General features: G+C 63.8%; 61 protein-coding genes (2 of these 61 only partly in view). 31 read left to right on the forward strand and 30 right to left on the reverse strand.

Translation table 11 applies throughout. From position 1 onward, the window contains the following. The 8 genes from KI612_RS08805 to KI612_RS08840 form a co-directional block, all read left to right on the forward strand. Window positions 1–203, forward strand: partial view of an IscS subfamily cysteine desulfurase gene (locus tag KI612_RS08805; protein WP_226443557.1) — the final stretch only. Its footprint begins 1,009 nt before the window's first position; only the last 203 of its 1,212 coding nucleotides appear in the window; its start codon lies off the left edge, out of view; its stop codon occupies window positions 201–203. Between the two features lie 92 nt (window positions 204–295). Next, a complete protein-coding gene (gene iscU, locus KI612_RS08810; protein ID WP_153149973.1) occupies window positions 296–679 on the forward strand; it encodes a Fe-S cluster assembly scaffold IscU in 384 nt (127 codons plus the stop codon). Window positions 680–681: 2 nt separating this feature from the next. Next, on the forward strand, window positions 682–1,005 hold the full coding sequence (gene iscA, locus KI612_RS08815) for an iron-sulfur cluster assembly protein IscA (RefSeq protein ID WP_226443567.1): 324 nt from the start codon (window positions 682–684) through the stop codon (window positions 1,003–1,005). Between the two features lie 146 nt (window positions 1,006–1,151). Then, window positions 1,152–1,676: a Fe-S protein assembly co-chaperone HscB gene (hscB, locus tag KI612_RS08820; RefSeq protein WP_226443569.1), complete on the forward strand. Its 525-nt coding sequence runs from the start codon at window positions 1,152–1,154 to the stop codon at window positions 1,674–1,676. A 3-nt stretch (window positions 1,677–1,679) separates the two neighbouring features. Continuing rightward, on the forward strand, window positions 1,680–3,569 hold the full coding sequence (hscA, locus tag KI612_RS08825) for a Fe-S protein assembly chaperone HscA (protein WP_226443571.1): 1,890 nt from the start codon (window positions 1,680–1,682) through the stop codon (window positions 3,567–3,569). Continuing rightward, on the forward strand, window positions 3,566–3,910 hold the full coding sequence (fdx, locus tag KI612_RS08830) for an ISC system 2Fe-2S type ferredoxin (RefSeq protein WP_226443573.1): 345 nt from the start codon (window positions 3,566–3,568) through the stop codon (window positions 3,908–3,910). Before hscA ends, fdx begins: the two co-directional genes overlap by 4 nt. Continuing rightward, window positions 3,907–4,101 carry a Fe-S cluster assembly protein IscX gene (gene iscX / locus KI612_RS08835; RefSeq protein ID WP_226443575.1) on the forward strand — a complete coding sequence of 65 codons (195 nt, stop codon included), beginning with the start codon at window positions 3,907–3,909 and terminating at the stop codon, window positions 4,099–4,101. The genes fdx and iscX overlap by 4 nt, the downstream gene beginning before the upstream one ends. A gap of 72 nt (window positions 4,102–4,173) precedes the next feature. Next, window positions 4,174–4,503 (forward strand): DUF2237 domain-containing protein, encoded by a 330-nt coding sequence (locus KI612_RS08840; RefSeq protein ID WP_264180843.1) that lies wholly within the window; start codon window positions 4,174–4,176, stop codon window positions 4,501–4,503. On the opposite strand, the gene KI612_RS08845 is transcribed toward KI612_RS08840, so the two are convergent. Beyond that, entirely contained in the window at window positions 4,504–7,062 is a 2,559-nt protein-coding gene (locus KI612_RS08845; RefSeq protein ID WP_226443577.1) for a chemotaxis protein CheW, read from the reverse strand. A gap of 239 nt (window positions 7,063–7,301) precedes the next feature. Between KI612_RS08845 and KI612_RS08850 the strand changes: the two genes are divergently transcribed. From KI612_RS08850 to KI612_RS08870, 5 genes are read left to right on the forward strand one after another with little or no spacing between them, the layout of a single operon-like run. Then, window positions 7,302–7,619, forward strand: coding sequence for a YkgJ family cysteine cluster protein (locus tag KI612_RS08850; RefSeq protein ID WP_226443579.1), 318 nt, complete (start codon window positions 7,302–7,304; stop codon window positions 7,617–7,619). A 3-nt stretch (window positions 7,620–7,622) separates the two neighbouring features. Beyond that, a complete protein-coding gene (locus tag KI612_RS08855; RefSeq protein WP_226443581.1) occupies window positions 7,623–7,862 on the forward strand; it encodes a VF530 family protein in 240 nt (79 codons plus the stop codon). Beyond that, window positions 7,859–8,056 carry a hypothetical protein gene (locus KI612_RS08860; RefSeq protein ID WP_226443583.1) on the forward strand — a complete coding sequence of 66 codons (198 nt, stop codon included), beginning with the start codon at window positions 7,859–7,861 and terminating at the stop codon, window positions 8,054–8,056. Before KI612_RS08855 ends, KI612_RS08860 begins: the two co-directional genes overlap by 4 nt. Beyond that, window positions 8,053–8,316 carry a hypothetical protein gene (locus KI612_RS08865; RefSeq protein WP_226443585.1) on the forward strand — a complete coding sequence of 88 codons (264 nt, stop codon included), beginning with the start codon at window positions 8,053–8,055 and terminating at the stop codon, window positions 8,314–8,316. The genes KI612_RS08860 and KI612_RS08865 overlap by 4 nt, the downstream gene beginning before the upstream one ends. Before the next feature lie 7 nt (window positions 8,317–8,323). Beyond that, window positions 8,324–10,045, forward strand: coding sequence for a SulP family inorganic anion transporter (locus KI612_RS08870; RefSeq protein ID WP_226443587.1), 1,722 nt, complete (start codon window positions 8,324–8,326; stop codon window positions 10,043–10,045). Window positions 10,046–10,067: 22 nt separating this feature from the next. On the opposite strand, the gene KI612_RS08875 is transcribed toward KI612_RS08870, so the two are convergent. The 13 genes from KI612_RS08875 to KI612_RS08935 form a co-directional block, all read right to left on the reverse strand. After that, the gene (locus KI612_RS08875; protein ID WP_226443589.1) at window positions 10,068–10,430 is read right to left on the reverse strand and encodes a hypothetical protein; all 363 of its coding nucleotides are present in this window, start codon (window positions 10,428–10,430) and stop codon (window positions 10,068–10,070) included. A gap of 12 nt (window positions 10,431–10,442) precedes the next feature. Beyond that, entirely contained in the window at window positions 10,443–11,213 is a 771-nt protein-coding gene (locus tag KI612_RS08880) for a J domain-containing protein (protein WP_226443591.1), read from the reverse strand. Window positions 11,214–11,292: 79 nt separating this feature from the next. Continuing rightward, complete coding sequence (locus KI612_RS08885) at window positions 11,293–11,757, reverse strand: hypothetical protein (RefSeq protein ID WP_226443593.1); 465 nt, start codon at window positions 11,755–11,757, stop codon at window positions 11,293–11,295. 225 nt (window positions 11,758–11,982) lie between these two features. Beyond that, window positions 11,983–12,858, reverse strand: a complete 876-nt coding sequence (locus tag KI612_RS08890) for a PA4780 family RIO1-like protein kinase (RefSeq protein WP_226443595.1) — start codon at window positions 12,856–12,858, stop codon at window positions 11,983–11,985. Window positions 12,859–13,011: 153 nt separating this feature from the next. Then, entirely contained in the window at window positions 13,012–13,851 is an 840-nt protein-coding gene (serB, locus tag KI612_RS08895) for a phosphoserine phosphatase SerB (RefSeq protein ID WP_226443597.1), read from the reverse strand. 10 nt (window positions 13,852–13,861) lie between these two features. Beyond that, the gene (locus KI612_RS08900; RefSeq protein ID WP_226443599.1) at window positions 13,862–14,230 is read right to left on the reverse strand and encodes a DUF167 domain-containing protein; all 369 of its coding nucleotides are present in this window, start codon (window positions 14,228–14,230) and stop codon (window positions 13,862–13,864) included. A gap of 114 nt (window positions 14,231–14,344) precedes the next feature. After that, window positions 14,345–14,752 (reverse strand): hypothetical protein, encoded by a 408-nt coding sequence (locus tag KI612_RS08905; protein ID WP_226443600.1) that lies wholly within the window; start codon window positions 14,750–14,752, stop codon window positions 14,345–14,347. Between the two features lie 17 nt (window positions 14,753–14,769). Next, window positions 14,770–15,030, reverse strand: coding sequence for a DUF2442 domain-containing protein (locus KI612_RS08910; RefSeq protein ID WP_226443602.1), 261 nt, complete (start codon window positions 15,028–15,030; stop codon window positions 14,770–14,772). 5 nt (window positions 15,031–15,035) lie between these two features. After that, window positions 15,036–15,293 (reverse strand): DUF4160 domain-containing protein, encoded by a 258-nt coding sequence (locus KI612_RS08915; protein WP_226443604.1) that lies wholly within the window; start codon window positions 15,291–15,293, stop codon window positions 15,036–15,038. A gap of 23 nt (window positions 15,294–15,316) precedes the next feature. Then, window positions 15,317–16,390: a 3-deoxy-7-phosphoheptulonate synthase gene (locus KI612_RS08920; RefSeq protein ID WP_226443606.1), complete on the reverse strand. Its 1,074-nt coding sequence runs from the start codon at window positions 16,388–16,390 to the stop codon at window positions 15,317–15,319. Between the two features lie 2 nt (window positions 16,391–16,392). After that, window positions 16,393–19,830, reverse strand: coding sequence for a transcription-repair coupling factor (mfd, locus tag KI612_RS08925; RefSeq protein ID WP_226443615.1), 3,438 nt, complete (start codon window positions 19,828–19,830; stop codon window positions 16,393–16,395). Between the two features lie 114 nt (window positions 19,831–19,944). After that, the gene (locus KI612_RS08930) at window positions 19,945–20,784 is read right to left on the reverse strand and encodes an HDOD domain-containing protein (protein ID WP_226443617.1); all 840 of its coding nucleotides are present in this window, start codon (window positions 20,782–20,784) and stop codon (window positions 19,945–19,947) included. Then, on the reverse strand, window positions 20,784–21,110 hold the full coding sequence (locus KI612_RS08935; protein ID WP_226443619.1) for a hypothetical protein: 327 nt from the start codon (window positions 21,108–21,110) through the stop codon (window positions 20,784–20,786). The genes KI612_RS08930 and KI612_RS08935 overlap by 1 nt, the downstream gene beginning before the upstream one ends. Window positions 21,111–21,382: 272 nt before the next feature. Between KI612_RS08935 and trmA the strand changes: the two genes are divergently transcribed. After that, window positions 21,383–22,477: a tRNA (uridine(54)-C5)-methyltransferase TrmA gene (gene trmA / locus KI612_RS08940; RefSeq protein WP_226443621.1), complete on the forward strand. Its 1,095-nt coding sequence runs from the start codon at window positions 21,383–21,385 to the stop codon at window positions 22,475–22,477. Window positions 22,478–22,483: 6 nt separating this feature from the next. Here the strand turns inward: trmA and KI612_RS08945 are convergent, their stop codons facing one another. From KI612_RS08945 to KI612_RS08985, 9 genes are all read right to left on the reverse strand, one after another. Next, window positions 22,484–23,260, reverse strand: coding sequence for a hypothetical protein (locus KI612_RS08945; protein WP_226443623.1), 777 nt, complete (start codon window positions 23,258–23,260; stop codon window positions 22,484–22,486). A gap of 62 nt (window positions 23,261–23,322) precedes the next feature. Further along, a complete protein-coding gene (locus KI612_RS08950) occupies window positions 23,323–23,523 on the reverse strand; it encodes a hypothetical protein (RefSeq protein WP_226443625.1) in 201 nt (66 codons plus the stop codon). A gap of 248 nt (window positions 23,524–23,771) precedes the next feature. Then, a complete protein-coding gene (locus tag KI612_RS08955) occupies window positions 23,772–25,001 on the reverse strand; it encodes a uracil-xanthine permease family protein (protein WP_226443627.1) in 1,230 nt (409 codons plus the stop codon). Beyond that, entirely contained in the window at window positions 24,998–25,630 is a 633-nt protein-coding gene (gene upp, locus KI612_RS08960; RefSeq protein WP_226443629.1) for a uracil phosphoribosyltransferase, read from the reverse strand. The genes KI612_RS08955 and upp overlap by 4 nt, the downstream gene beginning before the upstream one ends. A gap of 105 nt (window positions 25,631–25,735) precedes the next feature. Beyond that, the gene (locus KI612_RS08965; RefSeq protein WP_226443631.1) at window positions 25,736–26,329 is read right to left on the reverse strand and encodes a dienelactone hydrolase family protein; all 594 of its coding nucleotides are present in this window, start codon (window positions 26,327–26,329) and stop codon (window positions 25,736–25,738) included. Continuing rightward, window positions 26,326–27,405, reverse strand: coding sequence for an AmmeMemoRadiSam system radical SAM enzyme (gene amrS, locus KI612_RS08970; protein ID WP_226443633.1), 1,080 nt, complete (start codon window positions 27,403–27,405; stop codon window positions 26,326–26,328). The genes KI612_RS08965 and amrS overlap by 4 nt, the downstream gene beginning before the upstream one ends. Beyond that, window positions 27,402–27,977, reverse strand: a complete 576-nt coding sequence (gene amrA / locus KI612_RS08975) for an AmmeMemoRadiSam system protein A (protein WP_226443635.1) — start codon at window positions 27,975–27,977, stop codon at window positions 27,402–27,404. The genes amrS and amrA overlap by 4 nt, the downstream gene beginning before the upstream one ends. Next, window positions 27,970–28,770 carry an AmmeMemoRadiSam system protein B gene (amrB, locus tag KI612_RS08980; protein ID WP_226443637.1) on the reverse strand — a complete coding sequence of 267 codons (801 nt, stop codon included), beginning with the start codon at window positions 28,768–28,770 and terminating at the stop codon, window positions 27,970–27,972. Before amrB ends, amrA begins: the two co-directional genes overlap by 8 nt. A gap of 10 nt (window positions 28,771–28,780) precedes the next feature. After that, complete coding sequence (locus KI612_RS08985; RefSeq protein ID WP_226443639.1) at window positions 28,781–30,037, reverse strand: MgtC/SapB family protein; 1,257 nt, start codon at window positions 30,035–30,037, stop codon at window positions 28,781–28,783. Between the two features lie 42 nt (window positions 30,038–30,079). On the opposite strand from KI612_RS08985, the gene ispD reads away from it, so the two are divergent. From ispD to KI612_RS09015, 6 genes are all read left to right on the forward strand, one after another. Beyond that, a complete protein-coding gene (gene ispD, locus KI612_RS08990; RefSeq protein WP_226443641.1) occupies window positions 30,080–30,766 on the forward strand; it encodes a 2-C-methyl-D-erythritol 4-phosphate cytidylyltransferase in 687 nt (228 codons plus the stop codon). Next, on the forward strand, window positions 30,763–31,245 hold the full coding sequence (gene ispF, locus KI612_RS08995; protein WP_226443643.1) for a 2-C-methyl-D-erythritol 2,4-cyclodiphosphate synthase: 483 nt from the start codon (window positions 30,763–30,765) through the stop codon (window positions 31,243–31,245). Before ispD ends, ispF begins: the two co-directional genes overlap by 4 nt. Next, a complete protein-coding gene (thpR, locus tag KI612_RS09000; protein WP_226443645.1) occupies window positions 31,235–31,831 on the forward strand; it encodes an RNA 2',3'-cyclic phosphodiesterase in 597 nt (198 codons plus the stop codon). The genes ispF and thpR overlap by 11 nt, the downstream gene beginning before the upstream one ends. Before the next feature lie 133 nt (window positions 31,832–31,964). Then, window positions 31,965–34,898 (forward strand): EAL domain-containing protein, encoded by a 2,934-nt coding sequence (locus KI612_RS09005; protein ID WP_226443647.1) that lies wholly within the window; start codon window positions 31,965–31,967, stop codon window positions 34,896–34,898. A 1-nt stretch (window position 34,899) separates the two neighbouring features. Further along, window positions 34,900–35,220: a hypothetical protein gene (locus KI612_RS09010; RefSeq protein ID WP_226443649.1), complete on the forward strand. Its 321-nt coding sequence runs from the start codon at window positions 34,900–34,902 to the stop codon at window positions 35,218–35,220. After that, a complete protein-coding gene (locus KI612_RS09015) occupies window positions 35,217–36,059 on the forward strand; it encodes an HDOD domain-containing protein (protein ID WP_226443651.1) in 843 nt (280 codons plus the stop codon). Before KI612_RS09010 ends, KI612_RS09015 begins: the two co-directional genes overlap by 4 nt. Here the strand turns inward: KI612_RS09015 and KI612_RS09020 are convergent. Together KI612_RS09020 and ompR are read right to left on the reverse strand one after the other, a co-directional pair. Then, window positions 36,049–37,356, reverse strand: a complete 1,308-nt coding sequence (locus KI612_RS09020; RefSeq protein WP_226443653.1) for an ATP-binding protein — start codon at window positions 37,354–37,356, stop codon at window positions 36,049–36,051. The genes KI612_RS09015 and KI612_RS09020 overlap by 11 nt on opposite strands. Next, entirely contained in the window at window positions 37,353–38,084 is a 732-nt protein-coding gene (gene ompR, locus KI612_RS09025) for an osmolarity response regulator transcription factor OmpR (RefSeq protein WP_226443664.1), read from the reverse strand. The genes KI612_RS09020 and ompR overlap by 4 nt, the downstream gene beginning before the upstream one ends. A gap of 160 nt (window positions 38,085–38,244) precedes the next feature. On the opposite strand from ompR, the gene KI612_RS09030 reads away from it, so the two are divergent. From KI612_RS09030 to KI612_RS09045, 4 genes are all read left to right on the forward strand, one after another. Beyond that, window positions 38,245–38,541 (forward strand): hypothetical protein, encoded by a 297-nt coding sequence (locus KI612_RS09030; RefSeq protein WP_226443666.1) that lies wholly within the window; start codon window positions 38,245–38,247, stop codon window positions 38,539–38,541. A gap of 74 nt (window positions 38,542–38,615) precedes the next feature. After that, on the forward strand, window positions 38,616–39,305 hold the full coding sequence (gene tsaB / locus KI612_RS09035; protein WP_226443668.1) for a tRNA (adenosine(37)-N6)-threonylcarbamoyltransferase complex dimerization subunit type 1 TsaB: 690 nt from the start codon (window positions 38,616–38,618) through the stop codon (window positions 39,303–39,305). After that, window positions 39,302–39,763, forward strand: coding sequence for a ribosomal protein S18-alanine N-acetyltransferase (gene rimI / locus KI612_RS09040; RefSeq protein WP_226443670.1), 462 nt, complete (start codon window positions 39,302–39,304; stop codon window positions 39,761–39,763). Before tsaB ends, rimI begins: the two co-directional genes overlap by 4 nt. Then, window positions 39,760–40,584, forward strand: a complete 825-nt coding sequence (locus KI612_RS09045; protein ID WP_226443672.1) for a uracil-DNA glycosylase — start codon at window positions 39,760–39,762, stop codon at window positions 40,582–40,584. Before rimI ends, KI612_RS09045 begins: the two co-directional genes overlap by 4 nt. A 49-nt stretch (window positions 40,585–40,633) precedes the next feature. Here the strand turns inward: KI612_RS09045 and lplT are convergent, their stop codons facing one another. Further along, window positions 40,634–41,902, reverse strand: coding sequence for a lysophospholipid transporter LplT (lplT, locus tag KI612_RS09050; RefSeq protein ID WP_226443674.1), 1,269 nt, complete (start codon window positions 41,900–41,902; stop codon window positions 40,634–40,636). A gap of 270 nt (window positions 41,903–42,172) precedes the next feature. Between lplT and KI612_RS09055 the strand changes: the two genes are divergently transcribed. Genes KI612_RS09055 through KI612_RS09075 form a run of 5 tightly spaced genes read left to right on the forward strand, consistent with a single transcriptional unit; the run spans window position 42,173 to window position 50,124 of the window. Next, window positions 42,173–43,075, forward strand: a complete 903-nt coding sequence (locus KI612_RS09055; RefSeq protein WP_226443685.1) for a LysR substrate-binding domain-containing protein — start codon at window positions 42,173–42,175, stop codon at window positions 43,073–43,075. Continuing rightward, entirely contained in the window at window positions 43,072–44,166 is a 1,095-nt protein-coding gene (gene alr, locus KI612_RS09060; protein ID WP_226443697.1) for an alanine racemase, read from the forward strand. The genes KI612_RS09055 and alr overlap by 4 nt, the downstream gene beginning before the upstream one ends. Beyond that, window positions 44,167–45,525, forward strand: a complete 1,359-nt coding sequence (radA, locus tag KI612_RS09065; RefSeq protein ID WP_226443699.1) for a DNA repair protein RadA — start codon at window positions 44,167–44,169, stop codon at window positions 45,523–45,525. 28 nt (window positions 45,526–45,553) lie between these two features. Beyond that, window positions 45,554–47,641, forward strand: coding sequence for a putative bifunctional diguanylate cyclase/phosphodiesterase (locus KI612_RS09070; protein ID WP_226443701.1), 2,088 nt, complete (start codon window positions 45,554–45,556; stop codon window positions 47,639–47,641). Next, complete coding sequence (locus KI612_RS09075) at window positions 47,638–50,124, forward strand: ABC transporter permease (RefSeq protein WP_226443703.1); 2,487 nt, start codon at window positions 47,638–47,640, stop codon at window positions 50,122–50,124. The genes KI612_RS09070 and KI612_RS09075 overlap by 4 nt, the downstream gene beginning before the upstream one ends. Here the strand turns inward: KI612_RS09075 and KI612_RS09080 are convergent. Then, entirely contained in the window at window positions 50,121–50,516 is a 396-nt protein-coding gene (locus tag KI612_RS09080) for an ATP-binding protein (protein ID WP_226443704.1), read from the reverse strand. The genes KI612_RS09075 and KI612_RS09080 overlap by 4 nt on opposite strands. A 22-nt stretch (window positions 50,517–50,538) precedes the next feature. On the opposite strand from KI612_RS09080, the gene KI612_RS09085 reads away from it, so the two are divergent. Further along, window positions 50,539–50,997: a FecR family protein gene (locus tag KI612_RS09085; protein ID WP_226443706.1), complete on the forward strand. Its 459-nt coding sequence runs from the start codon at window positions 50,539–50,541 to the stop codon at window positions 50,995–50,997. Further along, window positions 50,987–51,580 carry an OmpA family protein gene (locus KI612_RS09090; protein WP_226443708.1) on the forward strand — a complete coding sequence of 198 codons (594 nt, stop codon included), beginning with the start codon at window positions 50,987–50,989 and terminating at the stop codon, window positions 51,578–51,580. The genes KI612_RS09085 and KI612_RS09090 overlap by 11 nt, the downstream gene beginning before the upstream one ends. Here the strand turns inward: KI612_RS09090 and KI612_RS09095 are convergent. The 3 genes in view from KI612_RS09095 to KI612_RS09105 are tightly spaced (each overlapping or abutting the next) and all read right to left on the reverse strand, a layout consistent with a single transcriptional unit that may run on beyond the window. Continuing rightward, window positions 51,567–53,696 carry a CHASE2 domain-containing protein gene (locus KI612_RS09095; RefSeq protein WP_226443710.1) on the reverse strand — a complete coding sequence of 710 codons (2,130 nt, stop codon included), beginning with the start codon at window positions 53,694–53,696 and terminating at the stop codon, window positions 51,567–51,569. The genes KI612_RS09090 and KI612_RS09095 overlap by 14 nt on opposite strands. Beyond that, complete coding sequence (locus tag KI612_RS09100) at window positions 53,693–54,655, reverse strand: MBL fold metallo-hydrolase (protein ID WP_226443712.1); 963 nt, start codon at window positions 54,653–54,655, stop codon at window positions 53,693–53,695. The genes KI612_RS09095 and KI612_RS09100 overlap by 4 nt, the downstream gene beginning before the upstream one ends. Next, window positions 54,652–54,729: the 3' portion of an STAS domain-containing protein gene (locus KI612_RS09105; RefSeq protein ID WP_226443714.1), read on the reverse strand. 270 nt of this gene lie beyond the right edge of the window; the window shows 78 of its 348 coding nt (coding positions 271–348); the start codon falls outside the window, past its right edge; it ends in the stop codon at window positions 54,652–54,654. Before KI612_RS09105 ends, KI612_RS09100 begins: the two co-directional genes overlap by 4 nt.

Here is a 54,729-nt window from a genome sequence, read left to right on the forward strand (position 1 = left end):
TGCTGCGCGCGCTGGGTCGCGACGACGAACTGGCACACAGCTCGATCCGCTTCTCGATCGGTCGCTTCACGACCGAAGAAGAAATCGACTACGCCATCCAGTTGCTGCACGCCAAGGTCGGCAAGCTGCGCGATCTGTCGCCGCTGTGGGATATGTACAAGGAAGGCATCGATCTGAGCACCGTTCAGTGGGCCGCACACTAATTAGTTGTTAGTTATTAGGATCCAGGATCGAGCCGGTTTTCCTAGGCAACTCGATCCTAACAGCTAGCAGCGCGACTATAAGGAGCAAGAACATGAGCTATAGCGTCAAAGTCATCGATCACTACGAAAATCCCCGCAACGTCGGTTCCTTCGGCAAGGAAGACGACGGCGTCGGCACCGGCATGGTCGGCGCGCCGGCCTGCGGCGACGTCATGAAGCTGCAGATCAAGGTCAACAAGTCTGGCGTCATCGAAGATGCCAAGTTCAAGACCTACGGCTGCGGCTCCGCCATCGCCTCGTCTTCGCTGGTGACCGAATGGGTCAAGGGCAAGACGGTCGACCAGGCCCTGGCCATCAAAAACACCGAAATTGCTGAAGAACTGGCCCTGCCGCCGGTTAAAATTCATTGTTCGATCCTGGCCGAGGATGCCATCAAGGCAGCCGTGGCGGATTACAAGAAAAAGCACGGAGAATAAGCATGGCTGTGACCTTGACCGACAAGGCGGCAAAACATGTCGCCAATTACCTGACCAAACGGGGCAAGGGCGTCGGCCTGCGCCTCGGCGTGCGGACCAGCGGCTGTTCCGGCATGGCCTACAAGCTGGAATTTGTCGACGAGGTTGATCCCGAGGATATGGTTTTTGAAAGCAATGGCGTCAAGGTGTTTGTCGACGCCAAGAGCATGCCGTATCTCGAAGGGATGGAGCTGGATTTCGCGCGCGAAGGCCTGAACGAAGGGTTCAAGTTCAATAACCCCAATGTCAAAGATCAGTGCGGCTGCGGCGAATCCTTCAACGTGTAATCGTTGGCGCGGGCTCGGCGCTACGTCGTTGCCGCCCGCTTGCCGTACTGTTAGTACTGTCAGCGCGGGCGGCGCCTAGTCCCGCCTTCGCTTTAACGTTGGCCACATCTTGAACGGCCGATAAAACCGCTATTGCGAGGTTTGTGGTGGATCTGACCGCCGATTTCTTTTCCCTGTTCGAACTGCCTAAAAGCTTCCGGATCAGCCTGTCCGAGCTGGATTCGCGTTATCGCGACATCCAGGCACAGGTGCATCCGGATCGTTTCGTCAGTGCCGGCGATGCCGAGCGGCGGCTGTCCATGCAGTGGGCGACGCATGCCAACGAGGCTTACCAGACGCTGAAGAAGCCGCTTGAGCGCGCCAAGTACCTGCTGCACCAGGCTGGGCACGACATCCAGGCGGAAAACAATACCGCAATGCCGGTCGACTTCCTGATGGAACAGATGGAATGGCGCGAGGCGGTGATGGATGCGCGCAGCGGTGGCGATCATCACGAGCTGGAACACCTGCACAACCGCCTGCGCGGCGATATCAACGCGCGCTATGACGAGCTTGCCGACCTGTTCGATCAGGACGATCACAGCGCCGCCACCGAGCTGGTGCGGCGTCTGATGTTCCTGGAAAAACTCCTTTACGAAATCGACGACGCGCTGGCGTCGCTGGAAGAATAATCTATGGCCCTGTTTCAAATCGCCGAGCCCGGTGAGTCGGCTGCCCCGCACGAGCACAAGCTCGCCATCGGCATCGACCTCGGTACCACCAATTCGCTGGTCGCCACGGTCAGGAGCGGCATCGCCGTCTGCCTCAACGACGAGCAGGGCCGCCCCTTGCTGCCTTCGGTCGTGCGCTATCACGCCGACCACAGCACGGAAGTCGGTTACGACGCGCAGACCCGCCAGGCGGTCGACCCGAGAAATACCATCGTTTCCGTCAAGCGCTTCATGGGGCGCGGCCTCAAGGACATCGCGCATGTCGAATCCATGCCCTACGACTTCATCGAGGCGCCGGGCATGGTCAAGGTCCGGACCATCGCCGGCATCAAGAGCCCGGTCGAGGTTTCGGCCGAAATCCTGAAAAGCTTGAAGGAACGCGCCGAAAGCGCGCTGGCCGGGGAACTGGTCGGTGCCGTGATCACCGTGCCGGCCTATTTCGACGACGCGCAACGCCAGGCGACCAAGGATGCCGCCAAGCTGGCCGGTCTCAATGTCCTGCGCCTGTTGAACGAGCCGACCGCCGCCGCCATCGCCTACGGGCTGGATAACGCGGCGGAAGGCGTCTACGCGGTCTACGACCTGGGCGGCGGCACTTTCGACATCTCCATCCTGAAACTGACCAAGGGCGTTTTCGAAGTGATGTCCACCGGCGGCGATTCGGCGCTCGGCGGCGACGATTTCGACCACCGCATCTTCTGCTGGGTCATCGAGCAGGCCAAGCTGCAGCCGCTGTCACCGGAAGACGGGCGCCTGCTGATGATGCGCTGCCGCGAGGCCAAGGAATACCTGACCAACCACCCGGAAGCCCAGATCACCGTGCGCCTGAGTTCAGGCGATGTGGTCGACATCAAGCTTGATGTCGCGACCTTCGCTGAAATTGCCCAGACGCTGATTTCGAAGACCATGCAGCCGGTCAAGAAGGCGCTGCGCGATGCCGGCCTGCGTGCCGAAGACGTCAAGGGTGTGGTCATGGTCGGCGGCTCGACGCGCATGCCGCAGGTGCAGAAGGCGGTCGGCGACTTTTTCCGCCAGGAACCGCTGACCAATCTCGATCCGGACAAGGTCGTCGCGCTCGGCGCCGCGACCCAGGCCAACCTGCTGGTCGGCAACAAGACCGGCACCGATGACTGGCTGCTGCTCGACGTCACGCCGCTGTCGCTCGGCCTGGAAACCATGGGCGGCCTGACCGAGAAGGTCATCCCGCGCAATTCCACGATTCCGACGGCACGTGCCCAGGAATTCACCACCTTCAAGGACGGCCAGACGGCAATGGCGATTCACGTCGTCCAGGGCGAACGCGAGCTGGTTGCCGACTGCCGTTCGCTGGCCCGTTTCGAGCTGCGCGGCATACCGCCGATGGTGGCCGGCGCGGCGCGCATCCGCGTCACCTTCCAGGTCGACGCCGATGGTTTGCTGTCGGTTGCGGCGCGCGAACAGACGACCGGCGTCGAAGCCAGCGTCACCGTCAAGCCGTCCTACGGCCTGTCCGACGACGAAATTGCCGGCATGCTCAAGGATTCGATGGAGCACGCCAAGGACGACGCGATGAGCCGCGCCCTCAAGGAAGCCCAGGTCGAAGCGCAGCGCATGATCGAGGCGACCGAGGCGGCGATGAAGGAAGATCCGCACCTGCTCAACGCGGCCGAAACCGCGAAAATCGTTGCGACGATCGCCAAGTTGCGCGACACCGTGGCCGGCGAGAACCGCCGCCTGATCAACATCGCCATGGACGATCTCGGTTTCGAGACGCAGGAATTTGCGCATCGCCGCATGGATCAAAGCATCAAGAAAGTGCTCTCCGGTCGCAATGTTGACGACATCAAGGTGGGCAACGAAGGAGAAACGGCATGACCCAGATCATCGTTCTGCCGCACGTCGAGAATTGTCCGGAAGGCGCCGTCATCGAGGCGGAAGAGGGCAAGTCGATCTGCGAAACCCTGCTCGAAAACGGCGTCGAACTCGACCACGCCTGCGAAATGTCCTGCGCCTGCACGACCTGCCACGTCATTGTGCGTGAAGGCTTCAACTCGCTGACCCCGGCCGAGGAAGAAGAGGAAGACCTGCTCGACAAGGCCTGGGGCCTTGAGCCGAATTCCCGCCTGGGCTGCCAGGCGATTGTCGGCAAGACGCCGCTGGTTGTCGAGATTCCGAAATACAGCCTGAACATGGCCAAGGAAGGACACCGCAAATGAAATGGACCGACATCAACGACATCGCCATTGAACTGAGCGATGCCCATCCCGCCATCGATCCGCTGAAAATCAACTTTGTGGACCTGCGCAACTGGGTCATGGCCCTGCCGGACTTCAACGACGATCCCAACCGCTGCGGCGAAAAGATCCTCGAAGCCATCCAGCAGGCCTGGATCGACGAAGTCGCCTGAGCCGCCGGTGAAAACCCGCGATTTCCCCTGGCGTGGCAACCAGCTCAATGTGCTGGGCGGGCCCTTGCTGCCATGCATGAGCGGCCGCTGACCGGCTTCTTTCGCGACGGTTGTTGCAATACCTCAGAGGACGATCTCGGCAGCCACACGATCTGCGTCGTGCTGACTGCCGAATTCCTCGAATTCTCGAAAGCCGCCGGCAACGACTTGTCCACGCCGCGCCCGGAATTCGATTTCCCCGGTCTGCAGCCCGGCCAGCGCTGGTGCTTGTGTGCCGCGCGCTGGTTGCAGGCTTACCAGGCCGGCAAGGCACCGCAGGTGTCGCTCAATTCGACCAACCAGGCGGCACTGGAAATCGTGCCGCTGGCCGCGCTCAAGCAGCACGCCGTCGACCTGCACTGATCAGGCAGGCTGGGGCGCAGCCTCGCTGCGGCCGCGCAATTGTTCGCTCATGCTCGCCACCGACAGCAGGACCAGCATCGGCGCATTGGTGCCGGGCGCAGTCTTGACGACGGAAGCCAGCACCGAGGCAATGCCGACATAGATGTTCGCCAGGTCTTCGATGTCGCTGAGCGGCGTTTCCATGACTTCGCCCAGCTGGTCGACCAGGATGCCGAACAGCTTGCCATTTTCGCCGCGCACGACAACGACTTGCTGGCCGACGCCCGCTTCGCCGCTTTCGTCGAGACCGAGCGCGGCGTGCAGGTTGTAGATGGGCAGGGTTTCATTGCGGTAGATCAGCGCACCGTAGACCTGTTTCGGTGCGTTGGCGAGGCAGGCCGCGCCATTCAACTCGATCGCCTCGACCACCGCACTGACCGGCAGGCCCAGCCAGTGGCCGCCGAGATGGAAGGTGGCGATTTCGCGGATGGCGACGTCGGCCGCCGGACTGGCACGGCGCGCAACAACTTCACCGCTGTCATTGCCGAGGCGGGCGCTGGCGTCGTAGGCGCCGAGCGGGATGAAGACCAGTGCGCTGAGCGCATTGCGATAACTGTCTTCCTTGCCCTTGTATTCGCGGTAGCCGGTGGACGGCCGGGCGCCGACCGCCATGACCTGGCCGTCCAGCGCAATCAGCAGGGAGCAGCCGGTTACAGCCGGTTTGAGCAGCTCGTCCGGCAGCGTCAGGGTTTCGCCGATCCGGTAATTGCTGTCGGTCGAGGCGACGATGCGCGCGGCATCGTCGACGAAGACGGCGAAGCTGCCGGCGACCGGCTCGCCCGAGGCTACGCGCGGCAAGGCGTCGTTGAGCATGGCGTTGAACTGCGGTTCGCTGTCGAAGACGATGGCGATGCCGCCGCTCACCCGGCTGTCGTCCGGGGCGCGCAGCGCGGCCAGGTAGATGTAGGTCGGGCGCGAGGCGTAGAGCGGGCTGCGCGTGAATTGCGAAACCGTATATGACTGGCTGTCGGGCAGGGCCAGGCAGTCGGCGCCCCAGGGCTCGTCCAGCATCTTGCCGACCAGATTGGCATAGTTCGGGTTGGCGACCGCCTGGATGCAGCCTTCGCTGTCGAAGAGCAGGATGTTGTCGTACACCGTGTACAGGCTGTTGATGTAGGCGATCACCTTCTCGAGTTCCGCCTGGCGGTTCTTGTTGCCCGGGTTGGCGAGCAGGGCGCGGATGTTGCCGTCGAGCGCCCACCAGCGGCAGTCGTTGGCGCGCTCATAGAGATTACGGTCCATGATGTCGATGGCCAGCGCCGCGAAGAACTGGCTGTCGGCGAGCAGCGAGGAGAGCACCGTCGCCTGCAGGTTGCCGATCGAGCGCGAGAAGACTTCGCGCATGCTCATGCCGATGCGGCTGATCTCGCGCAGCAAAATCTTCGAAAAAGCGCTGTTGACCGCTGCCGCCGAGCTGCCCTGGCGTACCGTGCCGTTCCAGACGGCGCGGCTGAGGTCGCGCTGGATGCCTTCGGCCTGCTGCGGAATGGCGCGCAGGGCCTCGGAAAAGGCGCGTCCGCCCGCCATCACCGAGGCGAGGAGGGCGGGTTCGATGGCATCGAGCTGGTGGTCGTCATGAATCTCGAAGGCGTGATCGACCGGCATCAGCACCAGGCCACGCCAGCCCGGCCCCATGTAGCCCTGGTAGCCCTTGGTGTCGCTGGCGAAGGCGAGATAGCTGCGGCCGGCGAAGCGCAGGCGCTGCAGGCTGCCCGAGGCGACCTGCAGTTCGGCGCCGAGCGGCACCTGCCAGCGGTCGCTGCTGGCGATGACCTGGCCGCCGGCATCGAGCAGTGCCATCACGCCGGCATCGTCGGCCTGGGCCAGGCCCTGGAAGATGCGCGTCATCTCGTCGCCGAAGCGAAAGCACAGGGCGAGCACGGCCAGCGTTTCGCCCAGCCCGGAAGTGATCTTGTAGGCGTAGATCAGCGATTGCGTCTGGCCGGGGAAGAGTTCGGACGGCCCGTAGGCCTCGACATAGGGCGCGCTGGTCGTCGCTGCGGCGCGTACCCAGTCATCGTGGATCGCGGTGATCCGCTCGTCCGGCTTGAGGCGGGCGAGAATGCGGCCATTGCGATCGAGCAGCACGACATCCTCGTACACCGAATACTTGCGGACATATTCCCGGAAGCGCTGTTGCAGCGCCCAGGGCTCGCCGGGGTTGGCGGCAAACTGGCGGATCGCGTCGTCGGTGGACAGGAAGCCGATGTCGGCGGTGCGCTCGAACAGGTTGCGGATCAGGATGTCGATCACCACCTGCGAGCGCGCCTTCATTTCCTGCTCGCGCTTGGCCAGGGTCTGTTCGGCGAGGTTGTTGAGCAGTTCGCCGGTCAGGCTGGCGAAGGCTTCGCGGGTCTGGCCGATCTCGGCGGTGGTGCCCGACATCTGGCCGAGCAGGTTGAGATTGTCCCAGACCGCCTGCAGCGATTGCAGCATTTCGCGGTATTCCTCGATCAGCGGCATGTGGGGCAGCAGTTGCCGTACGCTGTCCCTGACTTCGATTCCCTTGTATTTCGCCACGCCCATCTCCTGCTACTGACAGATGTCTGCATAGAAGCAAGCGACATGCCCGTGAAAATGCCGCGGGAAGCCGCATTTCACTGTTTTTGTCCGTGCTTTTCTGGCACCACGGCAAGGCACCTGCACCCAACTGGTGCCGTACCGGTCGAGGCCTGGAAAAATGCCTTTTTCACACCGTCGACCGCTCGCCGCCGGCGGTGCATGGACCTCGCCCCGGCTGGCATGGGACAATGCGCACCATGATCGCCCCCCGCCTCCCTGAGCCCAGCCCGGCCGTCGCCTGCAGCAATTGCGCGGCCTGCTGCTGCCAGCTCGAAGTCATGCTGATCGGCGATGCCGGCGTGCCGGCCCGCTTCACCGACGAAAACGACTGGGGCGGGGCGGTGATGCGCCGCCTTGACGACGGCTGGTGTGCGGCGCTCGATCGCGACACGATGCGCTGCACGATCTATGAACTGCGCCCCGACATCTGCCGCGCTTTCGAAATGGGCGACCGCGATTGCCTCGAGCAGCGCACGCTCTATTTCACGCGCCCGGCGGGCGCCTGTGCCGGATAAGCCATGACCGACCCAACCACGAACAAGCAGCCGAACAATCCCCTGCACGGGGTCACCCTGGAAAAAATGCTCCTGGAACTGGTCGACCGCTACGGCTGGGAAGAAATGGGGCGCCAGATCGAAATCCGCTGCTTCATCCTCGACCCCAGCATCGCCTCCAGCCTCAAGTTCCTGCGCCGCACGCCCTGGGCGCGGGCCAAGGTGGAAGCGCTTTACCTCGACATGAAATACGACACGCCATGACCTACGAAGAACACCTCGACGAAGTAACCACCCTGATCACCGAGAAATACGACGTTGCCGACCAGGCCGCCATCGCCATGGTGATGCGCGCCCAGGCCGACGACTTCTTTTCCGGCCACGACGACGATGAATCGATCTGCACGCTGGATCGCGCCCATCTCGACGCCAAGGCCGTGTTCAAGAAATACAAGTGACCGCCCGCCGCTCGACCCGCGCCACCGCCGCCGTCGCCCGTCTCAACGAGCGCTGCGCCGGCCGGCATTTCCTGATGGTGATGACCGGCGACGGCCTGTTCGTGCTGCGCGAACGTACCGCCGACGGTGTGCAGGAAAGCGTCGCCGCCTTGCCGCTCGACGACTTCGTCAAGGCGGTCAATGCGCTCGGGCCGCAGGTTGTGCCGCGCGTCACCAAGAACGACGCGGCCTTCGCCAAACAGCTGGTCAAGAAGACCTGAACGCGCGATGCCCCGGCTGATCCCCGCCTGGCTGCTGCATTACCCGAAGGAAAAACTCGGGGCCGATGTCGCGGCCGGCCTCATCGTCACCATCCTGGTCATTCCGCAGAGCCTGGCCTACGCGCTGCTCGCCGGCCTGCCGCCGCAACTCGGGCTCTACGTCAGCATCCTGCCGGTGATCGCCTATGCGCTGCTCGGCAGCAGCATGGTGCAGGCAGTCGGGCCGGTGGCGATCACCGCGATCATGACCTACTCGGTGCTCAGCCCGCTGGCGACGCCGACCACCCCCGGCTACATCATGCTGGCCGCGGCGTTGTCCCTGCTTTCCGGCCTGATGCTGCTCGCCTGCGGCCTGTTGCGTCTGGGGTTTTTGTCGCAATTGCTCAGTCGACCGGTAATCAGCGGCTTCATTTCCGGCTCGGCGGTGCTCATCGTGATCAGCCAGCTCAAGTACCTGCTCGGCATCACGCCGCAGGGCGAGAGCAGCGGCGAAGTGCTGCTCGACCTGCTGCGCCGCCTCGGCGAGAGCCATCTGCCGACGCTGGCGATCGGCCTGACAGCGCTCGTCCTGCTTTTTGTGGTCCGCGCGCTGCTGGCCGGCTGGCTGGTGCGTGCCGGTTTGCGTGCCGGCCGCGCCGCCTTCATCGTGCGCCTGATGCCGCTGCTGATCGTGCTGGCCGGCCTGGGGGCAGTCGTTGCCTTCGATCTCGACCGGCTGCAGGGTGTCGATGTCGTCGGCGGCGTGGTTGCCGGCCTGCCCGAATTCAATTTCTTCCTGCCCGGTCTCGACACCGTGCAGCAATTGCTGCGTCCGGCCTTCGTCATGGCCCTGATCGGCATGGTGCAGGGCATTACCATGGCGCAGGCACTGGCCATCAAGCGGCGCGAGCGCATCGACGCCAATGCCGAACTGGTTGGCCTCGGCGCCGCCAACGTCGTCGCCGCCTTCTCCGGCGGCATGCCGGTCGGTGGCGGCACTTCGCGTTCGGCGATCAATGTCGCGGCCGGGGCGCAGACGCCGCTCGCCAGCATCCTGTCGGCACTGGCCATGGTCGGTGTCGTGCTCGGCGCGGCGCAATGGTTCGAGCGCCTGCCGCTCGCCGTGCTGGCGGCGAGCATCATCGTCGCCGCCTTGTCGATGATCGACCTGCGTGCCCTGCGCCAGGCCTGGGCCTACGACCGGGCCGACGCGCTGGCGCTGCTGTGCACCGCCGGCGGCGTGCTGCTCTTCGGGCTGGAGGCCGGGATCGGTCTGGGCATCGTGCTGTCGATGGCGACGCTGTTGCTGCGCGTCAGTACGCCGCACATCGCCGTCGTCGGCCGGGTGCCGGGCACCGAGCATTTCCGCAACGTGGCGCGCTACGCAGTCGAGACGCTGCCCGGCGTGCTCTTCGTGCGCATCGACGAGCGCCTGTTCTTCGGCAACCTCGGGGCGGTCGAGCAACGTCTGGAGCAGGAGCTGGCGCTGATCGATGCGCCGCACGACCTGGTGCTGGTGATGAGTGGCGTCAATCTGATGGACACCACGGCGGTCGAGGTTTTTGCCGAACTCAACCAGGATCTCGCGGCGCGCGGCATCAGGCTGCACCTCGCCGAGGTCAAGGGGCCGGTGCAGGACCGCCTGATGAAATCGGCCTTCTGGAATGCGTTGACCGGTGAGGTCTTCCTCTCGGCCCATGCCGCCTACGCAAAGCTGGCACCGGTCGAGGTCTGGTGCCCGGAAATCTAGGCTGCTGCGACGCTTTGCGCGCCTAATCGATCCGCCTGAAGACGGTCGTGCTGCCGTCCTGTTCCCGGACCCGGAATTCCCTGGCGCTGGCTGACAGCACCGGATTGGCATCATCGGTGATCCGGCCGCCCTGCTTGATGGTCCAGATGATCTTGTCGTTCTCCAAACGCCAGATACCGTATTGCAGGACACTGCCTTCAGCGGTCCTGATTTCCCATTCGCCGTTGGTGGCGATGATGAGCGGGGTGAATGTCCGGGAAGATTGCCATTTGCCAACGAAGTCGCGTTCGCTGAATTTCTTTCCGGCGATCATGGCATAAGCCAGTACGCCTGCCATGAGCAAGGCGGCAATCTTGAAGAGTTTTCCCGAGAAGAGGTTCGCCATCGTCCTGTCGGATTATTCCGAGTATCGGCGTGCGCGCAGGCGATTGATTTCGTTATCGAGGCGGGCGCGCTCTTCGGCCTTTTCTGCCCGTTCCCGCTCTTCCTTCTGGCGCAATTCGGCTTCTTTCTGGCGGGCGGCTTCCTGTTCGGCCTGCTGGATATTCGCCGACACCTCGGCGCCAATGCGGCGCGACTCTTCCTCGAACTGCTTTTGCTTGCGCGCTTCGTTTTCCAGGAGCTGCTTGTTCTGGGCTTCGTCGCGCGTCTGCTGTTCCTTCTTTTTCATGTCGGCCAGCAGCAATTCCGCTTCTCCCCGACTGGCGGCACGGATGCCATAGGTCTGGTAGAACTCCTGCAGGTATACCTTTTCGGCGGCAGGGGAAGGACCGTTCTCTTCCATGATTACCTTGGCGCGCTGGTAGGACATGAAGATCACGACCGCCTGGATGACCAGGCCGATCACCATCACGCTGGCAATCACCGTGAGCAGGCGCCGGATCGGGCTTGCCTTGTTCGGCTCGAGTCCGACTTCAATATAAAGCGGCCGTTCGCCGGCGTTGGGCAGCAGTTGATGCTGCGACAGTCCGGCATCGTAATCGTTGCGTCGGGTCGGGCTGGAAAGGGTTTCGTAGGCCCGGTCGACGAGTTCTTTGCGCAGCGCAGCTTCCATGGAGCCTTTGTCGGCGGCCTGCTGCTTTGAAATCCGCAAATAGGCCTGGCTTATCTCGGCCAGGTCAGCGTCCGGCGATACCCCCAGCAAGTCGTAATAGGTTTCCTGTTTCATCGCGCCACTGTTCTGGAAATGCAGCGCCGGATACTACTAAATTCGCATGCAATTGAGCAATGCAGGCCGCCGCTATTTCCTATTCCATCAACTGGGTGTAGATGCCGATCACCGAGGGCAGGTCACTGGGGGTGACGTAGCAATAGTAGGTCTCCATGCCGCCGTAGCGGTTGGAAGATGATCTGCTGCTCGCTTCCAGATTGAAGCGAACGGCCGCCTGCGAGCCGCCCTTGGGCGATTTCATCACGACATTCTTGCCGATCAGCCGGCTCCCCTCGCGATAGGTGAAATTCCTCGGGTCACTGTAGGGAATCCAGTCCTTGACCGACTCCTTGCACAGGTCATGCATCTTCCCGAGCAGTTTCTGGCTGATCTGGCCGTTTGCCGATGTTGCCAGGGTTTGTTCGACGCGAACCGTCTTGTCCGTGCCGCAAGGGGTGTCGGAGTAATAGCTGGCGCCTCCCGCCTTGGAGCATTTGAATGTTTCGGCCTGCACCAACGACACCTGCATGACAATGAACAAAACCAGGGCTTTACGCAACACAGTGGCTCCTTAAACCAGCGAAGTGAATTCCGGCCAGGCCGGGCAGTAATGACAATCTGACAATGACGGGCGCCCGGGTTTGCGATGGACGCCGTCGAGAGCCTAAGTCACAGTCGGTGGAAATGTAAATAGTCTGTGCCTCGGGCCTTGCTGCTGCGGTGATGTGCGGTACAAAACGACGCTGCCTGTTGTCGGGCAATGCTTCGGAAGTGGCTGAAATCGCCCTCAGAACTCGTCCTGGCCAGGCAAGCCCGGTTCCAGCGCCGCCTTGCGTGCCCGGCGGTCGGCATCGGCTGCTGTCGCCGCATCGATGACCTGCATGATTTCATCGAGGTCAGCTACGGTTTCCGGCGGCGTGAAGATGCCGGTCAACTCACTCTCGGGTTGCAATTTGCCGCTTTCGTAGAGTGCCCAGATTTCCTTGCCGTAGCTGGTCTTGAGCAGTTCCGGGGCGAACTGGCCGAAATAGGTGGCGAGATTGTCCACATCGCGTTCCAGCATGCGGCTGGCGTTGTTGTTGGCCGCCGCATCGATCGCCTGCGGCAGGTCGATGATGACCGGGCCGGCGCTGTCGACCAGCACGTTGTATTCGGAAAGATCGCCATGCACGATGCCGGCGCACAGCATGCGCACGACCTGGCGGACGAGCACGGCGTGGTATTCGCGGGCGATTTCCGGGCTGAGCTGGACATCGTTGAGGCGGGGCGCCGGTTCGCCGTCCTCGTCGGCGACCAGCTCCATGAGCAGCACGCCTTCGTGGAAGTTGTACGGTGTCGGCACGCGCACGCCGGCCGCGGCCAGCCGGTACAGGGCGTCGACCTCGGCATGTTGCCAGGCCGCTTCCTGCTCCTGGCGACCGTAGCGCGAACCTTTCTGCATGGCGCGCGCCTGCCGGCTGTTCTTGATTTTGCGCCCTTCGGTGTAGTCGACCGCCTGGCGGAAGCTGCGCTTGTTGGCTTCCTTGTATACCTTGGCACAGCGGAACTCGTCGCCGCACTGCACGACATAGACCATGGCTTCCTTGCCGCTCATCAACTGGCGGACGACCGAGTCGACCAGGCCATCGACCACCAGCGGCTCGATCCGGGCCGGGGTCTTCAAGAGCGATGTCCGTCAGGATGGGCGGTGGACGCAGGGCTGGCGCCGGCGCTGGCAGGTGTGGCTTGCATGAAAGCTTTCTGCCGGGGCGGCGGAGTGGGGTGACGCAGTCTACCGCCGACGCGGTCTTTCGTTGCTTCTTTCTGCTGCTCCGGTTTAGTCGAACAGCTTGAGCAGGGCGTCGAGGCCGCCGAAATTGATCGCCACGTCAGCCTTGGCGCGCGTTGCCGGCTTGGCGCGGAAGGCCACCGACAGGCCGGCCTGGGCCATCATCAGCAGATCGTTGGCGCCATCGCCAACGGCGATGACCTGTTCCTTGCGCAAGCCCAGCTCGTCGGTCAGACGGGCCGTGTGATGCGCCTTGGCGGCGGCATCGACGATATCGCCGACGACGCGGCCGGTCAGCTTGCCGCCGGAGATTTCCAGCTCGTTCGAGGTCGCGAAGTCGAAGCCCAGTTCGATGCGCAGGCGCTCGGTGAAATAGGTGAAACCGCCGGACAGGATGGCGGTACGCAGGCCGGCGTTTTGCGCCGCTTCGAGCAGTTCGCGGGTGCCCGGCGAGAGCAGCAGGCGTTCGCCGAAAACGCGTGCCAGGACGCGCGCATCGAGACCGGCGAGCAGCGCCAGGCGGCGGCGCAGGCTTTCGCGGTAATCGATCTCGCCGCGCATGGCAGCCTCGGTCACCGCCGAGACTTCATCCTTCTTGCCGGCAAAGTCGGCCAGTTCGTCGATGCACTCGATGGTGATCAGCGTCGAATCCATGTCGAAACAGATCAGCTTGTAATCGGAGAGCTTCCTGCCGGCCGGGAAAAAGGCCCAGTCGAGCTTTTCCGCTTCAATCAGCGGGATCAGCGCGTCGAATTCGGCCGTGCGCGTGGCGTTCTTGATGCAGACGACCTGCGGCGGGCGCGGCTCAACGGTCGACGTGCCGGTGGCGGCCAAAATGCGTTCCAGCAGGAAAGTGGGCAGCGCGCCGCCCTGGATGATCAGGTTCATGGTGTCGGATTCAGGAATCGAATGTCAGGTTGTCTTGTGCCAGATGTCTCGCGATCACGGCCGGCAAGGACTGCGGCGCGCGGATGCGCAGCTGTTTGTTGATATTGTACCGGCCGAACACCACTTCGATGGCGTCCGGCGTGACGCCGAACTCGCCGGCCAGGTAGCGCACCATGTGATCGGTCGCCCGCCCGGCCACCGGCGTCGCCGTCACGCTGATCCGCAACTGCTTGCCCTTGGGCTGGCCGATCGCATCGCAGCCGGCACTCGGCGTGCCGAGCACGTTGAGCACCAGCGTGCTGCCATCCATTGCGCAGAAGGAATCGAGCGGCATGCCTTTGTCGCTGTCGGACGGGACGCGGCGGGGTTTTCTTTTCATTGGCTTCCAACGTACTAGGCGTTTGCCGAGTTGCGTATAGAACAGGTCGGAGTTACTGCTTTCAAGTAAGTCCTATGTCTTTGGGGGAACTCTGTCAGGCTGTGAACTCGCTCTTTAAAAGCGCCAGTCAATCTCGCCTGTTTTGATTTTTAACTTGTCCGGCTGAGTGATCCACTTCTGGAAATAGCTACGTGCCGATTTTTCTACGTAATCCGGCTGGGAGTAAAACCAATGTTGAAAGTACTCGTCGAAACTGGCGTGCTGGCGGTCTTGATTGAATGCACACTCCTGTGAGCCGAAATAGTCTGCCTGACATTCCATAACATAGCCGGTCAGTTTTTCATGCAGTACTTGGCTTTTTTGGAGGTCTCTTCCGAAGGCTTTGAGCTTTTCCCGGACTTCGCTATCGGGTCCGTGATAGCGGTGAATTGTGTCCAGAAACTGCCCTGCTTTTGGCAAGTCAAAATCATGTAACACCAACAGGCGTGATGCTTCGGAAAACACTCCAGATTTGCTGGGCATCGAAGCCATCCTCCTCCTTAGACAGCCTTTTTGCCTTGCTGCCGATGCATCAAATCGAGAAGGAATTCCGGTGCAAGGTCGGCCCCGTTATCCCAAACCACGGTTCGCATGATCGGGTCCTGCCGTGCCGTTGAAAAGAAGGCTTGATCGCGCAGTGGCGCGAAAACTTCTCCGTCCAGTTCGTCTGACAGATCGACTTCGCCTTGCTCACCGGTGTTGAAACTCAGGCGCAGGCGGTAGTCGGACAAGGGAGTGACTTCCGTGGTGTGAAGAATCATCGCACTTACTCCAGAGGATCAATCAGGTTTAGTGGCTTGCGGGCCATTGCCAGTTCCCAGTCCTGAGCCAGTTCGTCGCGATGCAGAGCCAGCCACTCTCGTACCAAGGATAGCGCTCTGGCGGGCAGGGCTCCGGAATAAACCTTGCCGTCCAGTGTGATCAAGGCTTCATGTTCGCCATAGACTGCGTGAAAGTGAGCTGGCGGATGATCCCGCCAGTTCATGTAAATCACAATGCCGAAGAATCGCGAAAGCTCGGGCATTTACTTGTAGCCTGTGCGCCGGCTCAGGCAAGGCGTTCCGGCAGGATGTCGCGGAGCAGCACGGCTGCATCGCGAATCATCTTTTCGGTCGTATCCCAATCAACACAGCCATCGGTCACCGAACAACCGTACTTGAGCTGCGACAGGTCGGCCGGGATGGACTGGTTGCCGGCTTCCAGGTTGGATTCGATCATCACGCCGAGCAGCGACTTGTTGCCGTTGCGGATCTGGTTGACGATGTCGGCCATGACCAGCGGCTGCAGTTCCGGCTTTTTCGAGCTATTGGCATGCGAGCAGTCGACGACGATGTTGGCCGGCAGCTTGGCCTTGGCCATGGCCTGTTCGGCGACCGCGACCGAGACGGTATCGTAGTTCGGCTTGCCGTCGCCGCCGCGCAGCACCACGTGGCCGTAGGCATTGCCCTTGGTGCGCACGATGGCGACGCGGCCTTCGCTGTTCAGACCAAGGAAGGAGTGCGGGTTGGAGGCCGAGAGGATGGCGTTGGTCGCCACCGTCAGGTCGCCGCTCGTTGCATTCTTGAAGCCGACCGGCGTGGACAGCCCGGAGGACATCTCGCGGTGCGTCTGCGACTCGGTGGTGCGGGCGCCGATTGCCGTCCACGTGATGAGGTCACCGTAGTATTGCGGGCCGTAGGGGTCGAGCGCCTCGGTGCCGGCGGGCAGGCCGAGTTCATTGACGTCGAGCAGGAACTGGCGGGCTTTTTCCATGCCGACATTGACCTGGAAGGAGTCGTCCATGAACGGGTCGTTGATGTAGCCCTTCCAGCCGACCGTGGTGCGCGGCTTTTCGAAATAGACGCGCATGATGATCTGCAGCGTGTCGCCGACGTCGTCGGCCAGTTTCTTCAGGCGGCGCGCGTAGTCGAGACCGGCGACCGGGTCATGGATGGAGCAGGGGCCGACCACGACGAACAGGCGATGATCCTTGCGATCGATGATCTTGCGCAGCAGGTTGCGGCCGTGCGTGACGGTCTTGGCGGCCTTGGCGGAAAGCGGCAGGCGGGCGTTGATTTCTTCCGGCGTCGGCATGGCGTCGAAGGCGGTGATGTTCACGTTGTCGATGTCTGGGGTCGTCATAGTTAGTTTATTAGCTGTCGAATCATGTCTTTCACTGCGGCGACCTTGTCGTTGAGCGTCGGGCAGTGGCGCAAAAGGGAAATTTTATCCTGTCCCGCCAGCTTATAGCTGCGGTTCTTCTGGATCAAATTGATGATCTTGATCGGCTCGATAGGCGGATTCTTCGAGAACTCGGGGCTGAACTGGATGGTGACCTGGTCGTTGGTGGCGTCCAGCTTCTGGATCAGCAGCGGCTTGACGAGCAGGCGCAGGCGGTGCGTCGCCAACAGCGACTGGCCCTGGATGGGCAGTTCGCCGAAGCGGTCGATCAGTTCTTCCTGCAGGGCATCGATGTCTTCCGCGCTTTCGCAGTTGGCCAGTCGCTTGTACAGCGTCAGGCGCTCATGCACGTCCGGGCAGTAGCCATCGGGGAGCAGGGCTGGCGTGCGCAGGTTGATTTCGGTGCCGATGCCGAGCGGCTGCGTCAGGTCGACCGCGGCCAGGTGCTTGCCCTGCTTGAGCGCGGCGACGGCGCGGTTGAGCATGTCGGTGTACATGTTGAAGCCGACTTCCTGCATTTCGCCCGACTGGTTGTCGCCGAGCACTTCACCGGCGCCGCGGATTTCCAGGTCGTGCATGGCGAGGAAGAAGCCGGAGCCGAGTTCTTCCATGGCCTGGATGGCTTCGAGGCGCATCTTCGCCTGCTTGGTCAGCGCCTTCTCGTCCTGCACCAGCATGTAGGCGTAGGCCTGGTGGTGCGAACGACCAACGCGGCCGCGCAACTGGTGTAACTGCGCCAGGCCGAATTTCTCGGCGCGGTTGATCAGGATGGTGTTGGCGTGCGGGTTGTCAATGCCGGTTTCGATGATGGTCGTGCACAGCAGCACATTGGCGCGCTGGCCGGTGAAGTCGCGCATGACGCGTTCCAGTTCGCGCTCGTTCATCTGGCCGTGGCCGATCACGATGCGCGCCTCGGGCACCAGCTTGGCCAGCTTTTCCTGCATGTTTTCGATGGTGTCGACTTCGTTGTGCAGGAAATACACCTGGCCGCCGCGCTTCAATTCGCGCAGCACGGCTTCGCGGATGATGCCGTCGGAGAAGCGCGACACGAAGGTCTTGATGGCCAGGCGTTTCTGCGGCGCGGTGGCGATCACCGAGAAATCGCGCAGGCCTTCCATGCTCATCGCCAGCGTGCGCGGGATCGGCGTTGCGGTCAGGGTCAGCACGTCGACCTCGGCGCGCATCGCCTTCAGGGTTTCCTTCTGGCGCACGCCGAAACGGTGTTCCTCGTCGATGACGACCAGGCCGAGCTGCTTGAACTTGACGTCCTTGCCGATCAGCTTGTGCGTGCCGATGATGATGTCGATCTTGCCTTCGGCCAGTTCCTGCAGGGCCTGCGTCGTTTCCTTGGCGGTCTTGAAGCGCGAGATTTCGGCGATCTTGACCGGCCAGTCGGCAAAGCGATCGGCGAAGGTCTGGTAATGCTGTTCGCAGAGCAGCGTCGTCGGGCACAGCACGGCCACCTGCTTGCCGCCGGCGACGGCGCAGAAGGCAGCGCGCAGCGCGACCTCGGTCTTGCCGAAACCGACGTCGCCGCAGACCAGGCGGTCCATCGGCTTGCCCGACTTCATGTCCTCGATCACCGCGGCGATTGCCTGCGCCTGATCGTTGGTTTCCTCGAAGCCGAAACCGTCGGCGAAGGCCTCGTAGTCGGTTTCCTTGAAGGCGAAGGCATGGCCCTGGCGCGCGGCGCGTGCGGCGTACAGCGCGAGCAGTTCGGCGGCGGTGTCGTGTGCCTGTTCGGCCGCCTTGCGTTTGGCCTTTTCCCACTGGCCGGAGCCGAGCGTGTGCAGCGGCGCGCTTTCCGGATCGCTGCCCGAGTAGCGCGAAATGACCTGCAATTGCGACACCGGCACGAAGAGCTTGGCCTCGTTGGCGTAATGCAGTTCGAGGAATTCCTGCTCGCCCAGCCCGAGATCCATCCGCACCAGGCCGCGGTAACGGCCGATGCCGTGGCTTTCATGCACCACCGGGTCGCCGACCTTGAGTTCGGTCAGGTCCTTCAGCCAGTTATCGAAGCTCGCCTTCCTCGCTGCTTCGCGCCGGGTGCGGCGCGGGCTGCCGGCGAACAGCTCGGTCTCGGTGATGAAGGCAACGTCGTCGAGCGTGAAGCCGGCCTGCAGCGGGCCGATGCCCAGCGCCAGTTTGGCGTCGCTTGCCAGGAAACCGGCGAGGTCGGCGCTGGCGGCGGGTTTGAGATCGTGCTCGGCAAACATCGCGGCCAGCGTCTCGCGCCGGCCGGCGGTTTCGGCAACGAGCAGGACGCGCCCCTTGAACGTGGCGAGATGATTCTTCAGAGCGCCGAGCGGTTCGTCGCTGCGCCGGTCGACGGCCACCGGGGGCAGTTTTCCGTCGGCAGCATTTTTGCCTTCCAGCGCCAGTCGACCGTAAGCCTTGGCCGCCGTGAAGAAGGCTTCGTCGGTCAGGAAAAGTTCTTCCGGCGCCAGCAGTGGCCGCCCCTTGTCGCCCTGCAGCAGGTTGTAGCGTGACTTGGTGTCGGCCCAGAAGGCGGCGATCGCAGCCGGCGCATCGCCGTGCGTGACGAAGACCGCATCCTTGGGCAGGTAGGCGAAGATGCTCGCTGTCTCGTCGAAGAACAGCGGCAGGTAGTACTCGATGCCGGCGCTCGCGATGCCGGTCGAGATATCCTTGTAGATGCCGGATTTCGCTGGGTCGCCGTCGAAGCGCTCGCGGAAGCTCTGGCGGAAATGCGTGCGGCCCTTGTCGTCCAGCGGGAATTCGCGCGCCGGCAGCAGGCGGACTTCCGGCACCGGGTAGACGGTGCGCTGGGTGTCGACGTCGAAGGTCTTGATGCTTTCGATTTCGTCGTCGAACAGGTCGAGGCGGTAGGGCAGTTGCGAGCCCATCGGGAAGAGGTCGATCAGGCCGCCGCGGATCGAGTATTCGCCGGGCGTGACGACTTGCGTGACGTGCGCGTAGCCGGCCAGCGTGACCTGGCTGCGGAATTTCTCGGCGTCGAGCTTCTGGCCCTTCTTGAACTCGAAGGTGTAGGCGGCCATGAATTCCGGCGGCGCCAGGCGGTTCACGGCGGTCGACGCCGGCACGAGCAGGATTTCCACCTCACCCTGCAAGGCCGCCCACAAGGTCGCCAGGCGTTCGGAAACGAGGTCCTGGTGCGGCGAGAAGTGGTCGTAGGGCAGGGTTTCCCAGTCCGGCAGCAGGCGCACCTTGAGGTCCGGCGCAAACCACGGGATTTCTTCCAGCAGGCGCTGCGCGTCGGCTGCGCTGGCGGTGATCACGGCGAGCAGGCGGCCCTTGGCCTGGGCGGCCAGTTCGGCCAGCGCCAGGGCGTCGGCGGAGCCGGCGAGCAGGGGCAGGTCAATGCGGGCGCCGGGCTTGGGCAGGGCGGGAAGGGCAAGCAGCTTTTTGGGGGCGGACACGGAGGGGCAACAGGTGCAGCGTTGTGGGGACGGAATTATAGCCCCTTCGTCCCGGGGCGTTTTTTTACCGGCCGGCTTTGTCGCAGGACATCAGGCCGGCCGTCGGCTGCGGCCTCAGCGGAAAACCCGGCAGGCGTACTCGGTGCGCGCTTCGATCTTGCCGAACAGGCTGTTGAGGTCCTGCTCCCAGTCGAAGCCGATGGCATCGCAGGCGGCTTCCGACAGGCGGGCAACCTGGTTGTCCTGGCGGCTGGTCAGGTCGAGTGCGTTGGAAAACACCTCGGCGACGTGGATAAGTGGCACCAGGCGCTCATGCATCGCCTGGCTGGGGTCGTGGTGGCCGGCAACGGCGGCGATCACGCTTTCCGGCAGCCACCACTCGCGGGCAAGAATGGCGCCGATCTGGCAATGATCGAGGCCGAAGTAATGCCGCTCGACGTCGATGACATCCGCGTTGCCGGTGTCGCGGGCGGTGCGCACCATCTGGAATTCGAGCGGGTAGAAGCGGGCCATCCAGAGCTGGCCGATGTCGTGCAGCAGGCCGCCAACCAGGGCGTGGTCGGGCGCGACGTGCGTGAAGCGGCCGAGTTCCTGGGCGGTGATCGCGACCGCGACGCTGTGTTCCCAGAAATAGGCCGACATCTGGCTCTTTTTGGCGAATTCGGCGAGGCTGACCGCGAGCGCGAGTTCGCGCACGCGGGCGAGACCGATCAGCGAGATCGCGGCATGCACATTGCGCAGGCCGCCGGCATTGCGTCCGCCCATGGCGGCCGAATTGGCGATCGAGACAATGCGGGCGGTGAGGACCGGATCGGTTTCGACCAGATGGGCCAGGGCGCCAAGCGTGGCGTTGTCGTCATCCAGCGTCTGGATGATCTCATTCACGATTTTCGGGAAGGCAGGCAGGCTGATGGCCCGGCTGCTGATTTCTGTTTCGCTCAGCTGGATCGGCATCAGCTTCTCCGGAAGTTGAGGACGGCGGCGTGCAGGCGGGCCATCACCGGGTCGGTAAGATCGGCCGCGCGGAAGATGTGGTTGACGCGCATTTTCTCGATGGCCCATTCGGCATCGCGCTCTTCCGGGCTGCGCTCGTCGGGCACCTGAATGCAGACAAATTCGGCGTGGCGCAGTGCCATCTGGTGAATGTTGGTCTCGGTCAGGGCATGGCCGGCGGGCAGCTTGAAGTTGTTGATGCCCTGTTCGGAGAGAACGACCGGGGCGCCGAGGATCATGCCTTCGGCAGCGTCGGTGATCGGCAGGTAACGCAGGCGGGTTTCCATGAAACTTCCTGATAAGAGTTGTTGCTTATAATATTTGGCAAAAACGGCAAATGCAATAAATATTAAGGTGTTATCGAGTTTTCTTAAGCTTGAATGCTCAGATCGTCCAGGCGCCGAAAGGTTTTACCGGTCGACGCGAATTTAGCCTTAATTTTGTCGCAACCGTGATCGCGGGGCGCGCCGAGAGGCGTATATTCCCGTCTCGGCCAATTGCCGCTTTTCCATCATGCATTCCGGCAGCGCGCCGGAATGATCAGAACGTCGCTGACACCATGCCGCTATCCCGTATCGATCCCGCCCAGTATTCGTTGCAGCTTGCCGAAAAGCTCGCCCAGTTCAAGCTCGATTTTGCCCGGTTCGGACTGCCCGAGCCCGAAGTGTTTGCCTCGGCGCCGCTGAACTACCGGATGCGTGCCGAGTTCCGCATCTGGCACGAGGACGACGCGCTCGATTACGCGATGTTCAATGCCGCCAATCCCAAGGTGCCGGTGACCATCGAGGCTTTCCCGATTGCCGATCCGACCATTGCCGCCGCGATGCCGCGCCTGCGCGAACGCCTGCGCGCCAGCGAGACACTGCGTCGCCGGCTGTTCCAGGCCGATTTCCTGGCGACCCTGAGCGGCGAATTGCTGGTCACGCTGATCTACCACCGCCGTCTAGATGAGGCCTGGGAAGCCGCCGCGCGCGAACTGGCTGACGAACTCGGCATCCAGCTGATCGGGCGCAGCCGCGGCCAGAAAATCGTGCTTGGCCGCGACTGGCTGCTTGAGGAATTCGAACTCAACGGCCGCCAGCTGCGTTACAAGCAGATCGAGGGCAGCTTCAGCCAGCCCAATGGCGGCGTCAATCGCCAGATGCTCGGCTGGGCCTGTGCGCAATCGGCGAAGCTGGGCGGCGACCTGCTCGAGCTCTATTGCGGCAACGGCAATTTCACGGTCGCCCTGGCGCCCCTGTTCGGCCGCGTGCTGGCGACCGAGGTCAGCAAGTCGTCGGTGCATGCCGCGCAGTTCAACCTGGAAGGCAATGCGGTTGAGAACGTCGCCATGGTGCGCATGTCCAGTGATGAAATCAGCGCGGCACTGGCCGGGCGCGAAGTCTTTCAGCGCATGAAGGATATCGATCTGGCGCAGTACGAGTTTTCGACCATCTTTGTCGATCCGCCGCGCAGCGGCCTGGATCCGGCGACGCTGGAACTGGCTGCAGGCTTCGACAACATTCTCTACATTTCCTGCAATCCGCAGACCCTGCAGGACAATGTCGCCGCCTTGCAGGCGACGCATGCGATCAGCGCGGCCGCGGTATTCGACCAGTTCCCCTACACCCACCACCTGGAGTGCGGGCTGCTGCTGACGCGCCGCCCGAAATAAGGCTTTTTAGCGCGTCGACCGCTGCAGGCCAATTTCCTGCGCGGTCAGTGGCCCGATCAGCGTTGCGGCAAGGCCGGCCGGAATCTCGGCATGGTTTTCGTCGATGGGGCGGCGGCCGCCCATGATTTCCGTGAGTTGTTGCGGCAGGCGCGGCTGGCGTTCCGGCTCGGCATAGCCCTGCGGATAGATCGGTTGCTGCGTGGCGAGGTCGTACTTGTCGGTGGCGCCGAAGGTGTGCAGCAGTTCGTGCGCGATCACCACGTTGTTCTGCCGGCGCTGCAGGCGGTGCGCAAAGGCGTGGATGATGCCGACCTGGCCCTTGCTCAGGCCGGTTGAGTGCGGCAGGACATTGCCGCGCTCCGGGTCGTGAAAGAGCACGTAGAGCCGGACCTGTGGTTTCGGGCCGGCGATCTTGTCATTCTGCGCCGCCCACCAGCGCAACTTCAGGCTCCACAACATGATGTCCAGCGTACTGCCATGGCTTGGCGGCAGCGGTGGCTTGCTCGCCAGCGCCGGTGCGAGGTTGAGGCTGACCGGTTGCAGCACGCTGCGGCCATGACGGTCGCTTTCGCTTTGCAGCCACTGCGCGATTTCGGCGAATTGTTCGGCATTGAGTTCGCTGACAAAACGCGCCGTGGTCGGCGAGTCATCTGCCGCCACCGGGTAGATGGCGACGTGCACGGTGTGTTCCCAGGCGGTCAGCCGGGCATTGGCACGCCAGGCGCCGAGACCGACGGTGGCCAGCACGAGCAGCAGAAGCAGGATGCGGAATTTTTTGAACATGGGCTTGGCTGGTGCCGACAGCCCGACCGGAATGACCGGAGTGCGGGCGCGGCGGTGAGGCTTCAGGTCGGCTGGTTCAGTTCGTGGAAGCGGACGAAATGCGAGGCCCATTCGAAATAGGTGATCTCGGATATGCGTGTCTGGCGGCGATCCGCCATGCAACGGCGTTCCGGGCCGGTGTAGGCGCTCTGGCCATTGCTGCTGCGCCGGTCGCGACCAGCCCTTTTTTCCTGCTTGCCAGATTGGCTGTGCTGTTCCTGCATTGTGCTGGTATCCCCTGAACCGTTCGTGATCGGTGTTGCCTTTGCGGCTTTTTATGAAAACGCTACCGGAGCGGGAAAATACACCCGCACTGCCCATATGTCACGCAAGTAGTTGTGAAGAATGTTTAAGCGAATGGAATTGTTGCTGTCCGTACGGTCGACCGGTAAAAAAGGGTAAAAATGCTTGCCTTGGGCGTGGGGTTTATCGGGCGGCGAAAAAAAGCCCCGGTTGTCGCCGGGGCTGTGACTCAGTTGCCTTCCGGCTCCTGCGGCAGGAGCAGGTTGAGCAGCACGGCGAGCACGCCGCACAGGCTGATGCCCTGCAGCGAGAAGCTGCCGATCTGCACGGCGAGGCCGCCGATGCCGGTGACCAGCGTCACCGAGACGATGCACAGGTTGCGCGCATTGGCCAGATTGACCCTGGCGTCCATCAGCGTCTTCAGGCCGATGCCGGCGATCGAGCCGAAGAGCAGCACCATGATGCCGCCCATGACCGGCAGCGGGATGGTCTGCAGCAGGGCGCCGAACTTGCCGACGAAGGCCATCAGGATGGCGAAGCCGGCGGCCCAGGTCATCACCACCGGGTTGTAGTTTTTGGTCAGCATCACGGCGCCGGTCACTTCGCCGTAAGTCGTGACCGGCGGGCCGCCGAACAGGCCGACGACATTGACGGCCAGGCCGTCGCCGAGCAGCGTGCGATGCAGGCCGGGATTTTCCGTGTAATCCTTGCCGCTGACCGAGCCGATGGCAAGGATGCCGCCGACGTGCTCGACGATGGGGGCAATCGCGACCGGGATCATGAACAGGATGGCCGCCGGGTTGAATTCCGGGTGGCCGAATTCGGGCAGGGCAAGCCAGGCGGCAGCGCCGACTTTGGCAAAATCGACGATGCCGGCGAACAGCGAAACGACATAGCCGACGGCAACGCCGACCAGGATGGGCACCAGCTTCAACAGGCCGCGCGCCCGGATCGCGGTCAACATCGTTGCGAGCAGCGAAATGCCGGCGATCGCGATCGCCGTGCCGTAGGGCACGACCTGCGCGCTGCCCGCCTTGCCGGTCGCCATGCCGACCGCGACCTGGGCCAGGCCGAGGCCGATCACCATGACCACCGGGCCGATCACGACCGGCGGCAGCAGCTTGTGGATGAAGCCGACACCGCGCCATTTCACCAGGCCGGCCGCGACGTAGTAGAAGAAGCTGGCGCAGGCGAGGGCGCCGAGCGTCGCCGGCATGCCCCAGGTCTGCACCGAGTAGATGACCGGCGCGATGAAGGCAAAGCTGGAACCGAGATAGATCGGCACCTGGCGCTTGGTGCAGGCCTGGAAGATCAACGTGCCGATGCCGGCGCCGAGCAGCGCCAGGCTGGGGTTCAGCCCGGTGAGCAGCGGCACCAGCACGGTGGCGCCGAAGGCGACGAAGAGGATTTGCGCGCCGGCGAGGGCGGTGCGCCAGGTGGGGTCTTGTTGTGGGTTCATGCTTCCTTGGTTCCGAAAATCTTGTCGCCGGCATCACCGAGGCCGGGAATGATGTAGCCGAGTTCGTTGAGGTGGCTGTCGACGGCGGCGGTGTAGCACTGCACCTCGGGATGTGCCGCCTGCAGCGCGGCAATCCCTTCCGGCGCGGCAACCAGGACCAGCGCCTTGACGTGCTGGCAGCCCTTGCGTTTGAGCATGTCGATGGTGGCGATCAGCGAGCCGCCGGTGGCCAGCATCGGATCGATGATCAGCGCCAGGCGCTCGTCGAGCTGGCCGACGAAGCGTTCGAAATAGGGTTCGGGCATCAGCGTTTCGTGATTGCGGGCGATGCCGACGACGCTGACCTTGGCGTTCGGGATCAGGTCGAGCACGCCGTCCAGCATGCCGATGCCGGCGCGCAGGATGGGTACCACGGTAACCTTCTTGCCCTTGATCTGGTCGATCTCGACCGGCCCGGCCCAGCCTTCGATGCTGACCGTTTCCAGCTCGAAATCGGCACAGGCCTCGTAAGTCAGCAGGCGGGCCAGTTCGGCTGCCAGCTCGCGGAATTTCTTGGTACTGATGTCGCCTTCGCGCATCAGGCCGATCTTGTGTTTGACCAGTGGGTGACGGACTTCAATGACCGGCATGGGACTTCCTCGCGGACGAATGGCAATTTGCTAAGCTTATTCGATTCGCGCCTTGTCTCCCATACGGGAAATCACATATCCAGGATGCGGGAAAGCAAGTTGGCGTCAGCGCCCGAGGTAGGCCGACAGCCAGGCGGCAACACGCAGTACCGGGTCTTCGCCGCTGCCGAGGACATGCGTCTCGTGGCTGCAGCCGAGGTGGGCGGCGGCGCGCTGGAAAGCGGTGCGGCCAATGCTGTCGTCGGCATCGAACAGCATCAGCAGCGGTGCGCTGAGCAGTTGCAGGGACTGCAGGCCGGCGCGGTCGGCAATGCCGCCATGGCAGGCGAGCACCTTGATCTGCGTGTCGCGCTGGGCGGCGGCGCGGATCGCCGCCGGTGTCGTGTCGCCACTGGCGAAGACGGCGAGCGGCAGGTCTTCCATATCGCCGTCGTGGCGGATCAGGTCGAGGAAGTCGATCAGGCGCTGCGCGAGGCGCGGCACGTTCTGCGTTGCGTCGCTGAAGTGCGCTTCCTGGGTGGAGAGCAGTTCGACACTCAGGATGGCGTAGCCGCGTGCCGCAAGATTGGCCGTGATGAAGCTGTCGACCGCTGCGTGATGGGCGCGGGCGAGCAGGACCAGGCCGCGCGGGCTGTCGGGGCGGTCGAGCTGGGCATGCAGCGGGCCGTGCGGCGTGTGCAGGGTGATGGTGCGGATCATGAGCTGATGTGAACAGGAATGCGGTGCGGGCCGAAAGCTTTGCCGTCGCGCCCGAGGCTGGCGCCGAAATGGCCGGCGATGCGGGCCTTGCAGTGGGGGCAGTTGCCGTCGGTAGTCAGTTCGTAATGCCGGATGTCATACCAGTCGCGCACGATCAGGGCGGCCTGGCAGCTCGGGCAGAAGGTGGTGCCGCCTGCGCGGTCGTGCACGTTGCCGGTATAGACGTAATTCAGGCCGGCGTCCTGGGCAATGTGGCGGGCGTGGCTCAGGGTTGCCGGCGGCGTGTCCGGCACGTCGGCCATCTTCCAGTCGGGATGGAAGGCGGAAAAGTGCAGCGGCACGTCCGGGCCCAGTTCGCGCGCGATCCAGTGCGCCAGTCTGCCGATTTCGGCCGGGCTGTCGTTGTGGCCGGGGATCAGCAGGGTGGTGATTTCCAGCCAGCAGGCGGTTTCGTGGTGGACGTATGCAAGCAGGTCGAGCACCGGTTGCAGGTGGCCGCCGCACAGCTGGTGATAGAAATCGTCGGTGAAGGCCTTGAGATCGACGTTGGCGGCATCCATCACGGCAAAGAACTCGCGCGCCGGCGCCGGGTGGATGTAGCCGGCAGTCACCGCGACATTGCGGATGCCGCGGGCGCGACAGGCGAGTGCGGTGTCGATGGCGTATTCCGCAAAGATCACCGGGTCGTTGTAGGTGTAGGCCACCGCGTCCGCGCCATGCGCGACGGCAGCTTCGGCAATGGCCTGCGGGCTGGCGCTGGCGAGCAGGCGATCCATGTCCTTCGAACGCGAGATGTCCCAGTTCTGGCAGAACTTGCAGGCCAAGTTGCAGCCGGCGGTGCCGAAGGACAGGATGCTGCTGCCCGGGTAATAGTGGTTGAGCGGCTTTTTCTCGATCGGGTCGATGCAGAAGCCGGACGAGCGGCCATAGGTCGTCAGCTGCATGCCGCCATCCTGCATCTGGCGCACGAAGCAGGCGCCGCGCTGGCCCTCGTGCAACTGGCAGTCGCGCGGGCAGAGGTCGCACTGGATGCGGCCGTCGGGGAGCGCGTGCCACCAGCGGGCGGGATGATTCATGGCGTGTTTTCCTGCCACTTCATCACGGCGTAGCGTTCGAGCCGGACATCGTCGCCCCAGTAAGTGGCGGGCAGGCCGGCCTTCTGTTTGAGATGGGCCATGAAGTCGGCGGGTTCCGGCAGTTGTTCCCAGACCTGCGGCAGGAAAGTCGAGCGGCGGCCGCCGGCGGTGAAGATGATGCCGTCGCGGCCCGGCTGCAACTGGGCGAGCGCATCGGCCTCGCTGGCGAACTGGATAGGCGTGGCCGGCGTCAGCAGCGAGACCTCGACACGGGTGCGGCCGAGTTCGTCGACGCCGAGCGGCTTGAAGCGCGGATCGCGAAAGGCGGCGGCACGGGCGTTTTCCTGGACGTCCTGAAGCAGCGGCCGCCAGGCTTCCAGGCTGCCGATGCAACCGCGCAACTGGCCGCGCTGGCTGAGCGTGACGAAAGTGGCGCCCATTTTGTGCAATTCCGGCAGGTCGACCGTGCCGGGAGGCAGTCCGGGCTGATGCGCGAGCAAGCCGGATTCGACGAAGCGACTGGTGATCGCATGCCGGGCCAGGGTCAGCAGGCTGCTGCCGAGATCAGACATGGCCGGCCTCGCGCAGGGCAAAGGCAGCGTAGCCGACGACGCGGTTGCGATCGCCGGCGGTATCGCCGGAGTTGCACAGGTCGAGCAGCTCGGGCTGCAGGCCGCGCTGACGCGCGGTGAGCAGCAGGCCGTTGAGCGGGAGGGCGCCGCAGGCCTGCTCCGGGCGGATGGCGCTGGTGCAGGCGAGAATCTGCTGGCAGGTTGCGCCATCGCTCAGTTGAGCGGCGGCATAAGGCAGGAAATGCGACAGGTCGGTGCTGATCACGATCAGCGTTTCCGGGCCGCCCCACAGGATGTCGAGCACTTCGGCCACGGCTTCCGGTGCGGCGTTGCCGACCGCGAGCGGCAGCAGCTTGAAGTCGGCCAGCGTGCGCTGCAGGAAGGGCAGGTGTACTTCGAGCGAGTGCTCCTGCGCATGCACGCGTTCGCTGGCCAGTACCTGCGGCAGGTGTTGCAGGTCGGCGACGGCTTCCTGGTCGATTTCGATGTTGCCGAGCGGTGTCGCGAAAAAACCGGATTCGGGCAGTGCCAGGCCGTTGACCGCAACGCGGTGGGTCGGACCGAGCAGCACGACGCGGCGGATCTGCCGGCGCAGCGGCGCCAGCAGCGCATAGGCGCGCGCCGCGCTCGGGCCAGAGTAGATGTAGCCGGCATGCGGTACGATCAGGGCCTTGGGGGGCAGGCCGGACGGCATCCCGGCATCGGCGAGCAAACGGTCAAGCGTGGCGGCCAGCAGCGCCGGGTCGGCGGGGTAGAAGCTGCCGGCGACGGCCGGCGGGCGGATGCTGGACACGGTGGACCTCTCAGATCAGCAACAAACCGCCGGCCATGCCGCAACCGATCGCGAACAGGCCGGGCAGGGCGTAGCGGGCGAGTTTGGCGCCGCCGATGCTGATCACCAGGCCGATCTTGAAGATCAGGTTGGCCATCAGGGCGAGCGTCACGGCGATCACCGCTTCGCCGCTGGAAATTTTTTCCAGGTTGAACATGCGCAGCGTCGACAGCACGCTGGCGTCGGCATCGGTCAGGCCGGATGCGAGTGCGACGATGTAGAGGCCGCTGTTGCCGGCGATGTCCTGCAACCAGGCCGAGGCGAGCAGCACGATGGCGTAGAGCAGGCCGAAGGAAATCGCGGTGCGCAGTTCGGTCGGGTTCTTGACCTCGGGCATCGGCAGTTCGCCGGCGGCGTTGAGGATCTTCCAGCCGTAGAGCGCCATGACGATGCCGGGCACGATGCCGCAGGCAAAAACTGTGGCGATCGGCATTACCAGGTTGGGGGCGACGACGCCGGAAACCAGGCCGAGGCGGATCATCACCATGACGTTGGCGATCAGGATGACGATTGCCGACATGCGTACCAGGTGCGCGTGATCGCGGGCGTGGCGCGAGAACATCATGGTCGTGGCGGTCGACGAGGCCAGACCGCCGAAAATGCCGAGCAGCGCCGCGCCGTGCCGGGCGCCAATGATGCGCAGGGCGAGGTAGCCAGAGAGCGCCAGGCCGGAGATCAGCACCACCATCCACCAAACCTGGCGCGGGTTGATCGCGTCATAGGGACCGAAATCGGCACTCGGCAGGATGGGCAGGATGACCAGCGAGAGTACGGCAAACTGCAGGATGGAATTGATGTCCTTGGGCGTCGTGCGTTCGCTGAACTGACGCAGTTCGGCCTTGAAATAGAGCAGCACGGTGGTGGTGATGGCGAGCATCACGGCCAGCGTCGCGTAACCGAACCAGACCGCAGCGCCTAGACCGTAGGTAACGATGATTGCCGCCTCCGAGGTGAAGCCGCGGTATTGTTCTTCCTGTTGTGTCGAGAAATTGGACGCGATCATCGAACCCGAGATGACGAGCAGGCCGGCGACCAGTAGCCACGGCCCGCCACTTTTCTCGCCGAGCAGCGCGAACAGGCAGCCGAGCATGGCGACCAGGGCAAAGGTGCGCAGGCCGGCCGCCGAGTCCGGGCGGCGTTCGCGTTCGAGGCCGACCAGCAGGCCGATGCCGAGTGCCGTCGCAAAAGCTTCGACCGGAGCGGCAAGTTCGGGAACGACAAAGCTCATGAGGATTCTCTTCTTATGATCGTTATTCAGTAAAATTAAGCCATGCCACGTTATTTCGCAATCGTTCCCGCTGCTGGCAGCGGTTCCCGCTTCGGCGCCGAGAAACCCAAACAGTACCTGAGTCTGCTCGGCCGACCGCTGATTCATCATACGCTGGCGGCGCTGGTCGCCTGCCCGGAAATCGAACGCGTCTGGGTCGTGCTTTCGCCGGACGACGCGGAATGGAGCCGGCACGACTGGTCCGACCTCGGCGCCAAGCTTGAAACCGTGCGCTGCGGCGGGGCGACCCGTGCCGACAGCGTCGGCAACGGCCTGCGCGCCGCAGCGATGGTGGCGACCGACGATGACTGGGTGCTGGTACATGATGCTGCGCGGCCCTGCCTGAGTGCCGACATGCTCGCCGCGCTGTTGCGCGAGCTGGCCGATGATCCGGTTGGCGGCATTCTTGCCGTGCCGGTTGCCGATACCCTGAAACGCGCCGATGCCGAACAGCGCGTCGCCGCCACCGAGCCGCGCGACGGCCTGTGGCAGGCACAGACGCCGCAGATGTTCCGTTACGGTCGACTCGCCGAAGCACTCGAAAATTGCCGCGCCGTGACCGACGAAGCGGGGGCGATCGAGGCGATGGGCCACAAGCCGAAGCTGGTCAAGGGCGATTCGACCAATCTGAAAGTCACATTTCCGGCCGACCTGGCGCTGGCGGCGATGATCCTGAGGGGACGCAAATGAATATCCGGGTCGGGCAGGGTTACGACGTTCATCGACTGGTCGAGGGCCGCAAGCTGATTCTCGGCGGCGTCGAGATTCCGCACGCCACCGGCCTGCTCGGGCATTCAGACGCCGATGCGCTGTTGCACGCGATCACCGATGCGCTGCTCGGTGCCGTGGCGCTCGGCGACATCGGGCGCCACTTTCCCGATACCGATCCGCGCTACAAGGGAGCCGACAGTCGCGTCCTGCTGCGCGGCGCGGTGGCCTTGCTTGCCGAGCGCGGCTGGCGGCCGGTCAATGTCGATGCGACGCTGATTGCGCAGCAGCCCAAGCTCGCGCCGCACGCCGCGGCGATGGTCGCCAATGTCGCGGCCGATCTCGGTATTGCTCTCGATTGCGTCAATATCAAGGGCAAGACCAACGAAAAACTCGGCTATCTCGGCCGTGAAGAGGCGATCGAGGCGCAGGCCGTGGTGCTGGTCGAACGTGCCGGCTGAGTCCGGATCGTCAGCCTCCGAAGCGGGCGCAACGCGCCGCGTTTTCTTCGCCCTGTGGCCGCCAGCCAGCGTCGCCACCAGCCTGGCCGGTGTCGCCGCCGAGTGTGCCGGGCTGTTCGGTGGCCGGGCCACCCGGCAGGAAACCATTCACCTGACCCTGGCTTTCCTCGGCAATGTTTCCGAACAGCGCCTGCCGGAATTGTGCCGGGCTGTTTCCGGCTTCAGCGGCCGGACCTTTGGCCTGCAACTGGATCGCCTCGCGTACTGGCCGCACAAGCGCCTGGCCTGGGCCGGCTGCAGCCAGCGGGTGCCAGCACTGGATGAACTGGTGCTCGCCTTGCGCCAGGCATTGGTGGTGGATGGCTTTGCCTTTGATGCCAGCCATCCCGATTTTGTGCCGCATGTGACCCTGCTGCGCCGCATGCCTGCTGACGCGGTGCCCGTGTTGCCGGATCTGCCGGTGATCGATTGGCAATGTGAGCATTTTGTGCTGGCTGCTTCGCAAGCTACGGAGGCTGGCGCCAGTTACCGGATTCTGGCGGAGTTCCCCTTGCGGCCGCAATCCGCGAATTCCACACCGGCTTGATCGCGGTGTCACCAAATGCATTTCGCATCTACTGACGGCGGCGTCGCCTGTGATGTAGGATGTGGGGCAATGATCCGGCAGTGATTGGCGTGCCGGGTTCCCTTGACAGGATTCGGATAAGAGGAGGTGGCAGGTGGAGGAACTGGCGCAGCCCGATTCGTCGAACCTGTTACGGATACTGATTGTCGATGCCAATGAGCAGGACGGCCAGCATCTGCTCGATGCCCTGCGCGGTGGTGGTTACGATGTCTATGCCCGCCAGATGTGTGATGGCGAGGAAGTCGCCGAAGCCTTGCGGGTCGAGGACTGGGATATCGTGCTGCTCGATTGCGCGGTGCCGGATCTGAGCGCGGCCGAGGCGGTCGACCTGATTCGTCCGCTGGCGGCCGATGTGCCCATCGTGCTGACGATTGCTCCCGGTTGCCGCAATGTGCCGGTCGAACTGCTGGAAAACGGTGCCAGCGATCTGGTTTTCAAGAGCAATCGGTCGCGCCTGCTCGCTGTCGTTGAACGCGAGTGCTCCCGGCTGCGCCTGCTGCGCGAGCAACAGGCTGAGGCAGGCCTGCCGCCGAGAGTTTCGGGGATCGACGAGGGCGAGGCGCGCTTCCTGCAACTGGCCAGCAATACGCCCGAGTGCTACTGGCTGGTCGAGGCTGAAACCCAGCGTGTTACCTATGTCAGCAAGGGATACGAGCAGATCTGGGGGCGTTATGTCGAAGCGCTCTACGCCGATCGTCGCGACTGGCTGAAGCATGTCCATGAAGATGATAGAGCCAGCCTGCTGCGTGCGGCACAGCAGCATCGCCTGGGCGGGCTCGACGAGAAGTTCCGTATCCGGCGGCCGGGCGGCGGCATCCGCTGGTTGCATGCGCGCACTTTCCCGGTACATAACGAGAATGGCCTGATTGTCAGTGTTGGCGGCGTGGCCAGTGACATTACCAGCCTGGTGACCGAGCATGGGCAGTCGCCCTTTTTTGCCCATTTTGATGCGTTGACCGCTCTGCCCAACCAGCTGATGTTCTACGACCAGGCGCGGCGCCTGATTGCACTGGCCAAGCGCAAGGATTTGCCGGTCGGGGTCATGGTGGTCGATATCGATCATTTCCGCGAGGTCAATCAGACTCTCGGCCACATGTCGGGCGACGAGCTGCTGCGCCAGGTGGCGGGGCGACTGTCCGGCCTGCTGCGCGAATCCGACATTCTTGGTCGTCTGGGTGGTGATGTCTTTGCCGTATTGTTGCCGGATGTCGAGGACACTTCGCAGGCCGCCATCGTGGCGCATCGGGTGATCGATGCCTTGCTTCTGCCGGTGCGGGTCGAGGGCCAGGACATCTTCGTCACGGCCAGCCTGGGCCTGGTCTTCCATCCGCAGGATGGCAGCGACGCGCACGAACTGGTGTCGAATGCCGAAATCGCCGTGCGCCATGCCAAGATGAACGGGCGCAACAATTACCAGTTCTACTCGGCCCTGATGCACGACGACGTGCGTGACCGCCTCTTCCTCGAAACCGACCTGCGCAACGCCATCGTGCATGGCGAGTTCATGCTTTATTACCAGGCCAAGGTGAGTTGCGAAAACGGCCGGGTGACCGGCGCCGAGGCGCTGCTGCGCTGGAACCATCCGCGACGTGGCGTGGTGCCGCCCGACCAGTTCATTCCGCTGCTCGAAGAGACCGGACTGATCATCCAGGTCGGGCGCTGGGTCTTGCAGGAAGCCTGCCGTCAGGCGGTGATCTGGCAGCAGAACGGACTGGACATACCGAGCGTGTCGGTCAATCTTTCGGCGCGTCAGTTGCAGTCCGAAACCCTGCTCGCCGATATTGCCGAGACGCTCAAACAGAGCGGTCTGGCGCCGGCTTGCCTCGATCTCGAAATTACCGAGAGCATGCTGATGCAGAATCCGGATGCGGCCGTGCATATGCTGCGGGCGCTCAAGGAAATGGGCGTGACCCTGTCGCTCGATGATTTCGGTACCGGCTATTCCAGCCTGGCTTACCTCAAGCGCTTCCCGCTTGATGCGCTCAAGGTCGATCGTTCCTTCGTCCAGGACATCGCGGCCGATGCCGACGATGCCTCGATCACGCGCGCCGTGATCACCATGGCGCACCATCTCAAGCTCAAGGTGGTCGCGGAGGGCGTCGAAACGGTCGAGCAGTTGGCGCTACTCATCTCGCACCAGTGCGACATCATCCAGGGCTATTACTTCTCGCGTCCGCTCGGCCAGACGGCAATGGGCGAACTGCTCGGCGCCGACAAGCGCTTGCCGGCCAATCTGCTGCGTTCCCGCACGCGCCAGCCGATGGCCTTGCTGGTAGCGGTCGACGCCGCCGAAGAGGCGATTTCCCTGCTGGAGGGGGATGGTCACCGGGTCTGCGTTGTCGCGGATTACGCCAGCGCAACGGTCTGGCTGGCCGGTAACGGGGTCGATGTGCTGGTCTGTGGTCCATCGACCGGCAATTTTGATGCGGCGGCGGTGATTCGGCAGGTGGCGCACGTGCAGCCGCAATGCGAGCGCATCCTGCTTAGCGATGAACGGGCGAAAAGTCGTCGCCAGGTTGCCGAGCTGGGGGCCATTGGTCTGCTGCATCGGGTGATCCCGTTGCCGCTTGCGGCCGGGGTTTTGCGCCAGGCGATCGAGACGGCGCTGGAGCGGCGTCGGGTTGCCGACGATTACGGCCGTCTGGCGCAGGAAGTCGAAGTGGCCGGGCGCGAGTTGCTGCGCATCGAAGAGGAACGCCGGCATTTGCTGCAGGAAAACGAGGCCCTGCGCGAAACCGGTGGTCAGGGCTACATGATTTTGCAGGAACTGCTCTCCCAGTTGCCGTGGCCGGTCATCGGCATTGATAACGATGGCATGCTGGTCCTGGTCAACGAAGCGGCGCATGCCCTTTTCCCCGGGCGCGGTTTGCCGTTGGGGGCGAGTCTGGGCGATGTCCTGCCGGAAATACCGCTGTTTGGCGAAGAGCATTGTGTTGCAATCGCCGGCCGGGAATTTGTTTGCCGTTGGCGCCAGATCAGGCCGAGTGGCTCGGTCAGCGGGCGTTTCCTGCTGCTGGAGGAGAAATAACATGAAAGAGATCGTGTCCCTGCCCTTGGGCGAGGTGACTGTTGGCATGCAGGTGGCCGAAGCGGTGATGGATGCCGGCGGGCATGTGCTGGTGCCGGCGGCTGCCGAAGTGAGCGAAAGCATGTTGCACGGGCTGGCGCGGCGCGAAGTTGCCGAGATCCGCGTCGTACGCGAGGTCGTCGAGGATGCGGCGGCCAGTGAGGCCAGGCGGGCCCGCCTGGCCAGGCAACTCGACCAGTTGTTTCGCAAGGCCGGCGACGGGGCGGAAACGCGTCTGCTCTATCAGGCCATACTCGATTACCGGATGGAGAGTGGCACATGAGCAAACTGACCCGCGAGCAGGTCGCCGCCCGTCTCAAGCAATTGCCTTCGCTGCCGGCGGCAGTGACTGAATTGCTTGCCTCGTTTGATAACGAAGATATCGACGTGACGCGCATCGCCCATCAGATTGCCCACGACCAGGGGCTGACGGCGCGTGTGCTGCGCGTGGCAAACTCCTCGTTCTACGGCTTGCAGAGCCGGGTCGGCACGATCAATGAGGCAGTCGTCGTGCTCGGTTTTCGTGCCGTGCGCAGCATGGTGCTGGCGGTGGGCATGAGCGGTGCCTTCCGCCTCGATCATTGCCCGGGCTTCGATGCCCGGGCCTACCTCCGGCATTGTGCTGCGGTGGGCCTGCTGGCCCGGGGGCTGGCCGGCGGTGTCGGGCAGAATCCGGAACTGGCCTTTACCGGCGGCATTCTGCACGACATCGGTCAACTGGTGCTGGCAGCCAATTTTCCGGTGCAGTATGCCGAGGCCCTGGCCTATCGTCACAAGCACGACTGCTTCCTCGTCGTTGCCGAGCGTGATGTGCTCGGGCTTGATCACACCGAGGTCGGCGGCATGCTGTCCGATGCCTGGCGCTTCCCGCCGGCATTGCATGCGGCGGTTGCCGAGCACCATCAGCCGGCGGCCGCCGAGTGTGGTTCGCTGGCGGATCTGATCCACGTTGCCGATACCCTGGCGCATGGCCTGGGGCTGGCGCATTCGGCCGATGAAATGGTCATGCCGCTCGAGCGTACGGCCTGGTTGCGGCTGGGTCTGGACGGCGGCAAGATTATCGCCGCGCTGGGTGGTATCGAGGCCGAACTGGAAGAAACCTGCCAGGCACTTAACGCCTGAGCGGCAAGGCCAGGCAGGCGAGCAGGCCGCCGCCCGGGTTCGCCAGCAGGTCGAGACGGCCACCGTGCAGGCGGGCGATGCGTTCGACGATGGCCAGCCCGAGGCCGGTGCCACCAGCATTGGTGCGGGCTGTCTCAAGGCGGGCGAAGGGCCGCTTCAGGCGCTCGGTTTCGGTTGCCGGAATGCCCGGGCCGCGATCGCTGATTTCGATGTGAATTTCGTTGTCGACCGTTGCGGCCTTGAGGCGGACATCGCCGCCGCCGTATTTCCAGGCATTGTCGATCAGGTTGGTCAGGGCGCGCCGGATGGCTTTCGGGCGCAGGCTGATTTCCGGTAACGCTCCGATCTCGGCCGGCAGCGCGCGTCCGACACACCCCTGGTGGTCGACGATGCCGGCAAGCAGGGCCGCCAGATCGACCGGCACGGCATCTTCGCCACTTTCGGTGCGTGCGTAGTCCATGAATTGCGAGATCACCGCTTCCATCTGCTCGATGTCGGCGACTACGGCCAGGCGGGCCGATTCGTCGGCAACGCTGAGTTCGGCTTCGAGGCGCAGGCGGGTCAGCGGCGTGCGCAGGTCGTGTGAAATGCCGGCGAGGACTTCCGAGCGGTCCTTTTCATGCCGTTCCAGATCGCTCGCCATGGTGTTGAAGGCGCCGGCCAGGCGACGCAGTTCTTCGGCGCCATCTTCCGGTAGCGGGGGCGGCGTCTGGCCGCGGCCGACCGCTTCGACCGAGCGCGCCATGGCTTTCAGCGGCCGGCTGATGCGCGAGGCGATCAGCCAGGCAACGGCGAGTGCCAGCGCAATGGCGAGCAGGCCCCAGCTCAGCCAGTGCATGGTGAAGTTGCGGGCCGCCCGTTCGCGCGGCAGGACCAGCCAGTATTCCTCGTCGTCGTCATGCTCGTCAAGCCGGAAGCTGATCCAGAAACCAGGCTCGCCATCGACACTGGCAGCGACGCGGGTATGTTCGCCGAGACGGCTGCTCAGCTCGCGTTCGAGCAGCCGGTGAAAACGACTGTCGGGCATGGGTTCGATGCGGTCTTCCGGTTCGGCAGGAAGAAGCCGGATGCCTTCGCGCGAGGCGAATTCGGCAAACAGGCCGAGGCGTTTTTCCGGGGCGGCGGCGAAAAGCGAGGCGCGGATCAGGTTGACCGCCGAGGCGGCCAGCTGCGCACTTTCACGGGCGCGCGGCTCGGCATCAATGTGGCGGAAGAGACTGAGCCAGGCCGCGGTGGTGAGCAGGACGAGCAGGGCGAGCAGCAAAAAGGTGCGCGCCAGCAGCGAGCGGGGCGTCATGCGTCGCGGGCGGCACCGTCAGGGACGAAAACGTAGCCGAAGCCCCAGACCGTCTGCAGGTAGCGCGGCTGCGCCGGATCGGCTTCGATCAGCTTGCGCAGGCGCGATACCTGGACGTCGATGGCGCGATCGAACGGGCCCTGTTCGCGGCCGCGTGCCAGCGACATCAGCTTGTCGCGTGACAGTGGCTGGCGCGGGTGGTGCAGCAGAACCTTGAGCACGGCGAACTCGCCGGTGGTCAGCGGCAGCAGCTCGTCGCCGCGTTTGAGCGTGCGCGCGGCGAGATCGACCTCGATGTTGCCGAACTGGATCATCTCGGCTTCCTCGCCCGGCGCGCCGGGCGGGCGATTGCCCTGGCGGCGCAGCACGGCATGGATGCGGGCGAGCAGTTCGCGCGGATTGAAGGGCTTGGGCAGGTAATCATCGGCGCCCATTTCCAGGCCGACAATGCGGTCCACCTCGTCGCCCTTGGCGGTAAGCATGATGATCGGCGTCAGGTCACCGCTACCGCGCAGGCGCCGGCAGATGGTCAGGCCGTCTTCGCCGGGCAGCATCAGGTCGAGCACGATCAGGTTGAAATGTTCGCGGCTGCGCAGCTTGTCCATCTGCTGGCCATCGCCGGCAGCCTTGACCTCGAAGCCCTGTTCGCCGAGGTAACGGGTCAGCAGGTCGCGCAGGCGGGCGTCGTCATCGACGACCAGGATATGGGTGTGTTGTTGTTCGCTCATGTGGGCAAGGATAATTGCTGACGGTGAATGAAGCGCAATCAATGGTAACAAGGAATTGCGACCGTCCTGCGGGAAACATATTTTTACAACTGGGCGGGCTTGCCCTGCGGGGGCGGATGGACAATGATCATGTCGAAACCGCAAAGCTGCTCCCGCCATCATGAAACGCCGTCTTCTGCTCTCCCTGCTGTTGCTGCTCAGCCTTTCCGGCTCGGTCGGCAGTGCTTGGGCGCAGGCGCGCTGGCGTGACCTGCCGCCGGATGAGCGGCGCCAGATGCGCCAGCAGATGCGCGAGCACTGGCAGCAGGAGCGCGAGATCCGGCGCGACGACGGGCCGCGCCGCTGGAACGAAGTGCCGCCGGAAGACCGGCGGCGCATGCGCGAGGAAATCCGTGAGCAGCGCGGCGGCAACTTCGAACGCGAATCGCGTCCGGAGCGCGGCGGGCGGCGCGACTGATTCCTGGTCGGGGCGGTAATTAAGCTTCCATTCGCTGGTCGCGGCCGGGCATGCCTCCGGTAAAATGTCGCCCCATGCTGATCCTCGCTCTCGAAACCTCAACCGAACTCGGTTCCTGTGCCCTTTGGCGTGACGGCGAACTGAGCGTGCGCATTTGTCCGGCCGGCCGTTCGCATTCCGAAACCCTGTTGCCGCTTGTCCGCGAGCTACTCGCCGAAGCGGCGGTTGCGGTCAGCCAGCTTGACGCGATTGCCTTCGGGGTTGGTCCCGGTGCCTTTACCGGTTTGCGCGTCGCTTGCGGCGCGGCCCAGGGCCTGGCTGTGGCGAACGGGATTCCGCTGTTGCCGCTGACCAGCCTCGAGGCGATGGGCGCCGCGACTGGCGCCGAGCAGGTGCTGGCGCTGCTCGATGCGCGCATGGGTGAAGTCTATGCCGGCGCCTACCGGCGTACCGCTGACGGTTATGCCTTGCAGGGCGAGATTCGTGTTTGCGCACCGGTCGACGTGCAAATTCCGGCCGAAACCGGCTGGCTGGCCTGCGGCAATGCGCCGGCCGCTTATCCATTGCTCGCCCAGCGTCTGGCCGAGGCCGGGCTGTCCGTGCGCAGCGATATCCTGCCCACGGCGGCGGTGCTGGCACAGCTTGCCGTGCCGTGCCTGCTGCGCGGCGAAGGCATCGATGCCGCGCAGGCAGCGCCGCTCTACGTGCGCGACAAGGTCGCCAAGACGGTCGCCGAGCGGCTGAGCGAAGGGGGCAGGGCGTGAGCGAATTCCATCTGGCGGCCGAGTTCTTTCCGATGAACGAGCACGATCTCGATCAGGTGGCTGCACTGGAAGCCTCGCTGCAGCCCTTTCCGTGGTCGCGCGGCAATTTCGCCGATTCGCTGAGCGCCGGCTACAGCGTCTGGGTCTGCCGCCTGGGCGGTGAGCTGATCGGTTTTTCGGTGGTCATGTCGGTGATCGACGAGGCGCACCTGCTCAATATCGGCGTGGCGGCGCGTCATCACGGCCAGGGCTATGGTGCCCGCCTGCTGCGCAATGCCATGCAGGCCGCCCGGCAAGGTGGCGCGACCAAGCTCTTTCTCGAAGTGCGTCCGTCGAACGAGCGGGCGGTCGAGCTCTATCGCCATTTCGGTTTTCGCCAGATCGGTTTGCGCAAGGGCTATTACCCGGCCGCCAGCGGGCGCGAGGATGCGCTGATTTTTGACAAGGAACTGGCATGAGCCTGAGTCGCGAACAGATGCTGGTCGAGATGGGCGTGGCCCCGCTCTGGGTGCTGCGTGACCAGGCCAGACAGCAGCCGGCAAGTGTTGCGCCGGAAGTGCCGGCCGCAGCCGAGCCGGTGCTCGGTGCCGAGTTGCCGGCGCTGGCACCAAAGCCGGCGTCAGTTCAGGCTCCACCAGTGGCGGCAACGGAAGCCCCGCGCCCGCGTCCGGTCATGGTGCCCGGCTCCGCTGTAACGGTCGACGGCCTGGATTGGCCCGAATTGAAAACGCAGGTGGCTGGCTGTCGTGCCTGCGGCCTGTGTGAGCAGCGCCGTCAGGCGGTGTTCGGCGTCGGTGATGAAAATCCGGACTGGCTGTTCATCGGCGAAGGCCCCGGTGCCGACGAGGATGTGCAGGGCGAGCCTTTCGTCGGCCAGGCCGGCAAGTTGCTCGACAACATGCTGGCGGCGCTCGACATCAGTCGCGGCAACAAGGTTTATATCGCCAATGCGGTGAAATGCCGGCCGCCCGGCAACCGGACGCCGGAAGCGGCCGAGATGGCGGCCTGCTGGCCTTATCTGGAGCGGCAGATCGCCTTGCTCAAGCCGAAGATCATCGTCCTGCTCGGCAAGGCGGCGGTGCATGCGGTGCTGCACGACGACAAGTCGCTTGCCTCGATGCGCGGCAAGCCGTTCGAATATGCCGGTATCCCGGTCGTGGTGACCTATCACCCGGCTTATTTGCTGCGCAACCTGCCGGACAAGTCGAAAGCCTGGGAAGACCTGCTCTTCGCCCGGCGTACGCTGCGTGAGCGGATGGCGCCGGAATTGCCCTTCTAGAAGAGGTCGACCGGTCGGGACTGCCCCGGCCGGCCTGCATCAGGCTTGCTCAGCAGTGATGCGTCGTGTCGTCCAGGTGCGCCACGTCGTCCTGTTGCGCCTGATTGATGATGTGGCGCTGACGGATCAGGTACATGATGCCACTGACGAACAGGCCGAACAGCGTGACCACCCAGTAGATCGACATGTCTACCTTGATCATCACGTAGTAGATGCCGGTCATGATCAGGATGGAGAGATTCTCGTTGAAGTTCTGCACGGCGATCGAATGGCCGGCGCCCATCAGGATATGGCCGCGATGCTGCAGCAGCGCGTTCATCGGCACGACGAAGAAGCCGGACAGGCCGCCGATCAGGATCAGCAGCGGCACGGCAAACCACATGCTGGTGACGAAATTCATGACCAGCACGATGAGGCCCATCGCGATGCCGAGCGGAATGACCCGCACCGACTTGCGCAAGGTGATGAACTTGGCGGCGAAGACGGCGCCGGAAGCGACGCCGACCGCAACCACGCCTTGCAGCATCGAGGATTTCGACAGGTCGAGATTAAGGGCGACTTCGGACCACTTGATGACGATGAACTGCAGCGTTGAAGCCGCGCCCCAGAACAGCGTGGTGACTGCCAGCGAGATCTGGCCGAGACGGTCGCGCCAGAGCAGGGCGAGACAGTGGTTGAACTCGTGGATGAGATAGAAGGGGTTGCGCTTGAGCGGCTTGTGATCGACCCCGGTATCCGGCACGTAAAGATTGAACAGCGAGGCCAGGATGTAGAGCACGGCCACGACGGAAAGTGCCATTTCGCCGACCGTATCGACGCCGGTGTCGATCAGCGGGAAGTCGAAGGCCAGCATGCTGGCGGCGATGTCGGGCTTGATCAGCGTGCCGCCGATGACGACGCCAAGAATGATGGCGCCGACAGTCAGGCCCTCGATCCAGCCATTGGCGACGACGAGCAGGCGATGCGGCAGGTATTCGGTGAGGATGCCGTACTTGGCCGGCGAATAGGCGGCAGCGCCAAGACCGACGACGGCGTAGGCAAGCAGCGGGTGGGCGCCGAAGAACATCAGGCTGCAGCCGAAAATCTTGATCGTATTGCTGATGAACATGACCCGCCACTTCGGCATCGAATCGGCAAAGGCGCCGACGAAAGCCGCGAGCAGGACGTAGGACACCGTGAAAAAGGTTTTCAGCAGCGGTTCGTACTCAGCCGGCGCCTGCATCTCGCGCAGAGCGGCGATGGCGGCGATGAGCAGGGCGTTGTCGGCCAGCGCGGAAAAGAACTGCGCGGCCATGATGATGTAGAAGCCAAACGGCACTTGGTATCTTCTCTTGTCTCTTATATAACTTTGGTCGAGGGTTATACCACGCTCAGCGTCGCGCGCAAGGCTTGCGCGGCCCTTGGAGTTGTGCATGTTCGGGCCTGGTCGTTGCCGTGTGTCGAAAAGACTACATTAAGACTTTGCCGTTAAAGCGGCGTGACAGCGGCGCGTCAATGGGGGGAAAATGCCTGATTTTTCGGGTTGACCGGTGGCCGGCTCCCGGAATGTGATTGAATATCGGCCGCGTATCTTCCAGGGAGAATAATCATGGCTGACCGGCGTCTGCAGGTGTTTCATGCCGTAGCCAAGCATCTCAGCTTCACCCGCGCGGCCGACGCCCTGTTCATGACGCAGCCCGCCGTTACCTTCCAGATCAAGCAACTGGAAGAGCAATACAGTACCCGCCTGTTCGAACGCCGCCACGGCGGCATCTCGCTGACTCCGGCCGGCGAACTGGTGCTTGGCTACGCCGAGCGCATCCTCGCGCTCTCCGACGAGATGGAAACCCGTCTCTCGGAAATGACCGGCGAAATGCGCGGCCCGCTGCTGGTCGGCGCCTCGACGACGATTGCCGAGTTCATGCTGCCGCGCGTGCTCGGCGAATTCAACGCGCTCTACCCGCAGGTGCGGGCCCGCCTGATCGTCGCCAACTCGGAAAGCATCGAAAGCCGGGTGGCCGAACACACGCTTGACGTCGGCCTCATCGAAACGCCCGCCAAGCTTTCCGGCCTGGCCTGCCAGATCTGTTGCGAAGACGAGTTGCTGGTGATCTGCGCGCCCGATTATCCGCTGGCCAATCTGGCTTCGGTGACGGCCAAAGGGCTCGTCGATTACGAATACATCTCGCGCGAACCCGGTTCCGGGACGCGCGAAGTCATCGACAGCTACTTCCGTCAGCACGCGGTGCCGGTCGATGCCCTCAAGACGCAAATGGAGCTGGGCAGCCCGGAAGCGCTGAAGGGCGTGGTGTCCACCGGGCTTGGCTTTGCCATCGTGTCGCGCGCCGTGGTCGCCAAGGAAACCCGGCTCGGCGCGCTGGCCGCGATCCCGCTCAGTCCGCCCCTCAAGCGCAGCCTTTACCTGGTGCATCCGCAGGACCGTTTCCGCTCGCGTCTGGCGGCCACCTTCATCGACTTTGCCAAGAGCAAGTTGCGAGAACTCGCTTCATGAAAACCTCCCGTCCCATCCGCGCCCGCATTTCGCCGGCCGCCATCCTGCACAACTATCGCCAGGCCAAACGCCGGGCGCCGGGCGCCAAGGCCTGGGCGGTGATCAAGGCCAACGCCTACGGGCATGGCCAGTGGCGTGCCGTCGAAGCGCTGCGCGGCGAGGCCGACGGCTTCGCCATGCTGGAAACGGAAAATGCCGTGGCGCTGCGCGAAGCCGGTATTACGCAACCGATCGTGCTGCTCGAAGGCATCTTTTCCGCCCGCGATGCGCGCGCCGTCGTCGAACACGGCCTGACCACGGTCATTCATTGCCCGGAGCAGCTTGAATTGCTGCTTGCCACGGCGCCGGCCGACGCGCCGCTGTCGATCTGCCTCAAGCTCAATACCGGCATGAACCGGCTTGGCTTTACTGAACGTACGCTGCCGGCAGCGCGGGCCAGACTGGCAAGCCTGGCCCGCACCGACGTCATGCTGATGACGCATTTCGCCGAAGCCGACGGCGAGCGCGGCGTCGACTGGCAACTTGCTCGTTTCAACGAACTGGCCGGCGATTGGTCGGGCAAGCGCTGCCTGGCCAATTCGGCGGCCATCCTGCGCCACCCGCAGACGCACGCCGACTGGGTGCGGCCGGGCATCATGCTCTACGGCAGCAGCCCGTTTGCCGAAACCACTGCCGCCGAGCTCGACTTGCAGCCGGCGATGACGCTGAGCAGCGCCTTGATCGGCGTCCAGGACATCGCCGCCGGCGAGCGCGTCGGCTACGGTGGCACCTTTACGGCGCCACGGGCGATGCGCATCGGCGTCGTCGCCTGCGGCTATGCCGACGGTTATCCGCGGCATGCAAGCAGCGGCACGCCGATCATGGTCATGGGCAAGCGGACGACGACGGTCGGTCGGGTGTCGATGGACATGCTGGCCTGCGATATCACCGACATCCCGGAAGCCGGCATCGGCGCGCCGGTGACGCTGTGGGGCCGCGGCATCGCCGGCGAGGTCACGGCCGACGAAGTGGCCGCTGCCGCCGGCACCATTTCCTACGAACTGTTTTGTGCCCTGGCGGCACGTGTACCGCTGGAAATCGGGGATATCTGAGTGGCCAAGGTCAAATCGATTTACAGCTGTACCGAATGCGGTGCGAGCAGCCCGAAGTGGCAGGGCCAATGCCCGGGCTGTGGCGAGTGGAATACCCTGGTCGAGTCGGTGGCCGAGAAGGCGAGCGGGCATCGTTTCGAGTCGCTGGCGCCGACCGCGAAGTTGCAGAACCTGTCGGAAATCGAGGCGCGCGAGACCGAGCGCATCCCGACCGGGATCGGTGAATTCGACCGCGCCCTCGGCGGTGGCCTGGTGCCGGGCGGTGTCGTGCTGATCGGCGGCGATCCCGGCATCGGCAAGAGCACTTTGCTGTTGCAGGCCTTGTCGCTGCTGTCGTTGGGCCAGAAGGTGCTCTATATCAGCGGCGAGGAGTCCGGCGAACAGGTCGCCCTGCGCGCCCGCCGGCTCGGCCTCGATACCCGGCAGTTGCAGTTGATGGCCGAAATCAACCTCGAGCGCATCGTCGCGACCTTGCAGGTTGAGCAGCCGCGCGTCGCGGTCATCGACTCGATCCAGACCCTGTGGTCGGATCAACTGTCGAGTGCGCCGGGCTCGGTGGCGCAGGTGCGCGAATGCGCGGCACAGTTGACGCGGCTCGCCAAACAGGCCGGCATCACCATCATCCTGGTCGGTCACGTGACCAAGGATGGCGCGCTGGCCGGGCCGCGCGTGCTCGAACACATTGTCGATACCGTGCTCTATTTCGAAGGCGACACGCATTCCAGCTTCCGCCTGGTGCGTGCCGTCAAGAACCGCTTCGGTGCGGTCAACGAACTCGGCGTCTTCGCGATGACCGAGACCGGGCTGAAGGGCGTCAGCAATCCGTCGGCGCTCTTCCTGTCGCAGCACGGCCAGGATGTCGCCGGCTCCTGCGTGATGGTGACGCAGGAAGGGACGCGACCGTTGCTGGTCGAAATCCAGGCGCTGGTCGATACCTCGCATGGCAATCCCCGTCGCCTGACGGTTGGTCTCGAAGCGCAGCGTCTGGCGATGCTGCTCGCTGTGCTGCATCGCCATGCCGGTATCGTCTGTTTCGATCAGGATGTCTTCGTCAATGCGGTGGGCGGCGTCAAGATTACCGAGCCGGCGGCCGACTTGGCGGTATTGATGTCGATTACTTCTTCATTGAAAAACAAGCCGTTGCCATCGAAACTTATAGTATTTGGTGAGGTTGGTCTGGCCGGTGAAATCCGGCCGGCGCCGCGCGGCCAGGAGCGCCTGAAGGAGGCTGCCAAGCTCGGCTTTACGCGGGCGCTGATTCCCGAAGCCAATCGGCCGAAGCAGGCGATTGCCGGCATGGAGGTGATTGCCGTCAAACGGGTCGAGGAGGCGGTGGCGCGGATTCGCGAGCTGGACTAAGCTGCGCGCTACCTCCTGACCGGCAGCCATGTTCAATCTTTCGCGCTATTTCTCGACGCTCAGTTTTGTTCTCATCGTGCTGGCAGCCGGCGGCCTGGGCCTGCTTTACCGCGAGTTGTCGCTGCATCAGATCAGCGAGCTGGCAGAAAGCCGCAATGTCGCGATGGCGCAGGTTTTCGAGAATGCCCTGCGCCAGCCGCTCGAACGTCTGATCAGTGTGTCAATCGGGCGGGATGGCGGGGAAATGCTGCGTAGCGGAGAGGTCGAGACGCTGCGCGAGAACTCGCAGATCCTGATGCGTGACACGGCGGTCATCAAGGTCAATATCTACAACCGGCTCGGCTTGACGGTCTTTTCCACGGACGCGCGTCAGGTTGGCGAAAGCCGCCTGGAAAATCCCGGCTTTCGTTCGGCAATCAATGGTGTGGTGCTCAGCGAACTGGTTCATCGCAATACGGCAGACACGATGGAAGGCAGTGTCAGCGATGTCGATCTGCTGTCGAGTTACATCCCGATTTACGGTGAAGGCCACATGATTGAAGGGGTGTTCGAGCTCTATCAGGATGTCTCCCCGTTCATGGCGCAGTCGCGGCGCAGCCTGTGGTGGGTGATGGCCGGGGTGCTGTCGGTCTGTGCCGCGCTGTACCTGATGCAGTATCTGGTCGTACGCCGTGCCCAGCGCATTCTCAAGGAACAGGAAGGGCGCATCAAATCTGCACGCGATACCCTGGAAATCCAGGTCGATGCCCGTACCGCCGAACTCAAGCGGGCCAACAGCCAGCTGGAAGAAGAGGTGGGAGTGCGACGGCAGGCTGAAAGCAAGCTGAATTACCTGGCCTATCACGACCCGCTGACCGGGCTGGCCAACCGGCGCTGTTTCATCGAGCGCCTCGAAGAGAGCATGCAGGAAGCCGTGCGCAGCGAACAGCGCCTGGCGGTGTTGTTCATCGATCTCGACCAGTTCAAGCAGGTCAATGACTCGCTGGGCCATGGCGTTGGCGATGAGTTGCTGGTGGCGGTGGCGTCGCGTCTGTCCGAGCATGTGCGCCTGATCGACATGCTGGCCCGCCTGGGTGGCGACGAGTTCATCTGCCTGATGGAAGGCGTGCGCAACGAAGAGGATGTCGCTCTGCTGGCACAGGAGATCAACGCCGCTTTTGCGGCGGCTTTCCTGCTTGGCGAGCATGAGTTGTTTCTTTCGGCCTCGATCGGTATCTGCCTCTATCCCGGCGATGGCGACAACGTGCTTGAGCTGATGCGCAATGCCGATACGGCGATGTACCGCGCCAAGGGCCAGGGGCGCGGTCTCTTTCATTTCTATACGCCGGAAATGACGCGCGATGCCCGCGAACGCATTCGTCTGGAAAACCTGCTGCGCGGTGCGCTCGACAATGACGAGATTTCGCTGCATTTCCAGCCTCAGGTCGATGCGGCGGATGGCCGGCTGGTCGGTGCCGAAGCCCTGGCGCGCTGGGACAGCCCGCGTCTGGGCAGCGTCAGTCCGGTGCGCTTCATACCGCTGGCCGAGGATTCCGGCATGATCATCGCGCTCGGCAGCTGGGTGTTGCGCGAGAGTTGTCGCCAGATCGTCCAGTGGCAGGCCGCCGGCTTCGATTTGCCACAGGTATCGGTCAATATTTCGGTCAAGCAGCTGGAGCGGCCGGGCTTCGTCAATGACCTGGCGGCGATCATTGCCGAAACCGGCGTCACGCCGGCCTGCCTGAAACTCGAAATCACCGAATCGGTGGTGCTGGCGATGGCCGATGCCTGCGCCTTGCTCGAGCGTGTGCGGGCGCTTGGCGTGACGCTGGCCCTCGATGATTTCGGTACCGGCTACTCGTCGCTCAGCTATCTCAAGCTTTTACCGGTCGATCAACTGAAGATTGATCGATCCTTCATCATCGGCATCGGCAGCAATTCCGGTGACGAGGCGATCATCGAAACGGTGATGGCGCTGGCGCGCAGCCTCGGTTTCGAGGTGCTGGCCGAAGGCGTTGAAACGGTCGGTCAGGCCGAGTTCCTGAGTGGCCACGGCTGCCACCAGTTCCAGGGCTTCCTCTACGGCAAGGCTGTCGCCGCCGACGAATTCCAGGCGACCTGGCAGGCCCGGCCATGATAGTCCTGGCCTGGCGCCTGCTCGGGCGCGAGCTGCGCTCCGGCGAATTGCGCCTGCTGCTGGCGGCGCTGGTGGTTGCCGTCGCTGCGGTCAGCGCGGTCGGCTTTTTTGCCGACCGGGTGCGTCTGGCGCTGGACAGCCAGGCGCAGCAACTGCTGGGCGGGGATCTGATATTGATTGCCGATCATCCCTGGCCGGCCGGCATTGTCGAGGAAGCTGGCCGGCGTGGCCTGCAAGTTGCTGAAACGCTGACGTTTCCGAGCATGGTGCAAGCCGCCGGGCGGGTCCAGCTGGCCGATATCAAGGCGGTCAGCAGCAACTATCCCTTGCGCGGCAGCCTGGGCGTGACGCGGGCGCGCGCTGCGCCAGCCGCCGCGGTCAATGCCGGACCGCCGGCAGGCATGGTCTGGCTCGACGAGCGTCTGGCCGATGCACTGCAGGTTGCGCCCGGTGCCATGTTGACGCTGGGTAACAGTCGCCTGCGGGTCGATGCGATCCTGGTGCAGGAGCCTGATCGCAGCTTCAACCTGTTCAGCCTGGCACCGCGCCTGATGATGAATGTCGCCGATATTCCGGCGAGCGGCCTTGTCCAGTTCGGTTCGCGCGTCACCTACCGCGTCTTGCTGGCTGGTGAGGCGAGGCCGCTGAGCGGTTTTCGCAATTGGCTGGATGGGCGTCTGGCGAGCGGTGAACGCCTCGAAGATGCACAAAATGCCCGTCCGGAAATTCGCAGTGCGCTGGAGCGGGCGCAGCGCTTTCTTGGCCTGGCGACCCTGTTGACCGTTGTCCTGGCGGCGGTGGCCGTCGCCCTGGCGGCGCGCCGCTACATGCAGCGCCATCTCGATGCCTGCGCGATGATGCGTTGCCTGGGCATGACGCAGCGCCGGCTGATTGGCCTGCATGCCTGGCTGTTCGCCTGGCTGGCCGTGCTCGCCATCGGGCTGGGCGGTCTACTCGGATTTTTTGGCCATTTTGTCCTGAGTGAATGGCTGGCGGCACTGCTCGCGACCCGCTTGCCCTTGCCCGGTGCCTGGCCCTTGTTGCACGGGGCGGCGGTCGTTCTTGTCCTGCTCTTCGGTTTTGCCTTGCCGCCGGTGCTGCAACTGAGCCGGGTGCCGACCCTGCGCGTGCTGCGCCGCGAACTCGGGCCGCCGACGCCCTGGCTGCTCGGCGGCTACGGGCTTGGCTTGTTGCTGTTGGCCGGCCTGATGTTGCTGGTGGCCGACGATAGGCGGCTGGGCGGCATCGCGGTCATCGGCTTTGCCGGTGCGCTCGGTGTTTTCTGGCTGTGCGCCCGGCTGGCCATTTTCGCCATTGCCGGCGTGCGGCGGGGTGGGGCGTTCGGCTGGCGCCAGGGGATGGCAAACCTGTCCCGGCATGCGGCATCGAGCAGCTTGCAGATCGTGGCACTGGCAATCGGCCTGATGGCCATGCTCCTGCTCACCGTGACCCGCGGCGAATTGCTGGCGGCCTGGCAGAAGGCTTCGCCGCCCGATGCGCCGAACCGTTTCGTCATCAACATCCAGCCCGGGCAGCGCGCCGAGGTGGCGGCGAGCCTGGCGGCGGCCGGGATCAAGGCCGAGCTGTCGCCGATGATCCGGGCGCGCTTGCAGAAAATTGCCGGTCGACCGGTTTCGGCAGCCTCTTTTCCCGAGGACGAACGGGCGCAGCGCCTGATCGAGCGTGAATTCAATCTTTCATGGCGGACCGACTTGCCGGCTGCCAACCAGATTGTGGCCGGCCGGTGGTTTGCGCCGCCGGCCACCGGGCAGGCCGAGGCTTCGGTCGAGGAAGGGCTGGCCAAAACGCTGGGCATCAAGCTCGGCGACGAACTGCTGTTCATGATTGCCGGGCAGGAAAAGTTGCTGCGCGTCAGCAGTCTGCGCAAGCTCGACTGGGATTCGATGCGTGTCAATTTCTTTGTGCTGACGCCGCCCGGCGTGATCGAGGATGCGCCGGCCAGCTACATCACCAGTTTTTATCAGCCGGAGACCGACACGGGTTTCGGTCGGCAGCTGGTGGCGCAATTCCCCAATCTGACGGTGATCGACGTGGCGGCGGTATTGCGCCAGTTGCAGGACCTGGTTGGCCAGGTCGCCGGGGCCGTGCAGTTCATCTTCCTGTTTACGCTGGCGGCCGGCGCCATCGTGCTTTATGCCGCGCTGCTCAGTGCCTTTGACGAACGGCGTTACGAACTGGCGGTGATGCGCGCCCTCGGTGCACGCCGCCCGCAATTGCGCCAGGCGATGCTGGCCGAACTGGCGGTGATCGGCGGCCTGGCCGGTCTGCTTGCCGCCGCTGGCGCGATGGCGCTCGGTCAACTGATCGCCTGGCGGGTTTTTGCCCTTGAATTGCCGTTGACCGTCTGGCTGCCGCTGGCTTCGTTGCTGGGCGGTGCGCTGATGGCGATTGCCATCGGCTGGCTGGCTATTCGCAGCCTGCTCGATACGCCGCCACTGCAGGCCTTGCGGGCGGGCGCCTAAAGCGCCAGTTCGATGACGTTGTGTCCGGCCGCGCGGTGGTAACGAAAGACGCTGCTCATGCCGCGGATCAACTCGATGCCGAGACCGCCGATATCGGCGGTGCTTTCACTTGGGGCAAATCGGGTCGGATCGAAAGCGCCGGCCGTGTCGCGGTAGGTCAGCAGGAGGTGGGGCATTTTGTGCTCCAGACGGATGTCGACCGCTGCGTCGCATTCCTCGCCATGGCCGTGGCGGATGGTATTGGTCAGCAATTCCTCGACGATCAGTTGCAGGCGCTGGCCGTCAATCTGGCTCAGGCCGAACTGGCCGGCCTGTTCGGCAAGCCAGTTCATCAGGCCGGGTAACTCGCTGTAGCGCGCGCTGACTGAAATGTCCGTAGAATGAGCAGGCATGTTTTATCGGGAGGAATCAGACATGATTAAAACACATCACAAGGCTGCCTGGGCGCTGCTTGCGCTGGCTTTCAGCCTCGCCGCGCAGGCCGCCGATCCGGCCGGCATGGTCAAGACCAGCAGCGGTCAGGTCAGTATCGAACGCGGTGGCCAGAAACTGATCGCCGTGGTCGGAACCCAGGTCTATGTCTCCGACAAGCTGCGGACTGCCGGTGACAGTACGGTTGGCGTGACGTTGCGCGACTCCACCTTGCTGTCGGCCGGACCGAATTCCCTGATCATCATCGACAAGTTCGCCTACGACACCACCTCGCAGGCTGGCAGCATGTCGATCGGCATTCGCAAGGGCACGCTGGCCGTGGCCAGCGGCAAGATCGCCAAGCAGACGCCGGAGTCGGTCGATTTCCACACGCCGACCTCGGTGCTCGGTGTGCGCGGTACGGAATTCGCTGTTGAAGTCGGAGGCGACAATGAGGAATGAAATGCGTCTTTCGCTGCTTGCACTCGCGGTGCTGATGCTCGCCGGCTGTGCCAGCAGCGAACGTGTGGTACTGCTGCCTTCGGCCGATGGTCGCGCCAGTGCTGTCGTGGTGCGCGATGCCAAGGGTGAGCTGGTACTTGATCAGCCCTATGCCGGCAGTGTGCGCAGTCAGGGTACGAACAGTGCCTACCGGTCGACGCCGGAAGAGGTCAAGGAACGCTTCGGCGCTGCCCTGGCCGCCCAGCCGGCACGCCCGCGCAGCTATGTGCTGTACTTCCAGGGCGGTGGCAACCAGCTGATGCCGGAATCGCAGACCGAGTTCGCCAAGATGCGGGCCGAGGTGCTCGCCTGGCCGGCGCCGGAAATCATGGTCATCGGTCACACCGACCGGGTGGGCAGCGTGCAGTCCAACGATGCCTTGTCGCTCAAGCGTGCCGAGTCGGTGCGCACCTTGCTGATCGAAGCCGGGATTCCCGCCAGCAAGCTGGAAGCGGCGGGGCGCGGCGAGCGTGAACCTTTGGTGGCGACGGCTGATGAAGTCGCCGAAGCCAAGAACCGCCGGGTTGAAATCAACCTGCGCTGAGCAGTTGACCGTTGTAATGCAGCACAAGCAGGGTCAGGTCATCCACCGCCGGGTGGCCTGACTCGAAGCTGCGCACGGCGTCGCGCAGGGCGCCGGTGATCTCGGCCGGGCTGCGCCCGGCATTGGCCCGCAGTGTTGCCTGCAGGCGCTCGGCACCGAACAGCGAATTTCCGTTGCTGGCTTCGGTCACGCCATCGGTGTACAGACAGAGCTGATCGCCTGCCTGCAGGCGGATGCGGTCACTGACAAAGGCGTAGCCTTCGGTGGCGCAGAGCGGTGGTCCGGAATGGCTGGCCGTGTCGATCTTGCTGATTTCTCCATTGCGCAACAGCAGCGGCGCATCGTGGCCGGCGCAGACGAATTCCAGTTCGCCGCTCATCGCATCGAAAATGCCGATGAAGGCGGTGACAAAAAGAAACTCGCCGTTCTCCCGGTTCAATTCCTGCTCGACCTCGCACACCGCCCGGGCGAGATCGGCTTCGCGCCGGGTCAAGGTGCCACTCAGCGTTTTCGCGATGGCCATGAACAGGCTGGCCGGAATGCCCTTGCCGGAAACGTCGCCGACGGTCAGGCAGAGGCGGTTGGCATCGAGCATGAAACAGTCGTAATAATCGCCGCCGACGGCGAGAGCCGGTTCGAGCAGGGCGGCGACGGAAAAGCGTTTTTCTCCGGCAAACAGGCGTTGCGGGTCGGGCAGCAGGCCCATCTGGATGCGCCGGGCGGCATCAAGCTGGCCGGCGGTGCGGGCGGCGGCTTCGCGGCTGAGCTGGAGAGCGAATTCAGCCTGGCGGCGGCGGGCGTCGGCCTCGATCAACGTATTGCCGAGCAGCACGATGAAGACGGGGCTGAGCAGCAGCACCAGTGACGGGCCATCGAACAGCCATTGGCCGGAATGAAAGGCGAGGTAGCCAGCGCCAATCAGCAGGAGTGCCAGGCTGCCGAAGCTGAGTACGGCAAAACGTGGCTGCAGGCGCGGTACACCGGCGATCAACAAAAGGCCGCCAAGGAGCAGGGCGCCCAGTTCGAGCGTCGGCATCCACCATGGCCGCTTGAGCGCGGCGCCGCTCAGCATGCTTTCAATGACCTGGGCGTGAATGTCCACGCCGGGCACGACTTCGCCGAGCGGCGTGATGATGCGGTCCTGCAGGCCGGGGCTGTTCAAACCGAGGATGACAAAACGCGACTGGAAAATTTCGGCAGGGTGTGCGCCGGACAGGACGTCGGCCGCCGACAGGAAATAATTCGAACTGGCCTGGCCATAATGGACCAGCAGTTCGCCGTTGGCCTGGGTGGGCAGGCGGTAGTCCCCGATACGCAGGGCTTGCATGCCATGTTTGCCGACTTCGGGGGTCACCGTCCCGGCTTCGCCCAGTGCCTGGCGCAGCATTTCCAGGGGGAGTGACAAAAAAGTCTGCTCATTGATTCGGGCAACGGTCGGCACCCGGCGCAGCACGCCGCGCTCGGTGCTTGAATGCAAGCCATCCGGGCTGGCGTTGATCAGGCCTTCACCAGCTGCCGCCTGTTCCAGTTCGCCACGACTGACGACGGCAGCAGCGAACCGGCTGATACCCGGCCAGTCAGTCGGCGTGCCTGCCGGCATGGGCAAGGATTTGGCCGGTTGGCGCGCGCCGGGTAGCGGATTGCCGACGCCGGCCATGGCGAGTACGGTCGGGCCGCTGGCGAGTGTACGGGCGAGATGCGCGTCCGGCTCGGGTAGTGCGGCGAGTGTCTGTCTGGACAGTCCCTTGAGTTGTTCACCGAGCACACCTGGGCTGTAGCGGTCGGGTTCGGCAAAAATGATGTCGATGCCCAGTGCCAGCGGCTGGCCGGCCAGAATCCTGGTACAGAGGCGGGCGATCAGGTCGCGCGACCAGGGCCATTGTCCGTATTCGGCAAGGCTCTGGCTGTCGATGCCGACGATGATCACCGGCTCGCTTTCCCGCGCGCGTGGCATCTGGCGCTGGTAGCGGTCGAATTGTGCCTGGCGCAGGCTGTTCAGTGGCGTCGAGTCGCTGTAATGCAGCGTAACGGCGGCGCCGATCAGCAGGAGGCCGGGCAGGGCCAGTCCACGCCCGGCGCGGAGCAGCGTCAGGCCGAGGCTGGTGAGGCGCTTCACAGCTCGATGGTCAGACCGTCGTAGGCGGAGATGACCTCAAGCGCGGCACCGTCGCCACGGGTGATTTGCTCCAGGCGTCGGGTTTCATTGAGCAGACGGAGGAGTTGCTTGTCGTCATGGACCGGCTCGTGGTGAAACAGCGCGAGGCGTTTGGCTGCGGCGGCCTGGCATAGCTCGACACCGACCACGTTGCTCGAGTGGCCCCAGTCGGCCTTGACCGAGATGGCTTCGGCCAGTGAATACATGGCGTCGAAAATGACCAGGTCGGCCTTGGCGAAAAAGCGGATGAAGGCATCGCGCTCCTCGCCGGCATCGAGGCGATGTTCCGAATCGGTGGTGTAGATGACGGTGCGGTCGATGCTCTCGAAACGGTAGCCGTAAGAGTCGCCGGCGTGCAGTTGCAGCTTTGGCGTGACATTGAGACCGGCGATGTAGTGCGCCTTGTCCGGCGTCATCAGGTCAAATTCGATGCGGGCGCCGGCTTGCGAATAATCGACCGGGAAGCACGGCGAGCGCATCTGCATGCGGAAGGCTTCTTCGAGCTGGGCGTGGCAGCCGTGGATCACGATGCGGTTGCCGGGTATGTACATCGGCGCAAAGTATGGGAAGCCCATCAGGTGGTCCCAGTGCAGATGCGAGATGAAAATGTGGTAGGTCTGCGGGTTGGGGACGCCGAAGCTGGCAATCTTGGCCTGACCCAGGGGGCGGGCGCCGCTGCCCATGTCGCAGATGATGTGTTCCGGGCCGTCTGTGATGATTTCGACGCAGGAGGTGTTGCCGCCAAAGGTACTGCTCGTGGAAAAGGGCAGGCTGGCGACGAATTCATTCAGGGCACTCTGCGACTTGAATTTCCGTCCGTCGGCGGCGGTCAGGGCGGCACAGATTTTTTCCCGAATGTCGCGTGATTGCAGCGCGACCGGCAATGAGCCACGGGTCCCCCAGAAAACAACCCGTTTCATTTGCCAAGTACCTTGCAGGCTGCTTCGATGTTCAGGTAGCAGGGAATAATCAGGTTGAAGCGGCTGATCGCGAA

Source organism: Quatrionicoccus australiensis (assembly GCF_020510525.1).
GTDB lineage: Bacteria > Pseudomonadota > Gammaproteobacteria > Burkholderiales > Rhodocyclaceae > Azonexus > Azonexus australiensis_B.

Excerpts from the sequence above, each read along its gene's own strand:
- ompR (WP_226443664.1), bottom strand. The coding sequence starts at position 38,084 with ATGAGCGAACAACAACACACCCATATCCTGGTCGTCGATGACGACGCC.
- iscX (WP_226443575.1), top strand. The coding sequence starts at position 3,907 with ATGAAATGGACCGACATCAACGACATCGCCATTGAACTGAGCGATGCC.
- KI612_RS08950 (WP_226443625.1), bottom strand. The coding sequence starts at position 23,523 with ATGCAGGAACAGCACAGCCAATCTGGCAAGCAGGAAAAAAGGGCTGGT.
- KI612_RS08915 (WP_226443604.1), bottom strand. The coding sequence starts at position 15,293 with ATGCCCGAGCTTTCGCGATTCTTCGGCATTGTGATTTACATGAACTGG.
- KI612_RS08850 (WP_226443579.1), top strand. The coding sequence starts at position 7,302 with ATGATCGCCCCCCGCCTCCCTGAGCCCAGCCCGGCCGTCGCCTGCAGC.
- ispF (WP_226443643.1), top strand. The coding sequence starts at position 30,763 with ATGAATATCCGGGTCGGGCAGGGTTACGACGTTCATCGACTGGTCGAG.
- KI612_RS08870 (WP_226443587.1), top strand. The coding sequence starts at position 8,324 with ATGCCCCGGCTGATCCCCGCCTGGCTGCTGCATTACCCGAAGGAAAAA.
- amrS (WP_226443633.1), bottom strand. The coding sequence starts at position 27,405 with ATGAATCATCCCGCCCGCTGGTGGCACGCGCTCCCCGACGGCCGCATC.
- KI612_RS08930 (WP_226443617.1), bottom strand. The coding sequence starts at position 20,784 with ATGCCGATCCAGCTGAGCGAAACAGAAATCAGCAGCCGGGCCATCAGC.
- KI612_RS08965 (WP_226443631.1), bottom strand. The coding sequence starts at position 26,329 with ATGATCCGCACCATCACCCTGCACACGCCGCACGGCCCGCTGCATGCC.
- amrA (WP_226443635.1), bottom strand. The coding sequence starts at position 27,977 with ATGTCTGATCTCGGCAGCAGCCTGCTGACCCTGGCCCGGCATGCGATC.
- KI612_RS09080 (WP_226443704.1), bottom strand. The coding sequence starts at position 50,516 with ATGCCTGCTCATTCTACGGACATTTCAGTCAGCGCGCGCTACAGCGAG.
- KI612_RS08945 (WP_226443623.1), bottom strand. The coding sequence starts at position 23,260 with ATGTTCAAAAAATTCCGCATCCTGCTTCTGCTGCTCGTGCTGGCCACC.
- KI612_RS09030 (WP_226443666.1), top strand. The coding sequence starts at position 38,245 with ATGAAACGCCGTCTTCTGCTCTCCCTGCTGTTGCTGCTCAGCCTTTCC.
- serB (WP_226443597.1), bottom strand. The coding sequence starts at position 13,851 with ATGAACCTGATCATCCAGGGCGGCGCGCTGCCCACTTTCCTGCTGGAA.
- KI612_RS08905 (WP_226443600.1), bottom strand. The coding sequence starts at position 14,752 with ATGCCCAGCAAATCTGGAGTGTTTTCCGAAGCATCACGCCTGTTGGTG.
- KI612_RS08860 (WP_226443583.1), top strand. The coding sequence starts at position 7,859 with ATGACCTACGAAGAACACCTCGACGAAGTAACCACCCTGATCACCGAG.
- trmA (WP_226443621.1), top strand. The coding sequence starts at position 21,383 with ATGCCGCTATCCCGTATCGATCCCGCCCAGTATTCGTTGCAGCTTGCC.
- KI612_RS09100 (WP_226443712.1), bottom strand. The coding sequence starts at position 54,655 with ATGAAACGGGTTGTTTTCTGGGGGACCCGTGGCTCATTGCCGGTCGCG.
- upp (WP_226443629.1), bottom strand. The coding sequence starts at position 25,630 with ATGCCGGTCATTGAAGTCCGTCACCCACTGGTCAAACACAAGATCGGC.
- KI612_RS08955 (WP_226443627.1), bottom strand. The coding sequence starts at position 25,001 with ATGAACCCACAACAAGACCCCACCTGGCGCACCGCCCTCGCCGGCGCG.
- KI612_RS09020 (WP_226443653.1), bottom strand. The coding sequence starts at position 37,356 with ATGACGCCCCGCTCGCTGCTGGCGCGCACCTTTTTGCTGCTCGCCCTG.
- KI612_RS08910 (WP_226443602.1), bottom strand. The coding sequence starts at position 15,030 with ATGATTCTTCACACCACGGAAGTCACTCCCTTGTCCGACTACCGCCTG.
- iscA (WP_226443567.1), top strand. The coding sequence starts at position 682 with ATGGCTGTGACCTTGACCGACAAGGCGGCAAAACATGTCGCCAATTAC.
- KI612_RS09045 (WP_226443672.1), top strand. The coding sequence starts at position 39,760 with ATGAGCCTGAGTCGCGAACAGATGCTGGTCGAGATGGGCGTGGCCCCG.
- KI612_RS08880 (WP_226443591.1), bottom strand. The coding sequence starts at position 11,213 with ATGAAACAGGAAACCTATTACGACTTGCTGGGGGTATCGCCGGACGCT.
- KI612_RS09090 (WP_226443708.1), top strand. The coding sequence starts at position 50,987 with ATGAGGAATGAAATGCGTCTTTCGCTGCTTGCACTCGCGGTGCTGATG.
- KI612_RS08920 (WP_226443606.1), bottom strand. The coding sequence starts at position 16,390 with ATGACGACCCCAGACATCGACAACGTGAACATCACCGCCTTCGACGCC.
- KI612_RS08935 (WP_226443619.1), bottom strand. The coding sequence starts at position 21,110 with ATGGAAACCCGCCTGCGTTACCTGCCGATCACCGACGCTGCCGAAGGC.
- KI612_RS08840 (WP_264180843.1), top strand. The coding sequence starts at position 4,174 with ATGCATGAGCGGCCGCTGACCGGCTTCTTTCGCGACGGTTGTTGCAAT.
- KI612_RS09075 (WP_226443703.1), top strand. The coding sequence starts at position 47,638 with ATGATAGTCCTGGCCTGGCGCCTGCTCGGGCGCGAGCTGCGCTCCGGC.
- tsaB (WP_226443668.1), top strand. The coding sequence starts at position 38,616 with ATGCTGATCCTCGCTCTCGAAACCTCAACCGAACTCGGTTCCTGTGCC.
- KI612_RS09085 (WP_226443706.1), top strand. The coding sequence starts at position 50,539 with ATGATTAAAACACATCACAAGGCTGCCTGGGCGCTGCTTGCGCTGGCT.
- KI612_RS09015 (WP_226443651.1), top strand. The coding sequence starts at position 35,217 with ATGAGCAAACTGACCCGCGAGCAGGTCGCCGCCCGTCTCAAGCAATTG.
- fdx (WP_226443573.1), top strand. The coding sequence starts at position 3,566 with ATGACCCAGATCATCGTTCTGCCGCACGTCGAGAATTGTCCGGAAGGC.
- KI612_RS08900 (WP_226443599.1), bottom strand. The coding sequence starts at position 14,230 with ATGAAAAGAAAACCCCGCCGCGTCCCGTCCGACAGCGACAAAGGCATG.
- KI612_RS09055 (WP_226443685.1), top strand. The coding sequence starts at position 42,173 with ATGGCTGACCGGCGTCTGCAGGTGTTTCATGCCGTAGCCAAGCATCTC.
- KI612_RS09070 (WP_226443701.1), top strand. The coding sequence starts at position 45,554 with ATGTTCAATCTTTCGCGCTATTTCTCGACGCTCAGTTTTGTTCTCATC.
- KI612_RS09010 (WP_226443649.1), top strand. The coding sequence starts at position 34,900 with ATGAAAGAGATCGTGTCCCTGCCCTTGGGCGAGGTGACTGTTGGCATG.
- alr (WP_226443697.1), top strand. The coding sequence starts at position 43,072 with ATGAAAACCTCCCGTCCCATCCGCGCCCGCATTTCGCCGGCCGCCATC.
- KI612_RS08855 (WP_226443581.1), top strand. The coding sequence starts at position 7,623 with ATGACCGACCCAACCACGAACAAGCAGCCGAACAATCCCCTGCACGGG.
- hscA (WP_226443571.1), top strand. The coding sequence starts at position 1,680 with ATGGCCCTGTTTCAAATCGCCGAGCCCGGTGAGTCGGCTGCCCCGCAC.
- ispD (WP_226443641.1), top strand. The coding sequence starts at position 30,080 with ATGCCACGTTATTTCGCAATCGTTCCCGCTGCTGGCAGCGGTTCCCGC.
- KI612_RS08985 (WP_226443639.1), bottom strand. The coding sequence starts at position 30,037 with ATGAGCTTTGTCGTTCCCGAACTTGCCGCTCCGGTCGAAGCTTTTGCG.
- KI612_RS08875 (WP_226443589.1), bottom strand. The coding sequence starts at position 10,430 with ATGGCGAACCTCTTCTCGGGAAAACTCTTCAAGATTGCCGCCTTGCTC.
- iscU (WP_153149973.1), top strand. The coding sequence starts at position 296 with ATGAGCTATAGCGTCAAAGTCATCGATCACTACGAAAATCCCCGCAAC.